At 40.5% G+C, this 56,147-nt stretch carries 43 protein-coding genes and 4 tRNA genes (1 of these 47 cut by a window edge); 40 read left to right on the top strand and 7 right to left on the bottom strand.

All coding sequences use genetic code 11. The features are described from left to right. The 24 genes from EO112_RS04905 to uvrC form a co-directional block, all read left to right on the top strand. A protein-coding gene (locus EO112_RS04905) for an ABC transporter substrate-binding protein (protein ID WP_127163226.1) crosses the window boundary here: on the top strand, positions 1–499 show its 3' portion. The gene continues 467 nt to the left of window position 1, outside the view; 499 of the gene's 966 nt are visible here — the last part of the coding sequence; the start codon falls outside the window, past its left edge; its stop codon occupies positions 497–499. A 35-nt stretch (positions 500–534) separates the two neighbouring features. Next, positions 535–1,434, top strand: coding sequence for an ABC transporter permease (locus EO112_RS04910; RefSeq protein ID WP_126940879.1), 900 nt, complete (start codon positions 535–537; stop codon positions 1,432–1,434). Between the two features lie 15 nt (positions 1,435–1,449). Beyond that, positions 1,450–2,241 carry an ABC transporter ATP-binding protein gene (locus EO112_RS04915; RefSeq protein WP_009353555.1) on the top strand — a complete coding sequence of 264 codons (792 nt, stop codon included), beginning with the start codon at positions 1,450–1,452 and terminating at the stop codon, positions 2,239–2,241. A gap of 123 nt (positions 2,242–2,364) precedes the next feature. After that, a complete protein-coding gene (gene rpsO / locus EO112_RS04920; RefSeq protein ID WP_009353572.1) occupies positions 2,365–2,631 on the top strand; it encodes a 30S ribosomal protein S15 in 267 nt (88 codons plus the stop codon). Between the two features lie 143 nt (positions 2,632–2,774). Further along, positions 2,775–5,036, top strand: a complete 2,262-nt coding sequence (locus EO112_RS04925; protein WP_127163229.1) for a TonB-dependent receptor — start codon at positions 2,775–2,777, stop codon at positions 5,034–5,036. 157 nt (positions 5,037–5,193) lie between these two features. Then, entirely contained in the window at positions 5,194–7,437 is a 2,244-nt protein-coding gene (locus tag EO112_RS04930; protein WP_127163231.1) for a TonB-dependent receptor, read from the top strand. A gap of 184 nt (positions 7,438–7,621) precedes the next feature. After that, positions 7,622–8,770: a hypothetical protein gene (locus tag EO112_RS04935; RefSeq protein WP_127163233.1), complete on the top strand. Its 1,149-nt coding sequence runs from the start codon at positions 7,622–7,624 to the stop codon at positions 8,768–8,770. Positions 8,771–8,873: 103 nt separating this feature from the next. Further along, positions 8,874–9,428: a transcription factor FapR gene (gene fapR / locus EO112_RS04940; protein WP_127163235.1), complete on the top strand. Its 555-nt coding sequence runs from the start codon at positions 8,874–8,876 to the stop codon at positions 9,426–9,428. A 9-nt stretch (positions 9,429–9,437) separates the two neighbouring features. Continuing rightward, positions 9,438–10,466 (top strand): phosphate acyltransferase PlsX, encoded by a 1,029-nt coding sequence (plsX, locus tag EO112_RS04945; protein WP_127163237.1) that lies wholly within the window; start codon positions 9,438–9,440, stop codon positions 10,464–10,466. After that, positions 10,450–11,445 (top strand): beta-ketoacyl-ACP synthase III, encoded by a 996-nt coding sequence (locus tag EO112_RS04950; RefSeq protein WP_127163239.1) that lies wholly within the window; start codon positions 10,450–10,452, stop codon positions 11,443–11,445. The genes plsX and EO112_RS04950 overlap by 17 nt, the downstream gene beginning before the upstream one ends. Positions 11,446–11,455: 10 nt before the next feature. Next, positions 11,456–12,400 carry an enoyl-[acyl-carrier-protein] reductase FabK gene (gene fabK, locus EO112_RS04955; RefSeq protein ID WP_009353568.1) on the top strand — a complete coding sequence of 315 codons (945 nt, stop codon included), beginning with the start codon at positions 11,456–11,458 and terminating at the stop codon, positions 12,398–12,400. 15 nt (positions 12,401–12,415) lie between these two features. After that, positions 12,416–13,354 carry an ACP S-malonyltransferase gene (fabD, locus tag EO112_RS04960; protein WP_126940872.1) on the top strand — a complete coding sequence of 313 codons (939 nt, stop codon included), beginning with the start codon at positions 12,416–12,418 and terminating at the stop codon, positions 13,352–13,354. Position 13,355: 1 nt separating this feature from the next. Further along, a complete protein-coding gene (fabG, locus tag EO112_RS04965; RefSeq protein WP_009353560.1) occupies positions 13,356–14,099 on the top strand; it encodes a 3-oxoacyl-[acyl-carrier-protein] reductase in 744 nt (247 codons plus the stop codon). Between the two features lie 44 nt (positions 14,100–14,143). Then, on the top strand, positions 14,144–14,374 hold the full coding sequence (locus tag EO112_RS04970) for an acyl carrier protein (RefSeq protein ID WP_009353552.1): 231 nt from the start codon (positions 14,144–14,146) through the stop codon (positions 14,372–14,374). Between the two features lie 70 nt (positions 14,375–14,444). Next, positions 14,445–15,401: a nitronate monooxygenase family protein gene (locus EO112_RS04975; RefSeq protein ID WP_127163241.1), complete on the top strand. Its 957-nt coding sequence runs from the start codon at positions 14,445–14,447 to the stop codon at positions 15,399–15,401. Between the two features lie 24 nt (positions 15,402–15,425). Next, entirely contained in the window at positions 15,426–16,670 is a 1,245-nt protein-coding gene (gene fabF, locus EO112_RS04980) for a beta-ketoacyl-ACP synthase II (RefSeq protein ID WP_127163243.1), read from the top strand. A 2-nt stretch (positions 16,671–16,672) separates the two neighbouring features. Further along, a complete protein-coding gene (gene rnc / locus EO112_RS04985) occupies positions 16,673–17,404 on the top strand; it encodes a ribonuclease III (RefSeq protein WP_009353573.1) in 732 nt (243 codons plus the stop codon). A 57-nt stretch (positions 17,405–17,461) separates the two neighbouring features. Next, a complete protein-coding gene (locus tag EO112_RS04990; protein ID WP_126940869.1) occupies positions 17,462–18,529 on the top strand; it encodes an elongator complex protein 3 in 1,068 nt (355 codons plus the stop codon). A 162-nt stretch (positions 18,530–18,691) separates the two neighbouring features. Then, positions 18,692–22,255 (top strand): chromosome segregation protein SMC, encoded by a 3,564-nt coding sequence (gene smc, locus EO112_RS04995; protein WP_127163246.1) that lies wholly within the window; start codon positions 18,692–18,694, stop codon positions 22,253–22,255. Beyond that, on the top strand, positions 22,245–23,165 hold the full coding sequence (ftsY, locus tag EO112_RS05000; RefSeq protein ID WP_009353136.1) for a signal recognition particle-docking protein FtsY: 921 nt from the start codon (positions 22,245–22,247) through the stop codon (positions 23,163–23,165). Before smc ends, ftsY begins: the two co-directional genes overlap by 11 nt. Before the next feature lie 6 nt (positions 23,166–23,171). Beyond that, a complete protein-coding gene (locus EO112_RS05005) occupies positions 23,172–23,570 on the top strand; it encodes a hypothetical protein (RefSeq protein WP_127163249.1) in 399 nt (132 codons plus the stop codon). A 208-nt stretch (positions 23,571–23,778) separates the two neighbouring features. Continuing rightward, positions 23,779–25,887, top strand: coding sequence for an excinuclease ABC subunit UvrB (uvrB, locus tag EO112_RS05010; protein ID WP_127010784.1), 2,109 nt, complete (start codon positions 23,779–23,781; stop codon positions 25,885–25,887). Positions 25,888–25,895: 8 nt separating this feature from the next. Further along, a complete protein-coding gene (uvrA, locus tag EO112_RS05015) occupies positions 25,896–28,760 on the top strand; it encodes an excinuclease ABC subunit UvrA (RefSeq protein WP_127163251.1) in 2,865 nt (954 codons plus the stop codon). 68 nt (positions 28,761–28,828) lie between these two features. Then, positions 28,829–30,643 (top strand): excinuclease ABC subunit UvrC, encoded by a 1,815-nt coding sequence (uvrC, locus tag EO112_RS05020; protein ID WP_127163282.1) that lies wholly within the window; start codon positions 28,829–28,831, stop codon positions 30,641–30,643. Between the two features lie 1,124 nt (positions 30,644–31,767). Here uvrC and EO112_RS05025 read toward each other — a convergent pair. The 6 genes from EO112_RS05025 to aroF all read right to left on the bottom strand — a co-directional run bounded on the left by EO112_RS05025 (position 31,768) and on the right by aroF (position 39,385). Then, positions 31,768–33,141 (bottom strand): amino acid permease, encoded by a 1,374-nt coding sequence (locus tag EO112_RS05025; protein WP_126940865.1) that lies wholly within the window; start codon positions 33,139–33,141, stop codon positions 31,768–31,770. 379 nt (positions 33,142–33,520) lie between these two features. Further along, positions 33,521–34,756: a shikimate kinase gene (locus EO112_RS05030; RefSeq protein ID WP_127163253.1), complete on the bottom strand. Its 1,236-nt coding sequence runs from the start codon at positions 34,754–34,756 to the stop codon at positions 33,521–33,523. Beyond that, positions 34,757–35,881 (bottom strand): chorismate synthase, encoded by a 1,125-nt coding sequence (gene aroC / locus EO112_RS05035; RefSeq protein WP_127163255.1) that lies wholly within the window; start codon positions 35,879–35,881, stop codon positions 34,757–34,759. It abuts the gene before it with no gap. A 26-nt stretch (positions 35,882–35,907) separates the two neighbouring features. Next, positions 35,908–37,173, bottom strand: coding sequence for a 3-phosphoshikimate 1-carboxyvinyltransferase (gene aroA, locus EO112_RS05040; RefSeq protein ID WP_038144488.1), 1,266 nt, complete (start codon positions 37,171–37,173; stop codon positions 35,908–35,910). 139 nt (positions 37,174–37,312) lie between these two features. Then, a complete protein-coding gene (aroB, locus tag EO112_RS05045; protein ID WP_127163257.1) occupies positions 37,313–38,368 on the bottom strand; it encodes a 3-dehydroquinate synthase in 1,056 nt (351 codons plus the stop codon). A gap of 9 nt (positions 38,369–38,377) precedes the next feature. Continuing rightward, complete coding sequence (aroF, locus tag EO112_RS05050; RefSeq protein ID WP_127163260.1) at positions 38,378–39,385, bottom strand: 3-deoxy-7-phosphoheptulonate synthase; 1,008 nt, start codon at positions 39,383–39,385, stop codon at positions 38,378–38,380. Between the two features lie 560 nt (positions 39,386–39,945). Between aroF and EO112_RS05055 the strand changes: the two genes are divergently transcribed. Beyond that, complete coding sequence (locus EO112_RS05055; RefSeq protein ID WP_127161218.1) at positions 39,946–42,201, top strand: autotransporter outer membrane beta-barrel domain-containing protein; 2,256 nt, start codon at positions 39,946–39,948, stop codon at positions 42,199–42,201. 67 nt (positions 42,202–42,268) lie between these two features. Continuing rightward, positions 42,269–42,733 (top strand): low molecular weight protein-tyrosine-phosphatase, encoded by a 465-nt coding sequence (locus EO112_RS05060; protein ID WP_127135966.1) that lies wholly within the window; start codon positions 42,269–42,271, stop codon positions 42,731–42,733. Positions 42,734–42,867: 134 nt separating this feature from the next. On the opposite strand, the gene EO112_RS05065 is transcribed toward EO112_RS05060, so the two are convergent. Beyond that, positions 42,868–42,942 (bottom strand) — tRNA-Arg (locus EO112_RS05065). Between the two features lie 178 nt (positions 42,943–43,120). On the opposite strand from EO112_RS05065, the gene EO112_RS05070 reads away from it, so the two are divergent. The 14 genes from EO112_RS05070 to EO112_RS05135 all read left to right on the top strand — a co-directional run bounded on the left by EO112_RS05070 (position 43,121) and on the right by EO112_RS05135 (position 56,040). Beyond that, complete coding sequence (locus EO112_RS05070) at positions 43,121–44,662, top strand: DEAD/DEAH box helicase (protein WP_127163263.1); 1,542 nt, start codon at positions 43,121–43,123, stop codon at positions 44,660–44,662. Between the two features lie 133 nt (positions 44,663–44,795). Then, a complete protein-coding gene (locus tag EO112_RS05075) occupies positions 44,796–45,215 on the top strand; it encodes a Fur family transcriptional regulator (RefSeq protein WP_009353504.1) in 420 nt (139 codons plus the stop codon). Positions 45,216–45,349: 134 nt separating this feature from the next. Further along, positions 45,350–46,195 (top strand): deoxyribonuclease IV, encoded by an 846-nt coding sequence (locus EO112_RS05080; protein ID WP_127163265.1) that lies wholly within the window; start codon positions 45,350–45,352, stop codon positions 46,193–46,195. Positions 46,196–46,197: 2 nt separating this feature from the next. Next, the gene (locus EO112_RS05085) at positions 46,198–47,556 is read left to right on the top strand and encodes an exonuclease SbcCD subunit D (protein ID WP_127163267.1); all 1,359 of its coding nucleotides are present in this window, start codon (positions 46,198–46,200) and stop codon (positions 47,554–47,556) included. Beyond that, positions 47,553–50,717 carry an AAA family ATPase gene (locus EO112_RS05090; protein WP_127163269.1) on the top strand — a complete coding sequence of 1,055 codons (3,165 nt, stop codon included), beginning with the start codon at positions 47,553–47,555 and terminating at the stop codon, positions 50,715–50,717. The genes EO112_RS05085 and EO112_RS05090 overlap by 4 nt, the downstream gene beginning before the upstream one ends. Positions 50,718–50,780: 63 nt before the next feature. After that, the gene (locus tag EO112_RS05095) at positions 50,781–51,155 is read left to right on the top strand and encodes a VOC family protein (RefSeq protein ID WP_127163271.1); all 375 of its coding nucleotides are present in this window, start codon (positions 50,781–50,783) and stop codon (positions 51,153–51,155) included. Between the two features lies 1 nt (position 51,156). Then, positions 51,157–51,858 carry a ThiF family adenylyltransferase gene (locus EO112_RS05100; RefSeq protein ID WP_127163273.1) on the top strand — a complete coding sequence of 234 codons (702 nt, stop codon included), beginning with the start codon at positions 51,157–51,159 and terminating at the stop codon, positions 51,856–51,858. After that, positions 51,858–52,289, top strand: a complete 432-nt coding sequence (locus EO112_RS05105; protein WP_009353500.1) for a peptidylprolyl isomerase — start codon at positions 51,858–51,860, stop codon at positions 52,287–52,289. The genes EO112_RS05100 and EO112_RS05105 overlap by 1 nt, the downstream gene beginning before the upstream one ends. Continuing rightward, complete coding sequence (locus EO112_RS05110; protein WP_127163275.1) at positions 52,289–52,933, top strand: hypothetical protein; 645 nt, start codon at positions 52,289–52,291, stop codon at positions 52,931–52,933. The genes EO112_RS05105 and EO112_RS05110 overlap by 1 nt, the downstream gene beginning before the upstream one ends. Before the next feature lie 3 nt (positions 52,934–52,936). Next, on the top strand, positions 52,937–53,785 hold the full coding sequence (speE, locus tag EO112_RS05115; protein ID WP_126941329.1) for a polyamine aminopropyltransferase: 849 nt from the start codon (positions 52,937–52,939) through the stop codon (positions 53,783–53,785). Between the two features lie 335 nt (positions 53,786–54,120). Continuing rightward, a complete protein-coding gene (locus EO112_RS05120; RefSeq protein WP_127163277.1) occupies positions 54,121–55,446 on the top strand; it encodes an FAD-containing oxidoreductase in 1,326 nt (441 codons plus the stop codon). 355 nt (positions 55,447–55,801) lie between these two features. After that, positions 55,802–55,877, top strand: a tRNA-His gene (locus EO112_RS05125). A gap of 6 nt (positions 55,878–55,883) precedes the next feature. Further along, a tRNA-Gln gene (locus EO112_RS05130) sits at positions 55,884–55,958 on the top strand. A 6-nt stretch (positions 55,959–55,964) separates the two neighbouring features. Further along, positions 55,965–56,040: transfer RNA gene (locus EO112_RS05135), tRNA-Lys, on the top strand. The last annotated feature ends 107 nt before the right edge of the window (positions 56,041–56,147 follow it).

Here is a 56,147-nt window from a genome sequence, read left to right on the forward strand (position 1 = left end):
TCAAATATTGCCGAATGCGAAAAAAATCGGTACTATTTATTCATCTAGTGAAGTGAATTCACAATTACAAGCAGAGAGTTTTCGAAAAGAAGCACAGAAATATGGTATGGAATTAGTGGAAATTACCGTATCCAACGTGAATGATGTGCCGCAGGCGGCGAATCAATTAGCTATTATGGGTATCGATGCAGTGTACTTTCCAACAGATAATATCATTGCTTCATCCTATGCAAACATCGTCACTATATTTAGTAGCGCTAACGTACCAGTGTTTCCCTCTGATGAGACATGGTTAAAAACAGGTGGACTAGCAGCCTATTCTGTAGACTTTTATAGATTAGGAGTTCAAACTGGACATATGGCGGCCCGTGTGCTTCGTGGTGAAAGCACACCGGATAGCATGCCAATCGAGATGCAAGAGCCTATTAAATTTGTATTCAATCAAGACGAAGCGGATCGCTTGCATATCCAGATTCCAGAGTCATTGCGACAACAGTAGTATAGTAGTGGGGGCAACCCCGAGTAGGAGGATCTATGACAAACTTAATTATTAGTACCATTGCACAGGGCCTATTGTGGGCATTGTTGGCATTGGGTGTGTTTATTACTTTCAGAATTTTAGATGTAGCTGATTTAACAGTAGAAGGTAGTTTCCCTATGGGAGCTGCTATTTCTGCAGTATTGATTACCATGGGTGTGAACCCTTGGATCACAGTGATAGTTGCAGGTATTGGTGGTATGATTGCCGGAGCTGTAACAGGGTGGATACACACCAAATTAAAAATTCCTGCATTACTAGCTGGTATCTTAACCATGATTGCCTTGTATTCTGTGAACTTACATATTATGGGGAAAGCAAATATCTCCTTATTGCGCATGGATACGGTGTACTCCGCCATTCATAGCATGGGTATTTCCAATGCGGTAGCATTGACTATTATTGGTGTAGTGGTAACGGTGGTAGTAGGATTATTCTTATTCTGGTTCTTCGGTACTGAACTAGGCACATCTATCCGCGCTACTGGGGTAAATCCACAAATGATTCGTGCCCAAGGGGTAAACACAGATTCCATGATTGTTCTTGGATTACTATTATCAAATGGTTTTGTAGCGGTGTCGGGTGCGTTAATTGCTCAATCTCAAGGCTTTGCGGATATCGGTATGGGCGTAGGAACCATCGTTATCGGCCTCGCATCAGTTATTATTGGAGAAGTATTATTTGCTTCTTCCTCGGTAGTGCGCAAACTGTTCGGTAACTCATCCTTTGTATTGAGCCTCGTGGCAGTCGTATTTGGTTCCATTATTTACCGTATTGTTATTGCTACTGTACTATACCTAGGTATGCCTCCAAATGATTTAAAATTATTTACTGCTATCTTAGTAGCCTTAGCTCTATCCTTACCAACGTGGCAAGGTAAATTTCGTCGTGGTTAAGAGGAGGGTGCGCACATGTTAGAATTAAAAGGAATTGTGAAAGCCTTCCATAAAGGCACTGTGAATGAAAAAATTGCTCTTCGTGGCATTGATTTACGATTAGAAGATGGAGATTTCGTGACTGTTATCGGTGGTAATGGAGCTGGTAAAAGTACATTGTTGAACTCCATTGCCGGTGTATTCTCCGTCGATGAAGGTTCATTGCATATTAATGATGTAGACGTCACTCACATGGCGGAATACAAACGGGCCAAATACATTGGTCGTGTCTTCCAAGATCCTATGTTGGGCACAGCTGGCAATATGCAAATTGAGGAGAACATGCTCCTTGCCTTACGCCGTGGTAAACAAATGGGATTGTCTTGGGCTTTTAAAGAAAATGAAAGAGAATTATTTAAACAGCAATTAGCTCGTTTGGATTTGGGTTTAGAAAATCGTTTGTCATCCAGTATGGGATTATTAAGTGGTGGTCAACGTCAATCCATTACTTTGTTGATGGCCACTATGTTGAAACCGGAAGTGCTGTTGCTAGATGAACATACGGCAGCCTTAGACCCGAAAACGGCAGAAAAAGTATTGCAGCTCACAGATGAATTGGTAAAAGAACATCATTTGACTACCTTGATGATTACCCATAACATGCGTGATGCCTTACGATTCGGCAATCGCTTGATCATGATGGATAATGGTAAAGTTATCTATGATGTACGAGGAGAAGAGAAGGCTAGCTTAACGGTACAAGATTTATTAGAGCGCTTTGAAGTAGCTAGCGAAAATACCCTCAGTGACCGCATGATGTTAGGATAAATACTTTACATTTATATGAAAGTATAGTATTATAGATACCGGTGTATTAACCTAGGCGAGGTAATTGAGTCTCCGCCCATTACTTTGGCCTATGGAATTGTAATTTTTAGGAGGACATGAAATATGTTAACTACAGAAGCTAAAGCAGCTATTATTAAAGAATTTGCTGTTCACGAAGGTGACACTGGATCCCCAGAAGTACAAATCGCGATTTTAACTAACCGCATTGTATACTTAACTGAGCATTTAAAAGAGCACAAAAAAGATCATCATTCCCGTCGTGGTCTTTTAAAATTAGTTGGTCAACGTCGTAACATGCTTGACTACCTTCGTCGTAAAGACATCGAACGTTACCGTGCGATCTTAGAAAAATTAGGCTTACGTAAATAATTTTACGTATTTACAAAAAGCGGCTTCGGCCGCTTTTTTGTTATATATGAAGATATTTTCACAAAATGATTTGCAATATTGAAAATGAATGGTATACTAATAGGAAACTTGATGTTTGTTTTATAGTAAGAAGGGAAGTACGAATGAAACAAGTGAAACGAAATGCAACGCGGTTACTATTATTATCTATGGTTACGGTAGCGTTGGGCAGTTATACAGGGTATGCTCATGATGCGCAAGCGGTAGAAGAAACGGTGACCTTGCCAGATGTAACGGTAACGGCAACGAGAACCTTACAAGATATTTCAAAAACGCCTAGTTCTGTGTCTGTGGTGACAGCGAAGGATATTGAAAATCGCAAGGTGGATACAGTTGCAGATGCGATACAATTATTACCAGGGGTGTATAAAAGTCAAGCTTCGGCAGGTGAAATACAAATCCGTGGATTCGATTCTAAAAATATATCGGTACTCGTTGATGGCGTGCCGATGAATAATTCTTTCAATAATAAGGTGGACTGGGAAGTGATTCCCGTGCATTCCATCGATCGAATTGAATTGGTGCGTGGTGCTAGTTCCTCCTTGTATGGTGGTAAAGGGGTAGCAGGTGTATTAAGTATTACAACGAAACAAGTGGCACCGAAGGCAAATCGTCAAGGGATTCATTGGCATGGTAAGGTCAATGGTGGGACTTATGGCACCTGGAACAATGAGCTAGGTTTTGATGCTCGCGTGTCGGATAAGGTAGCTATTGGTGTATCTGCAGAAGAACGTCGCACAAATGGATTCCCAGGATTTTTTGTGACGGAAAAAAGTAAGGCTATCAAAGGAGATGTAAAAGCTGTATCTCCTGACACGCCATTAAAACAGTTGACAAGTGGTAAATATGTGGTAGGGAATCGTGGGGATAAATCTTTGCATAATAAGAATTTGTCTGCTTATATTACGATGAACCTAGGCGACAAAGAAACGCTAACCTATCGCTATGTATATGCGAACCATAAGTACTCTTACCACAATCCAATCAGTGCGGTTACAGTAAATGGAAAGACCGTTTTTACAGGGGATATCAAGGTTAGTGATAAAAAATATGTATCTCTTAATGGCAATAGTTTCTTAGGTCATGATGCAGAGCGAGAATATCATTCTCATAGTTTGCAATATAAAAATGAAGCGAACAAATTACAGGTTTCCTTGGGCTATTTAGATAAAAAGAAAGATGGCTATTCTGTGCCAACAAAAGCAACTTCAGGAGATTATGAAGGGCCAGGTTCTCACTCCTTCTATCCAGGCAAAGCGTACAATCTAGATGTGCAAAAAGCATGGAAGACTCAAGGAAAACATCAAATTGTAGGGGGATTGAATTGGAAACAAGAGCGGTTTGATCAAGAAAAGATTTCTTTGCAACATTGGCGTGATAAAAACTCTAAAGATACTAAGGTATTCCCTAACGGTGTGAGTGAAACGAATACAGGGGCATCTCGCACGATGGCAGTTTTTTTACAAGATACGTATCGCCCTAACGATGATTGGGCTATTTATGCCGGGCTTCGTTTAGATCATTTTAAAAAGTACGATGGGTCCCACGGGGAGTACAATAAGAAAACAAAGTCCTACGATGTCGTACATCATAATGATGGATCTTACACGGAGTTAAGCCCTAAGTTGTCTGTAGAAAGATACCTTGATGATTCTACCAACGTCTATGCATCCTATGGTCACTCCTTTGCACCGCCAACCTTGTACCAAGTGTACCGCTTCGGTCAAACATCTAAAACTCCTATTCATGCAAATCCAGAGTTAGATCCAGAACATTCTGATACTTTTGAACTTGGTTTGAAAAAATCTTGGAATGAAAGTACAAAATTAAACGTAGCAGCCTTTTATGTGAATACAAAGGATAAAATTCAATATGTTACATTTAAAAAAGCGGATGGCACTGAGGATTACAAAAAGTATATCAATATAGGATCAGAAACACGCCGTGGTGTAGAATTAGAACTTCGTCACAAGTTGTCTAACAAATGGTCTGTCTTTGGAAACTATACATGGCAAATGGGATATATAGAAAGTAAAGCTTTGGCCAATACAGATCAAAGTGATGGAAAAGAACAAAACTTTGAAATTCCAAGGCACCTATTCCATGGTGGTTTTGAATACAATAGTGGCAAGTGGAATGCCTTATGGGATATGCAATACGTAAGCTCCCGCAACAGCAAAGATACCGCCGGTGGCGAGCCAGAGTCAGAAGATGCGTACTTCTTGACTAATGCGTCCGTGAATTACAAAGTGTCCAAAGAAGCTACCTTGCAATTCAGTGTACAAAACCTATTCGATCGTGAATATTACGCTAAAGAAGCAACAGGTGGCCGTACGTATAATGTAGGTATGAAATTCAAATTCTAACCGTATATAGGAGTCTATAAAATGAGATATTCATTATATGAATGTCTCATTTTTTATAATAACTAATATTCATTGTATGATGACTTTCAATGATGAAAATTAGTGCTATACTATAAAATAGGATATTTTGTTTTTAGTATAGAAAAGGGGAGTACGTATGAAAACAAAAATAGGTAAGGCACAATTAGCGTTATTGTCCATGATTTTGTCTGCTATGACGAGTCAAGCGGTACAGGCAGTGGATACTTCTGCAGCAGAGGAAACCGTTATGTTGCCAACAGTGACAGTAACAGCTACACGGACGATGGAAGACATTGCTAAAACACCTAGCTCAGTATCTGTAGTGACACAAAAAGATATTGAAGCCAAACGGGTGGATACTGTAGCAGATGCGTTACAACTATTACCAGGTGTATATAAAAGTCAAGTTGGGAATGGTGGTTTACAAATTCGTGGCTTTGGTTCTACTAATATATTAGTATTGCTTAATGGTGTACCAATGAATAATACTTTTAATAATGGCGTAGATTGGGAAGCGATTCCAGTACATACGATTGATCGTATTGAATTGGTGCGAGGTGCTAGTTCCTCACTTTATGGTGGTAGAGGTGTAGCCGGTGTTATTAGCATTCAAACAAAACAAGTAGCACCTAAAGAATCTGTACGAGATATTCATTGGCATGGACAAATGGGACATAGCTCCCATGGCACATGGAATAATGAATTAGGGTTTGATGCGCGCGTAACTGATCGTGTATCTGTAGGCGTTTCTGCAGAACAACGTAGGACAGGTGGATTCCCAGGGTTCTTTATCGTAGGAGGTGCATACGAGTTAGAAGCGGGTGATAAAACAATTACTCCAGATACGCCTATTCCGCAAACAAAGGATGGTGACTATTTGTTAGGTAGTCGTGGAGATAAAGCTTTCAATAATAAAAACTTGTCTGTTTATGCAACTGTGAAATTGAGAGATAAGGAATCCCTAACATATTCTTATTTATATACTAATAACACATATGTGTATAAGAATCCTATGAGTACAATTACAGAAAAGGGGAAACCTGTATTTGCTGGTATTGTAAAAGTAAATGACAATGAGGGAGTAGAACTAAAAACATATAGATATTTAGGGTATGATGGATTACGAGAATATCATTCTCATGGTTTACAATATAAAAATGACGCTAATAAAATACAGGCCTCTTTCAATATATTAGATCGTAAGAAAGATGGATTTTCTAGTCCAAATAACCCTAAGACAGCGGACTATAACGGACCTGGAGATGATTCCTTCTATCCAGGAAAAACAATTAACTTTGATACTCAAAAAATATGGGAACATATAGGAAAACATACTGTTGTAGCTGGTCTTAACTGGAAACAAGAAAGTTTTGATCAAACACGTAGAGATTTAACCAATTGGAGAGACCATAGTTCTTATGATTCTACGACGTATCCAGATGGGGTTTATGAAGTGAATAAAGGGACTACTCGTAATATAGCGTTATTCTTACAAGATACGTATCGTCCAAATGATGATTGGGCTGTGTATACGGGACTTCGTGTGGATCAATTCAAAAAATTTGATGGTCAGCATATTACATATAATGAAGATAAGAAACAATATGATACAGTACAACATGGAGAAGGTAAATATACAGAGTGGAGCCCTAAAGTTGGTGTAGAACATTATGTAACAGACTCTTTAAATATATATGCATCCTATGGACACTCCTTTAATCCACCGCCATTAAGTCAAGTTTATCGTTATAGTGGTACTGTGAAAGCGAACCCAGATTTAAATCCAGAAAAGTCAGATACTTTTGAAGTTGGATTGAAAAAATCTTGGGATACGAAGACTACATTGGGTATAACAGGATTCTATGTAAACACAAAAGATAAAGTGAAATTTGTAACATATTATAAAAATAAAAAAGTTGATTACAAAATGTACAGTAATGTAGACTCTGAAACTCGTCGTGGCGTGGAACTAGAACTTCGTCATCAATTGTCTCCAAAGTGGTCAGTGTTTGGCAATTACACATGGCAAACAGGACGGGTAAATCATAATGCTATTCCGCAAACTAATGCTAAGGCATATGAAGAAACTAATTTTGATATTCCTAAACATATCATCCATGCTGGGGTTGAATACACGAGCTCAAAATGGAATGCTCTTTTCGATACTCAATATATAAGCCGTCGACAATCAGTGGATGAGGTTACGGGACAATATGGTTCACGGGATAGCTATGTTATCTCGAATCTCTCTGTGAATTATAAATTATCAAAAGAAACGACGATCCAATTTGGAGTACAAAATGTATTTGATCGCATTTTCTTTGATGATGAAGCCACAGCAGGCCGCACATATTCTGCAAGTATGAAATTCAAATTCTAATACAACTATAATATTAATAATATGAGACGTTCCGAGGAGGGGCGTCTCATTTTGTTACCTACTAGATGTTGTATGACCAATTGGAATAGCACTACCATAGGCAATGGCTCTTACCAATGGTATACTAAAGAGGATATAAAGATATTCATAGTAGAGGTCCAAGTGATTCGTAAGGGGAGTATGTATGAATTATAAGCGAAATGTACTAGCAGGACTTGTTATGGCATGTTTGAGCACTGTACCATTTGTGTATGGAGCGTCGGCAGAGGTAGGCTTTCAACAGGTTGTGACGCAACCAGAGCTCATTGAGGTAAGCACAGCGGGGCGAGCTGTGGCGATGCGCAAATACCATGAGGTACTCAACTATCCAGAGGGACTGCATATTAAGGTAAATGGTGTAGGGTATGACACGGTGCAGCAAAAGCACCATAATGTAACTGGTATTTATGTATTGGATGGTACTAAGTTAACTGTCTACAAGGGCTTGCAAGTAGATCTAAGTAATGCTCATCCTTATGACCAAGCTGATGAAATGGCACATTATTACATGAGCGGTATCTATGCAGGCTTTGGACGAAAACAGATTAATGATCCTAAGTACGATACGAAAGTTGTGGTTCATGGTCCAACGGTGATTCGTGCTGTTGGTAATGGCGTGCAGGCTAATAAAGATAGTTATATTACGTTGGACGGTCCTGTGAAAATTGAAACTGTGCCATTTAAGCAGGCAGATGTGTATGCTGCTATTGTCGAAGAAGGTAGCATTGGCATTGGTACTAACCGATTAGCTGATACCTATACAAGCACAACGATTTCTTCTGTGGAGCAGGTTGATCAGTATCCGACAGTACAAGTGACGGGTAATCTTGGTGTGCTTAACAAAAATTATGGGTTGAACCCTAATCCAGGTCGTCATGGCTCCTATATTGCGATGAATCTTGGCACAAAGGACTCCAATTGGACTGGTGGGGCTTTAAATGAATTTGCTGAAAGTGGAAATAACCCTCATCAGTCTGGTGTTACACTAGAATTGAAAAATCAGGCAACGTGGCATAATCGATGGATAGGAGCTAAGCGACATCGCAGTGGACATGAAGAATTACTGCTAGCAACTGGCAAAGGATATACTTTTACAGGTAGTCATATTCAAACATTAATCGGCGGTGATACGCCAGAAACGGCAGGTACTATTTACCAAGAAGATACAGAACCTATTGTAGTAGATGTATTGCAGGGGTATGTAAAAATAGTAGATCGTAGGCCTAATGCAACAGATACAACTGCGCCCATTCGAGTGATAAGCAATAGAGGACAACTTACCATTCTCAAATAAGTATGCATATTTTGCATAGGAATCAAGAAAAGCTTGCATACTATTATCATTTTAGAGTATAATTGTATGGAAGTATTATTACTTGGTCATAAAAGGTGGTTATATGAGTCGTATAAAGAAGGAAGAACGACAACAGTTATTGCGCGAAAAACTGAATATAAGTCCCTTCACGACGGATGAGGAATTGGCCACATATTTTGGAGTTAGTGTTCCGACCATTCGATTGGATCGTTTGGCATTAGGCATTCCTGAGTTACGTGAACGGATTAAGGCAATGGCACAGGAGCATTCTGATGAAAGACAGCATATTGATCGGGCAGATGTAGTAGGAGATGTCATTGATTTAGCAGTAGGACAATATGGCATCAGTGTTCTTCGCACTACGAAAGAGATGCTAGATCGATCAGGCTATGTGGAGGCACAATATTTATACGCCCAGGCTAACTCGTTGGCAAGAGCTATTGTAGGGGTTCCTACAATGATTGCTGGAGTTGGAAATATTAAATATAAGAGTCTCGTTAAAAGCGATGTAAATTTAGCGGCAAAAGCTGAATTAGTGCGACAACGAGGAGAAAAATTCTTTATAAAAGTAACAATCAAAGATACCATAAAAGAAGTGTTTCGCGCTAAATTTATTATGGAATCTGTGATAGAATAAGGGTGAATTATGAAGATTGCAGTAGATGCTATGGGTGGCGATTTTGCCCCCCTCGAAATAGTCTTAGGCTCTATTGCCGCTGTGCACGAATACGATACTATGGATATCGTGCTTGTCGGTGATGAAAGTAAAATAAAAGAAATTTTGGAAGCAGAAGGTGAACTGGAGAATCCAAGAATTTCCATTCATCATGCTAGTGAAGTCATAGAAATGCATGAGCATCCCAGTATTGCCTTGCGCAAGAAAAAAGATGCGTCCATTGCAGTGGCTACACGTTTAGTTCGTGAAAAGGTATGTGATGCGGTGATTGCACCAGGTAGTACTGGAGCAGCCGTAGCAGCGGCTCTATTAGGTCTGGGAAGAATCAAAGGGATTGAGCGCCCTTGTATTGCTACACCATTACCAACAGCGAATGGCGTGACAATTATGCTAGATTCTGGTGCTAATGCGAATAGTAAGCCAAAACATCTAGTGCAAGGGGCTATCATGGGATATAACTATGCGCAGTTGTTACTTGGTAAACCTAACCCAACTGTGGGCTTGTTAAATATTGGTGAAGAATCCACTAAAGGAAATGAAGTTGTCTTAGAAACCTATCCGTTACTACAAAAACTAAAAACAATCCCTTTTAAAGGGAATGTGGAAGGCCGTGATATTCCAAAAGGAACGGTAGATGTAGTAGTATGTGATGGATTTGTAGGTAATGTGGTGCTTAAATTTGCAGAAGGTCTTGTATCTGTGGTACAAGATATTCTAAAAGAAGGCATCAAACAAAGTAGCATTATCTCTAAACTAGGAGCCTTATTGGTTGTTCCTGTGTTTAAGAAAATAAAAAAACGACTAGATCACACAGAAAATGGCGGAGCACCTCTATTAGGGGTAAATGGTGTATTTATCATTTGCCATGGTAGCTCCAAATCTAAGGAAATTATGACAGCAATTAAAATTGCTGGAGATCTAGTAGAACGGAAATTAATTGAACATATTTCCTCAAGTATTGAAGAAGAAGGGACCCTAACATATGACAATGCTGAATAAGCCAGTCGGAATTATTGGTACCGGTAGCTATGTGCCAGAAAAAGTTCTTACAAATGCAGACTTAGAAAAAATGGTAGATACTAGCGATGCTTGGATTCAAGAAAGAACCGGCATTAAAGAACGTAGAATTGCACCAGAAGGTGTAAATGCTTCAGATATGGCTACAGAAGCGGCAAAAAAAGCCTTAGAAGCTGCTAAGTTAACAGCAGAAGATATCGATTGTATCATTGTTGCCACATTAACAGGCGATATGGCAATTCCATCTACAGCATGCTTAGTCCAAGCTAATTTAGGCGCTACAAAAGCAGCAGCCTTTGATTTATCTGCAGCTTGCTCAGGATATGTATACTCTTTGATTACAGCTAGTTCTTATATCAATGCTGGATTGTTTAAAAATGTGCTTGTAGTAGGTGTTGAAGTATTATCTCGTGTAGTAAACTGGGAAGATCGCAATACATGTGTTCTTTTCGGTGACGGTGCTGGAGCCGCTGTAGTATCTTCAGTAGAAGAAGGCTATGGTATGCTCGGTATGGATATGGGGGCTGACGGAAGTGGCGGAATGCATCTATGTATTCCATCTGGAGGTACGGCATTGCCACCGACCACAGAGCGTCGTGAAGAGGGGCTTACCTTCATTCATATGAATGGACAAGAAGTATATAAATTTGCTGTAAAAACAATGGGCAAAACTGTATTGAAAGCGCTAGAAATGGCAAATATGAAAGTGGAAGAATTAGATTTCTTCATTCCACATCAAGCGAATACTCGTATTATCAAGTCTGCAGCAGATCGTTTGCATCTGACAGAAAATAAAGTATTTATTAATTTACCTAAGTATGGAAACACATCAGCAGCATCCATTGCGATTGCTTTAGATGAAGCAGTGCGTGCAGGAAAATTGCAAAAAGGTGATAATCTTGCCGTTGCTGGATTTGGTGCAGGATTAACTTGGGCAAGTCTAGTAATGAAATGGTGCTAAGGAGGAAAAGATGATTAAGACTGATATTTGTGATTTGTTAGGGATAGAGTATCCCGTTCTTCAAGGTGGTATGGCTTGGTTAGGTACAGCTGAATTAGCAGCTGCTGTATCTGAAGCAGGTGGTTTGGGAATTATTGGTGCAGGACATATGCCTCCTGATGTATTCCGTGCAGAAATTCATAAATTAAAAGAACGCACAAGCAAGCCATATGGTTGTAACATTATGTTAATGTCTCCATTTGTGAATGAAGTTATGGAAGTTGCTTTAGAAGAACGCGTACCAGTCATCACAACTGGAGCAGGTAATCCATCCGCATGGGTACCAGCTTTCAAAGAAATCGGTACAAAAGTAATTCCCGTAGTAGCTTCTGTATTATTAGCGAAACGTTTACTTCGTGGCGGTATCGATGCAGTCATTGCAGAAGGTACTGAGTCTGGCGGTCACGTAGGAGATATTACAACTATGTGCTTAATCCCTCAAATCGTAGATGCTGTGGACGTACCTGTTATTGCAGCTGGTGGTATTGCAGATGGTCGTGGTATGGCAGCAGCCTTAGCATTGGGCGCTAGTGCAGTTCAAATGGGTTCTCGTTTCGTAGTATCTGAAGAATGTATTGCCCATGAAAACTATAAAGAAGCTGTATTGAAAGCAAAAGATCGTTCCACAGTGATGACCGGCTTGACAACAGGTCATCCAGTTCGTATCATTGAGAATTTATTAGCTCGTAAATATCAATCCCTTGAGTTCAGTGGCGCACCAAAAGAAGCTCTTGAAAATCTAGGTGCTGGTACACTTAGAAAAGCTGCCATTGAAGGGGAAACTAAAAACGGTTCCGTTATGATTGGACAAATTGCAGGTATGTTGACTGACATTAAACCTTGCGCAACAATCATTCAAGATATTGTTCGTGAAGCAGAAGAAGTAATGTTGAACTTAAAATCTGTTATCCGATAAGCAGGAGGAAGCCTTATGAAAACAGCATTTGTATTCCCTGGTCAAGGGTCTCAAAAAGTGGGTATGTTGAAAGATTTGTACGAAGCGTATCCTATCGTAAGAGAGCGTTTTGCACAAGCAGATGAAGCATTGGGATATTCTATTTCACAATTATGTTTTGAAGGTCCAGATACGGAATTAGTAAAAACAGCAAACACACAACCTGCGATTTTAACAGCTAGTGTGGCATGCTATGAAATTTTAAAAGAAAAAGGCTTTACACCTGATATCGTAGGTGGTCATAGCCTTGGTGAATATAGTGCCTTAGTAGCAGCAGGTGTTCTTGATTTTAAAGATGCTGTATACGTAGTGCATAAACGTGGAGAATATATGCAAGAAGCTGTACCATTGGGTGAAGGCGCAATGGCTGCGATCTTAGCATTACCTCGTGAAGACGTAGTTCGCATCTGTGGAGAAGTGAACGATACTGTAGGCTCTGTGCAAGCGGTTAACTTCAACTGTCCAGGACAAATCGTGATTGCTGGTGCTACAAAAGCCGTAGAAGTAGCAGCTGAAAAAATGAAAGAAGCTGGTGCTAAACGTGCGGTTATGTTGCCAGTCAGTGCTCCTTTCCACAGTCGTTTAATGGAACCAGCAGCAAAACGTTTACAAGAAGAATTAGACAAAATCGAAGTGAAAGATGCTCAAATTCCAGTTGTAGCGAATATTACTGGGGAAATCTTAAAAGATGGAGTTGCTATTAAAGCGGCCTTAGTAAAACAAGCAGCAGCACCAGTACTTTGGGAAGATTGTGTAGCTACAATGGTAGACTTTGGTGCTACAAGATTTGTAGAAGTAGGTCCTGGTAAAGTGTTAACAGGATTCACTAAAAAAATTAACAAAGCAATGGAATTAGCCAATGTTGAAGATGAAGCATCCTTAGCAGCAGCGATTGCATTCTTACAAGGAGAATAAAATGAATTTAACAGGTAAAGTAGCTTTAGTTACAGGTGCTTCCCGTGGTATCGGACAAGCCACTGCTATTGAATTAGCAAAAGCTGGAGCAGATGTAGTTGTAAACTTTATTGGTAATGAAGCAGTAGCACAAGAAACTGTTGAAAAAATTGAAGCATTGGGCCGTAAGGCTATCAAAATTAAAGCTAATGTAGGCGATGCAGACGATGTACAAGCCATGGTAGATGAAGCAATTGCGACATTTGGTCATATCGATATTCTTGTAAATAATGCAGGCATCACTCGTGACGGATTATTGATTCGCATGAAAGATTCCGATTGGGATGAAGTATTAAACATTAACTTAAAAGGTGTATACCTTGTGACTAAAGCAGTTGCTAAGCTTATGGTAAAACAACGTGCTGGTCGCATTATCAATATGACATCTGTATCTGGTGTTACTGGTAATGTGGGTCAGGCCAATTATGCCGCTGCTAAAGCAGGGGTAATTGGCTTTACCAAAACTTGTGCCAAAGAATTAGCAGCTCGTGGTATTACTGTAAATGCAGTAGCACCAGGATTTATTGAAACAGCAATGACAGATGTGTTACCTGAAAAAATTAAAGAAGGTATTGCAGCTACTGTGCCGTTTGGTCGCATGGGTCAACCGGAAGAAATTGCTAGTGTAGTAACGTTTTTAGCGTCTGACTTTGCAAGTTATATTACTGGCCAAGTTCTCAATGTAGACGGCGGAATGGTGATGTAAACGCAAGATTCTATACATAGACTACATGAAAGGAGGTGTACGTAATGAGCACATTTGACAAAGTAAAAGCTATTGTTGTTGAACAATTGGGCGTTGACGAATCTGAAGTGGCTATCGATTCCACTTTCATCGATGATTTGGGCGCTGACTCTCTTGACATCGTTGAATTGATCATGGCATTTGAAGAGGAATTCAATATTGAAATCCCTGATGATGTTGCTGAAAAAATCAAAACTGTAAAAGATACAGTTGATTACATCGATTCTACAAAATAAGTCTAAGCACTTATGCACCACAAAGGGGGCCTCGGCTCCCTGAGTGGATTTGCACATAGGAGGAATAATAGTGAAACTCCCTGAACTTAAAATAGGGAAATTGGTAGCCAAAGTACCGGTAATTCAAGGTGGAATGGCAATCCGATTGTCTACAGCTCGGTTGGCTGCAGCAGTTGCAAATGAAGGTGGTATCGGCCTGATTGCAGCATCTGGCATGCCTTTTGATGAATTACGATACGAAATACAATTAGCAAGAAAATTATCGCCTACGGGCATTATCGGTATAAATGCAATGGTAGCCGCTACAGAATTTTTAGGTCTTGTAAAAACGGCCATTGATGAGGGTATTGACCTCGTAGTAGCTGGCGCTGGATTTTCCAGAGATATGTTTGCCTTAGGTCGTGAATCTGGTACACCTATTGTACCAATCGTATCCACTCCTAAATTAGCTCGTATTTCTGAAGGATTAGGAGCCTCCGCTGTGATCGTGGAAGGTTGTGAAGCAGGTGGTCACTTAGGTACAGATCGCTCCTCTCGGGAATTAGTACCTGAAGTAGTGGCAGCTGTGAAAAATATTCCAGTCATCGGTGCTGGTGGGGTTCTTGATGGAGCAGATATTGTGGAGATGATTAAGCTCGGTGCTAGTGGAGTGCAAATGGGAAGCCGTTTTGCTGCTAGTGTGGAGTGTAATGCCTCTGATGAATTGAAAAAAATGTACGTTCGTGCAGATGCTCCAGATGATATTGTCTTGATCCAAAGTCCAGTAGGACTTCCAGGACAAGCGTTGCGTAATAAGTTTGCAGAAATAGTATTAGACGGTACAGTACCGCCACCTACAGAGTGTCATCGATGCTTAAAGCATTGTTCTCACAAATTCTGTATTATTAAAGCCCTTTCACGTGCTCAACAAGGTGACGTGGAAACGGGATTAGTGTTCTCGGGTAATAATATGCGTAAAGTAGACTCCATATTACCTGTGAAAGAGATTTTTGCTCGCCTAGTTTCAGAGGCAGCAGCCATTGATTAAATGAGATTATAAAGAGGTGGAATAATGGAAAGACGTGTTGTTATTACTGGTTTAGGTGCTGTGACACCAGTGGGAATCGGTAAAGATGACTTTTACAATGCATTGCTACGTGGCGAATCTGGTATCGGTCCAATTACTCGATTTGATGCAAGTGATTATGCAACTCGTATTGCAGGTGAAATTAAAGATTTCGATCCAACACAATTTGGAATTGATAAAAAAGAAGCGCGCCGTATGGACCGCTCTGCAGCATTTGCCATTGCAGCGGCAGTGCTTGCGCAAAAAGATGCTGATTTAGATTTAGACAAAGAAGAAGCAGATCGTTGTGGTACTGTAGTTGGTACTGGTATTGGTGGTATTGATTCTATCCATGATGTATATGTGACTTTATTTGAAAAAGGTCCAGGTCGTGTAAGTCCATTTGCAGTACCTATGATGATTGCAAACATGGTATCTGGTCGTGTATCTATTCAATTAGGCTTAAAAGGACCAGTAGAAACTGTTGTTACAGCGTGTACTTCTGGTACAAATGCGATTGGTGAAGCATTCCGCATGATTGCACATGGTCAAGCAGACGTAATGTTTGCTGGTGGTACAGAGGCGGCAGTTTCTCCAGCAGCAGTAGCTGGTTTCGCATCTATGAAAGCTATGTCTACACGTAATGATGAACCTACAAAAGCATCTCGTCCATTTGCAGCTGATCGCGATGGATTCGTAATGGGCGAAGGTTCTGGTATCGTTGTATTAGAAGAATTAGAACATGCAAAAGCACGTGGTGCTCATATCTACGCAGAAGTAGTGGGATATGGTACAAATGGTGATGCATATCATATTTCTTCTCCAGCACCAGGTGGTACACAAGCTCGCAAATGCATGGAATTAGCATTGAATGATGCAGGTATCAAACCTGAAGAAGTTGATTATATTAATGCCCATGGTACATCTACATCCATCAATGATGCAAATGAAACATTGGCAATCAAACAATTATTTGGAGATCATGCTAGTAAATTAGCAGTAAACTCCACAAAATCTATGACAGGTCACTTATTAGGTGCTGCTGGTGCTATTGAAGCAATTGTTATGGCAATGGCTATTGAGACTGGCAAAGTGCATCCAACAATTAACCTTGATAATCCAGATCCAGAATTGGATTTAGATTATGTATCTGATGGAGCTCGTGACATAAAAGTTGATGTAGCTCTTTCCAACTCCTTCGGTTTCGGTGGACACAACGGAACTATCGTTGTTCGTCGTTACGAGGCGTAATTGTGAATGCTCCTAAAAGTAGCAAAGTAACTAGCAAGGCTCGTGAAGCATTACTTCACGAGCTTATTGCGAATTTACATTTGCCTTTACGCAATATAAGTACATTAAATCGTGCTTTGACACATTCTTCCTATGCGAATGAACATAAATTATCCCATGAATATCATAATGAACGATTAGAGTTTTTAGGGGATGCAGTGTTAGACCTTATTATAGGAGAATATTTATTTACTACATATCCAGAAATGACTGAGGGTGAACTGACCCGTTTAAAAGCATGTACCGTCTGTGAAGGTTCTTTAGCAGAATGTAGTCGTACTCTAGACTTAGGAAAATATTTACGCTTAGGTAGAGGCGAGCGGCATTGTGGTGGAGCCAATAGAAACTCCATTTTGGCAGATACTTTTGAGGCTGTCTTAGGGGCTATCTACCTAGAGTGTGGTTATGATGTGGGAAAACAGTTTGTTTTGAGTCATTTGCATGGATATATGAATATGGCACTTTCCGGGAAAGTAGGAAAGGATTTTAAAACATTGCTCCAAGAGTTAGTACAACAAAAAGGGGAATGTGTGATACGGTATCATGTTATCGATGAAGAGGGACCGGATCATGATAAATTCTTTACTATGGAAGTAGTCATCGATGGAGTCCCATCAGGTGTAGGTTCTGGGCGAAATAAAAAAGTGGCAGCCCAAGCAGCAGCTAAAGAGGCTTATGAAAAGCTTATACAATAGTAAGGATTGAGGGGTGGGGAACCACTCCTTTTTCTATATGATACATAGGAGGCAGTTATGAGGAACAGCAAAAAAGAGAAAACTAGATTACTTCCATTTTTTATTCCTCATATTGGCTGCCCATATATTTGTGTATTTTGTAATCAGCCACGTATATCAGGACAACAAGAGATGGTCAGTCCAGAAATCATTCGTTCTTCCATACAAAGAGCCGTATCAGAACAAGGATATAGTGGACAATGGGAAGTAGCTTACTTTGGTGGTAGCTTTACGGCGATACCACAAGAAATGCAAGATACATTATTGGAACCAGCTAAAGAAGCATTTCAACAAGGAATAGTTCAAGGAATTCGTTTGTCTACTCGTCCTGATGCTATCAGAGAAGATCGATTGAAAGAGCTCTTTACTAGTGGTGTAAGAACCATTGAATTAGGAGTACAAACATTAGAGGAATCCATGCTAGTAGAAGCTAAACGAGGGCATACGGTAGAAGATGTGGAACAGGCGTGTAAAATGATACGTGAAGAAGGAATAACTTTAGGTATACAATTACTCCCTGGGTTACCTGGCGAAACCTGGACTACTTTAGTAAAAACGGCGGTGAAAGCCGGTCAATTGCAGGCTGACTTATGTCGCATTTATCCTGTGATTGTCATTGAAGATACAGAACTAGCTGATCGTGTTCATGAAGGTAGTTATGTACCATTAACAATAGAACAAGCGGTAGCCTATAGTGCTTTTTTAAAATCCTATTTAGAAGGCAAAGGTACACAGATCATACGTGTAGGATTACAAAGTACAGAAGATTTTGATGCTGGTCGTGGTATTGTAGGAGGACCCTATGCTCCTGCCTTTGGAGAATTGGTAGTCAATTATGAATGGCTTCAAGCTATCCAGCAAACCATAGAAGAACACCTAGAAGTATTTGGTGTGATTCATAAGGTCATTGTAGAATATCCAAGACCTTTCACATCAAAGATACGTGGATTGAAGAACAGAAATATAGAGTATTTTGGACAGGAATATAAGCAGATAGAATGGACTTGGCAAGAAAAACAGGAAAATAATAATACTGGAGTATTGCATGTCATGATAGATCATATACTATATAGCTTGCCTCTTTAAATAGTGGGTTATGGTTATACAACAATGGATTAACTAATATTCTGTAGAGAGAGTATGTGATGAGAGGTTGGAAATAGGTGTCAGGTTAGGATATAGTATGAACAATATATTATATTGTGTAAATTTGAAACATACCTATGTATACATAGAAAGGAAGCAGTCATGCAATTATTGCGACTAGAAATGAAAGGATTCAAGTCCTTTGCTGATAAAACGGTAGTGTCTTTTTCTCCAGGCATGACTGGGATTGTAGGCCCTAATGGTAGTGGTAAAAGTAATATTACTGATGCGATTCGCTGGGTTTTAGGGGAATCGAATGTACGCCATTTGCGTGGACAAAAAGCAGAAGATATTATTTTTTCTGGCACAGAAGCTCGTCGCCCTCACAATACGGCAGAGGTAAACTTAATTTTTGATAACAGTGATGGCACTTTGGGCAAAGAATTAGCAGAAGTTGTTATCACACGCCGTATGTATCGCAATGGTGAAAGTGAATTCCAAATCAATAAGAGAAATTGCCGGTTAAAAGATATTCATCTATTATTGGCTGATACAGGCTTAGGTAAAGATTCTATGGCCATCATCGGGCAGAATCGTATCGATGCTATCTTGAATAGTAAACCAGAAGAACGTCGCTTAATATTTGAAGATGTGGCAGGTATTTCTCGCTTTAAAATGAATAAAGAAGATGCTATTCGGCGTATCAATAGTACAGATCGTAATATGGAACGATTAGATGATGTGATGAGTACCCTAGGAGATCAATTAGTAGAATTAGAGGCGAAAGCTAATGTAACACGTGAGTACAATACATTATCACAGGATAAGCGTAGCTATGATGGAGCTATTGCTTTTCATGAATATAAAACGGCAGATCGTTTATTTACACGCCAAGAAAATGAAAACTTATCCTACCTTCGTGAGCAAGAAGAATTAGAAACTAGCTTAGATACAATTCAAGAGACTTATAAGACCACACAAAATGAGCTTCAATCATTTCGTGAAACCCACCGAAGTATGGAAGATGAATATGCCACTTTACAAGGTAAATTAGGGGAACTGACTGGACAAATTGAAGTAGCTCGCTTAAAAGAATCCAATATGGTAGAAGAGTTAAAAGATGGAGAAGAAAAGTTAACAGCTTGGAAGGAAGAACTGAAAGAAAAAGAGGAACAGTATGACCGTGATTTAGCATCCTTGAAAAAGGAAGAAAATACTTTAGAAGTCATTGGCAAAGATGTAAAACAAGCGGAATCTAATTTGCAAAGTACTAGAGACTCTCTTAGTCAAGTGAAGGCTAATTTAGATGGTATGCGCATAGCGGAGCAGCATGCTCATGAGCGTCATATTCGTGTTGTTCGTGAATTGGAAGAAGCTCGCCATCAATTAGCAAGAGCGGAAGAGTTAGAAACACAAAAGAACGATGATGTACAACGTTTAAAGGCTACTTTACAAGATATAAAACAATCTGTAGAAGAAACACAAGGGCAATTAGAGGTGCAACAACAGGTTGTTAGTAAAGTAGAGGAAGCGTTGGAGATAGCACGTCAATCATTACAACAGCTAGAGGATACACGCCGACAAAAAAATCAGGAATTAGTAGAAGTACAAAGAACACTGCAAGCTAAAGAAGGTCGTTTAGAACTGTTACATAGTTGGGAAGAGCTGCATGAAGGTTATTTGGAAGGCACAAAACATGTATTACAAGCGAAAGAAACTTGGTCTTCTCATATTCGTGGAGCTATTGGTGATGTATTCACTGTAGAAGAAAAATTCTTAGTGGCCATTGAAACTGCTTTAGGTGGTGCTATTCATCAAGTTATCACAGAGACTGCAAAGATTGCTTCTGAAGCAGTACAATACTTAAAACGCACACAAGGTGGTCGAGTTACGTTTTTACCGATGGATATGGTACGAGGAAAACGACTCGATCATAAAGCCTTAACATCGCCTTATGTATTGGGATTAGGTGTAGACTGCATTCAATTTGATACACAATATACAGGCGTATTTAATCAGCTATTAGGGCGTACTCTTATTGTAGATACCTTGGACCATGGATTAGCATTGCAAAAAGAATATCATCAACAATTGCGGATTGTTACCTTAACAGGAGAGCAATTGCAACCAGGTGGTGCTCTAACAGGTGGTGCTACAAAACGAAAAAAAGTGTCTATCTTGTCCCGTAAAGAAGAGCAAGACACATTACAGCAAGATATTCATGTATTACGAGATACAGCACAGGTGTTACAACAGACTTTACAAGGACTAGACAAAGAAATAGAAGCTTTAACACAGTCTGGTAAGGGATTACGTCAAACCTATGAACAAGAAGAATTGCAGTTACGTAGCTTGCAGCAAGAGCAGCAACGCTCCCAAGGAGAGCAAATTAACTTAAGTGGAATGGTGCAGACCTATCATGAGGAAGTACAAAAGGTTCAAGATAAGCAAATAACTTTAGGGGAGAACATTAAAAGGCTAGCAGATGAACTTTTACAGTTAGAGAATCGAGAAGGACATCAAGAGCAAGTCACTAGCTTAGTTGCTCAAGAGCAAACTTTACAAGATCGAGAACGTGAGCAAAATGAAGAATTGCAAGGAGTACGCTTACGATGGGAACAATCTAGATTGTTGTTAGAACAAAGCAAAAAAGAATTAGCTCAATTAGAACAATATATCAAAGATAAGGAAATAAATATTGCAAGCTTAGATAGACGGTTAAGCCAATTAGGTGAGGACGTCATACGCTTAGGTTGTGAACCAGCTTTAGCATTAGAATCAGAAAAACAAGCAATAGAAAAACGGGTAGCAGCTATTGGAGAAGCTCGTAAAGGTGGACAAGAAAAAGTACGTACTTGGGAATTGCAATTAAGTCAATTGCAAGAAGAACGAAATCAACAAGAACAGCGTCAACGAATTGTGCAGAAAAAACTAGTGGACCTACAAGAAGGGTTAACAAAATATCAATTACAAGGCGAACAAGCATTGGAACAATTGGGCGCTTTAGGGTATACTAAACAAGAGGCACAGAATATACACTTAGGTGGCTCCGTGAATGAGTGGAAGCAACAACAGGTGAACTTAGCAAAACAGATTGAAAGCTTAGGAGCTATCAATCCTAATGCCATTACGGAATATGAAGAAGCGGAAGAAAAGCTAGCATTTTATCATGCACAAAAAGAGGATTTGGTGATAGCTAAAGAACAACTTGAAGGCGTTATTGCTGAAATTGATGGGGCGATGTCTGAGCAACTACAAGGAGTTCTTACAGAGATTCGTGAGAAATTTCAACATGTATTCTCTCAATTGTTTGGAGGCGGTACAGCGCAGATTGTAGTGTCGAATCCAGAATTAATTTTAGAAAGTGGCATTGACTTTTATATTCAACCGCCAGGAAAGAAGCGCCAACAATTGAGCTTATTATCTGGTGGGGAACGAGCATTGACGGTCATTGCATTATTGTTTGCATTGCTGGATTATCGACCTGCTCCATTCTGTGTACTTGACGAAGTAGACGCCGCTTTAGATGATGCCAATGTGGAACGATTTAGCCAATATTTGCATAACTTGGGGGATGCCACACAGTTTATCGTGGTGACCCATCGTAAACGGACTATGGAATCAGCTCATGTCTTACAAGGGGTGACTATGGTGGAACGAGGGGTGTCACGTTTATTAACAGTAGCCTTTGATGAAGTAAAGGAGAATGATGACTATGGCATTTAGTTTTTTTGACCGTGTGAAAGCAGGCTTAGAAAAAACAAAAAATAATTTTGTAAAAAAAGTAGAAACTATTGTTATTGGTTATGCTGAAATCGATGATGATTTTTTAGATGATTTAGAAGCTACTATGCTAGTAGGTGATTTAGGACCTAAAACAACGGCCTATTTAATGAAAGAAATCCGCCGTGGTGTTACGGAAGGGATTATCAATAATACTGGTGAAGTCATGCCTTTCATGGAAGAGCGCATTACAGAAATGCTAGGAGCTCAAGAGGAAGTGTTGGAGCTTCACAAACCAGAAGTCATCTTGGTAGTGGGTGTGAATGGTGTTGGTAAAACGACAACCATCGCTAAATTGGCTCATTACTATGCAGAGCAAGGTAAAAAAGTAATCATTGCAGCAGGAGATACATTCCGGGCAGCTGCCTCTGAACAATTATCTATTTGGGCAGACCGTGTAGGCGTATCCATTGTAAAACATAAGGAAGGTGCGGATCCAGCAGCAGTGGTATTCGATGCCTGTGCCTCAGCAGTTGCTAAAGAAGCAGACTTAGTCATTGTAGATACAGCAGGGCGCTTGCACACCAAAGTGAACCTTATGGAAGAATTGAAAAAAATCGGCCGTGTAGCAGACAAACAAATTCCAGGTGCACCGCATCAAACCTTATTAGTATTAGATGGCACTACAGGTCAAAATGCGGTGAGTCAAGCAAAACTATTCGGTGAAGCAGTACCTGTCACAGGGATTGTGGTGACCAAATTAGATGGTACCGCAAAAGGTGGTGTAGTTATCTCTATCAAAGAAGAGTTGGGCGTTCCTGTGCGTTGGATTGGCGTGGGTGAGCAAATGGATGACTTGCGTCCTTTCAATGCAAAAGAATTTGCTAATGCTCTTTTTGACAAAGGAGAATAGTAGACCATGACTAGAAATAAATTATATGAATATGTTGTGGACCAAAATGAGATGAATGGTTATGGTATCGATAGAGACAGTATTGAATGTGCTGTAGATATTATGGAATTTGTAGGCGGTGATTTGTACAGACCTCTCACACGCTTACTCTTAAGTAATTGGAAAGAAATTGCTAGCCGTATTGAAAGTTATACGGATGAGCAATGGAATTTTGTCCATCGTATTGCTGAGAACATGAAGGACTCTCTAGAACATGATCATGGTGATGAAACTCATCATTTATCTGATTGTGGTATTGCCATCTTCATTGAAATGTTAGAGGGGGATGACACCGCGATACAAACCTTACAAGGGGATACACCTATCACAGAAGAAGAACTGCGTCGGATTCGTGGCAAAGGATAAACTATATAAGCAATGGAGAAAAGTTGGATCTTAGATTCAGCTTTTCTTTTTGTATATAGGGGATGCGTACAGTCTACTCGTTGTGTCTGATTTGTATCGAACATACAGTACAATAAAATAACCATTCGTGATATAATATAGAAGTTACTAGATATAGAATTAACAATGAACTTTCAGGATTATAGAGATAGATATATAAGGAGGGACTATGAGCGGATTGCATCATTTTCCTGAGGAAGGCATACCTTTTCAAGTAGAGGCCCCCTATTCACCGATGGGTGACCAACCAAAGGCCATTCAGTCCTTGGCAGAGGGAATTGAACGAGGGGAATGGGCACAGGTATTACTAGGTGCTACAGGTACGGGAAAAACATATACCATGGCTAAACTCATCGAAGCCGTACAAAAGCCGACCTTGATCATTGCCCACAATAAAACATTAGCAGCCCAATTGGCCAGTGAGTTCAAAAGCTTTTTTCCTAAGAATGCAGTGGAATATTTCGTGTCTTATTACGATTATTACCAACCAGAGGCGTACATTGCCTCTACCGATACATATATTGAAAAAGATGCGTCCATCAATGAAGAAATCGATAAGTTGCGCCACTCGGCGACAATGAATTTGTTTGAACGGAAAGATGTAATCATCGTCGCATCTGTTAGCTGTATATACGGCTTAGGAGACCCAGAGGACTATAGTACGCTCTGTGTATCCTTACGACAAGGTCAGGAATATAGCCGTGATGACATACTTCGTAAATTAGTATCCATCCAATATACCCGAAATGATATGAACTTTGTGCGAGGTACTTTCCGAGTACAAGGGGATACGTTGGAAATTTTCCCAGCTGGTACCAGTGAAAGAGCCATTCGAGTAGAGATGTTTGGCGATGAAATCGATCGTTTAGTAGAAATCGATGTGCTTACAGGTGATGTGATTGTAGAGCGTAAACATGTGGCTATCTATCCAGCTTCTCACTATGTAACAACGAAGGAAAAGTTAGACCTTGCCATTGGGCGCATCGAGACAGAATTGGCTGAACGTTTGGCATACTTTAATGAAAATGGCCGTCTCTTAGAAGCGCAAAGATTGGAGCAACGAACAAGATATGACATTGAAATGATGCAGGAAATGGGTTATTGCTCGGGGATTGAAAACTACTCCCGTCTGTTGTCTAACCGTCAACCGGGAGAAGCGCCAATGACCCTTATCGACTATTTTACAGATGATTTCCTTATCATCATTGATGAATCTCATGTAACCTTGCCACAAATTCGTGCCATGTATAATGGTGACCAAGCTCGGAAACATAACTTGATCGACTACGGATTCCGCTTGCCATCGGCGGCGGATAATCGGCCTTTAAAATTTGAAGAGTTTGTGGAGAGAATCAACCAAATTGTCTATGTTTCTGCTACACCAGGGCCCTATGAAATGGAAGTACAGACGAATGTGGCAGAACAAATCATTCGTCCAACAGGTTTGCTAGATCCTATTATTGAAATCCGACCTATTAAGGGGCAGATGGATGATCTGTTAGGGGAAATTAAAGACCGTGCGAAGTCGGATGAACGGGTGTTAGTAACGACGTTAACGAAGAAAATGGCAGAGGATTTAACAAATTATCTAAAAGAAATGGGTATTCGAGTGCGTTATTTACACTCCGACATTGCCACCATTGAGCGGGCTGATATTATTCGTGATTTGCGAGCTGGTGTCTTTGATGTCCTCGTAGGAATTAACTTACTTCGGGAAGGCTTAGATATGCCAGAAGTATCCTTAGTGGCTATTTTAGATGCAGATAAGGAAGGATTCTTGCGCAGTGATACGTCCTTGATTCAGACCATAGGCCGTGCGGCTCGTAATGAAAAAGGGAAAGTTATTATGTATGCTGACCGTATTACAGGCTCTATGCAACGCGCCATGGATGAAACAGAACGTCGTCGTGCCTTGCAAGAGTCCTACAATACAGAACATGGTATTACACCACGCACAGTGCGCAAGGAAGTGAAAGATTTAATTGAGTTGACCAAAGTAGAAGGTGAAGTTGCTGCACCTAAAAAAGGTCGCAAGCCTAAAGTAGAAACGCCTGTGGTGTATGACAGCACAGCGCCGACAGAAGTGGTGGCAGAAACGGTTGAGCCACTTTCACAGAAAATACAGTACGAAACGAAAGAAGATGTATTCAATGCCATTGAAGAGACTACACGCCTCATGAAAGCAGCGGCGAAACAATTAGAGTTTGAACGAGCTGCAGAGTTGCGTGATGAATTGGGCAGATTGCGCCAAATTTGGTCAGACATGAATGAAGAATAGGAGTTATTTTGAAAGATCAATTAATTATTAAAGGAGCCCGTCAACATAATTTGAAGAACATTGACGTGGCTCTACCAAGAAATCAATTCATCGTATTAACAGGATTAAGTGGATCTGGTAAATCATCCCTAGCCTTTGATACGATTTATGCAGAAGGCCAACGGAGATATGTAGAGTCTTTATCTGCCTATGCTCGCCAGTTCTTAGGGCAAATGGATAAACCTGATGTAGATTACATTGAGGGGCTTTCACCGGCTATATCCATCGACCAAAAAACGACGAGCCGTAATCCTCGATCTACGGTGGGAACGGTGACAGAAATTTATGACTATTTGCGATTATTATTTGCTCGTATTGGTCGAGCTTACTGCCCTACTTGTGGAGAAGAGATTGCCCAACAGACTATTGAGCAAATAACAGACTTAGTCATGAAATTGCCGGAACGTACTAAGATTATGGTGATGGCTCCCGTGGTACGGGGTAAAAAAGGTCGCCATGAAAAAGTGTTGGAACAAATTCGTAAAAATGGATTTGCTCGTGTTCGCATCAATGGAGAGATTCATACCTTTGAGGACGAAATCAACTTAGATAAAAATAAAAAACACAATATTGAAATTGTTGTGGACCGTCTTGTTATTAAGGAAGGTTTAGAAAGCCGCTTGACGGACTCCTTAGAAACGGCCATTCATCATGGAGAAGGTTTTGTTATCATCCAAGAGGTCGACGGCCCAGCCCATCAATTTAGTGTTCATTTTACCTGTCCTAATGGTCACATTTCATTGCCGGAATTTGAACCTCGTATGTTTTCCTTCAACAGTCCTTTTGGTGCCTGTCCATCCTGTTTGGGATTAGGCAGTACCATGGAGGTAGATGAAGATCGTGTCATTCCAGATCCAATGGTGCCTTTTATAGATGGGGGAGTAGCCCCATTGAGTTCGAACCCTAATGCGTGGTTCATGCGTCAATTAGAGGGCTTGTTGAAAGCGCATGGATATACACTAGAAGCAAGTTTTTCAGAACTGCCTACAGCCTTACAAAAAGAAGTCATGTATGGTAGTACTGAGAAAGTGACTTTCGACTACGAAAATATGCGTGGAGAGGTGAAAACATTCCATACCGAATATGAAGGTATTTTGCCAATGGTGAAACGCCGTCATGCAGAGGCGACTACGGATAGCATGCGGGAAGAGTTCGAATCCTATATGTCTATTAAACCATGTACAGCTTGTAAGGGTGCTCGTTTGAAACCAGAATCCCTTGCCATCCGTGTAGGGGATAAAAATATAGATGAAGTGACACAGCTAACTATTAGTGAAGCGGTGGACTATTTTGGCAATCTACAGTTAACGGAACGAGAGGCTTTCATAGGGGCACAAATTTTGAAAGAAATCAATGCTCGCTTGGGATTCCTAAATAATGTGGGCTTAGATTATTTGACGATGAACCGCAGTGCCGGCACATTATCTGGTGGGGAAGCACAGCGAATTCGTTTAGCCACACAAATTGGTTCGGGACTCGTTGGGGTCTTATATATTTTAGATGAACCATCCATTGGCTTGCATCAACGAGATAATGACCGCTTAATCGAAACACTGAAAGGCTTGCGTGACTTAGGAAATACCTTACTCGTAGTAGAACACGATGAAGATACGATGCTAGCAGCGGACTATTTGGTAGATATTGGCCCTGCGGCAGGTGAGCATGGTGGTCAAATCGTGGCGCAAGGTACAGTACCAGAGGTAATGGCTGTGAAAGAATCCATTACTGGTCAATATTTAAGTGGTCAAAAGTATATTCCATTACCAAAAGAACGGAGAGAACCAACAAAAGCTTGTTTAGAGATTCGTGGAGCTAAAGAGAACAACCTACAACAAGTGAATGTGAAATTCCCTATCGGTTTATTTACTGTTGTGACCGGTGTGAGTGGATCCGGTAAATCGACATTGATCAACGAAATTTTATATAAAGGTGTAGCCAATGCACTCTACAGAAGTCATCATAAGGTAGGAGCCCATAAGGAGATTCGTGGTTTAGAGTATGTGGATAAAATCATCAACATTGACCAAAGTCCAATCGGTCGAACACCACGTTCTAATCCTGCTACCTATACAGGGGTCTTCGATGCCATCCGTGAGTTATATAGTCAAACCAATGAAGCGAAGATTCGTGGCTATAAAGCAGGGCGATTTAGCTTTAACGTCAAAGGCGGTCGCTGTGAAGCGTGTCGTGGAGATGGTATCATCAAAATCGAAATGCATTTCTTGCCAGATGTGTATGTACCGTGTGAGGTATGTAAAGGAGCTCGATATAATCGAGAGACTATGGAAGTGAAGTACAAAGGTAAAAGTATTGCCGATGTATTGGACATGGTCGTGGATGAAGCGGTAGATTTCTTTAGCGCTATCCCAAAAATTCACCGTAAATTGGTAACTTTACAAGAGGTGGGCTTAGGCTATATTCGCTTAGGTCAAGCGGCGACTACCTTGTCTGGTGGGGAAGCACAGCGTGTGAAACTAGCCACTGAACTGGCTCGGCGCAGTACAGGGAAAACCTTATATATCCTGGATGAGCCGACTACTGGATTACATGTAGAAGATATCCGCAAGCTTTTAGAGGTATTGCAAAAGCTTACAGATGGTGGTGATACTGTGGTGGTTATCGAGCATAATTTAGATGTGATCAAAACGGCGGACCATATTATCGACTTAGGTCCAGAAGGTGGCTTCCGTGGTGGTACTATTGTGGGCACCGGTACACCTGAGGAGATTGCTGCTTTACCTGAAAGTTACACGGGTAAATTCTTAGGTCCTGTGTTAGATAAAACTAGGAACTATATGGAACAACATCCTTTGGTTGATGAGGAAATACTATGAATCCCATAGATCCACAGTTGCAAGCAGAAGAAGTGAATTTTAATCCCTCTAGTCAGAAAGATATGATGATGGGAGATTTAGAACAGCAAGCGTATATACTGGAAAAGGTCAGTCATCTACCTATCACGCCAGGGGTTTACTTATGGCGTGATAAGTACCAGCGCATCATCTATGTAGGAAAGGCCATCAACTTGCGCAATCGAGTGCGGTCTTATGTGCAGCAAGATGTGAATCGCTCTGTAAAAGTAACCGCTATGATGCGTCGTGCGTGGGATGTGGAAACGATTCAAACGAAAACAGAAATGGAAGCCCTAATCCTAGAGGCAACCTTAATTAAGGAGCATCATCCGAAATATAATATTATGCTTCGTGATGACAAGACATATCCTTATGTAAAGATCACCGTGCAAGAGGACTTTCCACGCCTCTTTATGACTCGTCGCTTAGAACGCGACGGAGCCAAGTATTTTGGACCTTTCACGGACGTTACAGCGGTACATCATGTACTGCGTATCTTGCGTTCCTATTATCCATTGCGCACTTGTAAAAGTATGAAAGTAGAACGACCTTGTTTGCAATATCATATGCACTATTGTGAAGGTCCTTGCATGAACTATGTGACGGTAGAATCCTATCGCAAATACATAGATGACATTGTAGCCCTTTTTGAAGGAAAACAAGTCCAAGTGATCCAAGAGATTACGTCCAAGATGGAGCAAGCCTCAGAGGATCTGGAGTTTGAGTTAGCGGCAAAATACCGTGATGACTTGTTGAGTATCCAAAAGGTACAAGAAAAGCAACGCATGGTCACACAGCGAGGCGATATGGATGTACTAGGTATGGCCATCGATGGTCCAATGGCTTGTATTCAACTGTTTTTCATTCGCAGTGGTCGTTTATTGGGACGAGAAAATTACTTTGTCCAACATGAAGGGGATAGCCCAGAGCTAGTGATGACGGAGTTCATTAAACAATATTATGGAGGATCTACATTCATTCCTAAAGAATTGCTATTACCTATGGACAGTGTGGACCGTGAATTATTTAGTGAATGGTTCACCTCTATGAAAGGGCAACAAGTGGACGTATCTGTACCTCAACGGGGCTATAAAAAAGACCTTATCAAGATGGCGGAGGAAAATGCTCAGAACTTCTTGGCAGAACGCCGTCGTCAGTGGCAATACACCATCGATAAGGCCGGTGGGGCTGTGAAAAAATTAGCAGAAGTACTCGACTTGCCAAGATTGCCAGAGCGTATGGAATGTTACGATATTTCTCATATGCAAGGGGCAGAAACGGTGGCATCCATGGTGGTCTTTGAAGGTGGAAAGCCAGCGAAACGAGAGTATCGTCGATTCAAGCTGAAAACAGTACAAGGGAAGCCTGATGATTTTGCGTCCATGGCGGAGATTATGGAACGGCGCTACGGTAATGAAAAAGATTGGCCTATGCCAGATTTGATTATTATTGATGGTGGTAAAGGTCAGTTAAATGCAGCATTACCAGTCATCCGTGCTATGGGAGTTACTGATGTACCTGTCATATCTTTGGCAAAACGAATCGAAGAAGTATTCGTCGAAGGGGAGTCAGAAAGTATTATTCTAGAACACCATACGCCAGAATTACAATTGCTCCAACAAATACGTGACGAAGCCCATCGATTTGCTATTACCTACCATCGTAGATTGCGTGGAAAGCGGAACTTAGAATCCGTTCTCGACCATATTGAGGGGATCGGTCCGAAACGTAGAAAAGCGCTGTATAAGCACTTTGGTAATTTAGATGCTATGCGAGTAGCAGAGTTGGAAGAATTGGAAAGCGTTGAGGGGATGAACAAAAAAGCGGCGCTTGCTGTGTATGAGTTCTTTCGGCGTTTGAAATAATGGAAACGAGCAACACATTCCTCCACAAACTGATCCTACGGTAGGTTTGCTCCGGAATATGTTGCTCGTTTCTTGCATAGATTGATTTTGATGCCCTATGGAAAGAACTCATCCACAGGTGGGGCGCCGAGGAGAGAATGGATACTTGTTTCTCTATGAAGTCTGTGGCGTACGGGATTTAAGCTAGCAAAGGGAAGAGCACGGTATACCCCTCACAAACGGTATTTCATAATGTTTGTTCGGGGCACACCGTGCTCTTCTTGTGTTTGTTGTATTTAGGTAATAAAGAAACGCCACAGAGACGCTATCATTGGTAGTGTATCTTAAGGAATTGTTGCTCGTTTCTTACGTGGATTAATTTTGATACCACACGGAATGAACTCATCCACAGGTGGGCGTCACTTGTTTTGTTATGAAATCTTGTGGTGCTTGTTTATATAGCAAAGGAAACGAGCAACATATTCCTCCACAAACTGATACAGTGGTTAGGTTTGCTCCGGAACATGTTGCTCGTTTTTGGTGTTGTTTGATTTAGTCAATAAGGGCGCCGCAGGATCTTCTACGCTAGTGCTGCGTTCCTTATGGATAGATTATCTATTTTCTAAAAAAATATCTTTCAAAAGATAACGTTTTGCATAGTTTATGCTATAATGAAAATACAGAAGGGTCACCGACGTGAGTTGGGCTCATCTCTTCCTAACTATAGGAGGAGGTGGTACTATGACAAAGTTTGAAAAAATCTATTTAATGATTTTAATTTTAGACTTACTAGTACAAATCATTGATTTGTTCAAATAATTAATGATAACGCCTAACGACATAAGGTTTCCTAGACCTTAATACGTTAGGCGTATCTACTTTAGCACTTTAGAGATGAGCCTAACGCCTTCGACACGTTGGTGGCCCTTCTTTTTATTACATATAGTATACCATATTTTTATAGAAATTACAAAAATTGTTATGTATAACTCTCTGTTGCTATGAACGACATATGATATTGTTATGGTATACACATAAATGAATTTGTCAAAGCATAGTACAATCAAAAAGATCACGGTATTCTCCTCACAAATGATAAGTCATAGTATTTGGAGTACATCGTGATCTTCTTTTATGTTTTTGTATTAGTTATTATTGCTTTCATCGTCATCGCTAGGTGCCAACATGGAGTAGAAGGCCCATAGTAGGATGAACCAGAATGGTGTAAACATGAGGGCGATGCGTGTGTCACTTTGTAATGCTAGTACCACCAAGATAAATAGGAAGAACGCTAGGATCAGGTAATTCATGAATGGGTACAGTGGCATTTTGAAAGAAGATTGCTTCGCCAGTTCTGGTCTTTGCTTGCGATATTTGAGATGGCATACGACGATGATGGCCCAAATATAGATAAAGCAGAATGTAGAGATAGATGTAATCATGATGAATACGCTTTCAGGCATGACATAGTTCAAGACTACGGTAAATAGTAAAGCTGCAGCGGAGAATAGTGTTGCCTGATAGGGTACAGCATGGTTCGTCAATCGTTTCATTCGACTCGGTGCATGTCCGCGTTTTGATAATGCGTAGATCATACGGCTAGTGGAAAAGATACCGGAGTTGGTAGCAGATGCTGCCGATGTTAGAACAACGAAGTTTACGATGCTCGCAGCAGCCAGGATACCCACTGCATTAAACACAGCCACGAAGGGACTAGAATTTGGATCTACTGCAATCCATGGGTAAATACTCATGATAATCGCCAGAGATCCAATATAGAATAGAATAATTCGCAATGGAATATTGTTAATGGCCATAGGGATAACTTTTTTTGGATTTTCCGTTTCCCCAGCTGTGAGGCCTACTAGTTCAATGCCTGTGAAAGCAAATACTACCATTTGGAAAGATAAGATAAAGCCCATGGTTCCATTTGGAAACCAACCGCCGTAATTCCATAGGTTATCAAAGGCAGCCGCTCCAGCATTGGTAGTGAATCCTGTAAGAATCATGATAAGCCCGATAATGATGAGTGATACGATGGCGATTACTTTTATTAAAGCGAACCAAAACTCCATTTCACCAAAGTGTTTGACCGCTGTCAAATTCATAACTAGTAATATGCCTAGTACGATGAGGGCCGGTATCCATTGTGGCATCCACGGTATCCAGTACTGCATGTACAAGCCGACCGCAGTTAAGTCCGCCATGGCCAGTGAAAGCCAACAGAACCAATAGGTCCAACCTGTAATGAAGGCCGCTCGGTCACCTAAATATTCTTCTACAAAGTCAATGAAGGAATGGTGATCTAAATTGGAAAGCAATAACTCTCCTAAAGCACGCATCATGAAGAAACAGATAATACCTGTAATCAGATACGTGAGGAGGATAGAGGGGCCCGCTAAACTAATAGATCGCCCAGAGCCGAGGAATAAACCTGTACCGATAGCACCACCGATGGCTAATAATTGAACGTGGCGATTTTTAAGACCACGCTTTAACTCTTGTTGCGAGTCCGTCATAGTAAAACCTCCTTAATACAATATAAACTTTTATATTTGATAATACTAAACTATTTTCTATAGAATGTCAATTAATGCTAGTAAATTACTATGGTTAGACAGTAAAAAGGCTTTCATGTATTTCTAAGAAATACCTTTGAAAGCCGATTACGTGTATTTAATATCTTAGCGTATGCTTAAAAATAGATTACATTCTTTTATATAATCTCATGATTTTATATATTTTTTCTAGAGGATGTAGACAATAGCTTGTATATATATTGTAGTAGCATATATTCATCTATAAGAAACCTATCTGATACATTCAACTTTTAATCCCAATAGTGATGAGTAGATATAAGAAAAGAAAGACTGATACAGTATATATCTTAATAGCAAGTTATACTAGATTGCTATGGAAGTCCTCTAGGATGCGTTGAGCCACGCTTTCAGGAGTACCAGTGTTCAGAACTTGTGCTTGACGGAATCGTGTATATAGGGGAGCCCGTACTGTGTACAATTGTTGTAATCGTTCTATGCCACCAGAGGAGAGGATACGTCCTGTTGTATCTAATTCTTCTAAAGGACGATAAATTTCATAGATTCGTCCATTTTGTCTTAAGGGAGCAAAGTTCTCTGGTGTGGTGACAGCACCGCCACCAGTGGAGATGATAAGACCTGTCTGCTTTCCTATGTCACTGATGATATTAGATTCTACTGTGCGAAAGGCAGCTTCACCGTGCGTTAAAATATAATCACTAATGGAACCGACTTCCTCTATTATGCGGCTATCGATATCTACTAGTGGTCTTCCTGTTAGGTTGGCTAAGGCTTTGCCAATGGTACTTTTACCAGACCCAGGCATACCAATTAAAATAATATTTTCTTGATCTTGTCGAAATTGTTTGTATAGGTCTGAAAGGATACTTTCATCATAGGTGCGATGTAAAAATAAAGCACTCGCCGCAATGGCTTGGGACAATAAGAAGATGAGCCCATTCACATGAGGAATGCCGAGAGATTTCGCTTCTAACAAAATACCTGTACGATGGGGATTGTACACCAAGTCGATAACACCTTCTAAGTGAGTAAAAGGGGCTAATTGAATGCTTTGGTCAGGACAATAAGGATACATACCAACTGGAGTACAGTTGATAATTATCTGTGCTCGTTCATAAAATTGTGCAATGTGCCCATATGTAGGAAAGCGATGGCGGCTGATATGGGTAATAGAGGCGGCGCCTAATCTTTCTAATGCCACATGCACTGTATTGGACGAGGCTCCATCACCTAAAATTAAACAATGCTTATTTGTCACTTCTATGCTAGACCAATCCAAGGTGGCTAGGAAGCCATCATAGTCCGTATTGGTCCCATACCAAGAACCATCTGCTTGGCGCACCATAGTGTTGACACAACCAATTGCTTTTGCAATATCACTGATGTGATGACAAGCCTGTAAGGCATTGATTTTATAGGGAATGGTAATATTTAAGCCTTGTAATTCAGAACGATTAAAAAAATCTTGTAGTTGGTCTGGTTCCATTTCAAATATGTCATAGGATGTATTTCCTAAGGCTTGATGAATCATGGGGGAGTAGGTGTGGCCCAAGGTGCGGCCTAATAATCCAAACATTTACACCTCCAACGCAGGATGACTGAAATGACGGAATACATGTGGATCATGTTCTAGTACAAAATCTAAGAGGACAAGAGCCGTTAGAGCTTCTACTACAGGAACGGCACGTAGCGCTACGCAAGGGTCATGGCGACCTTTAATTTGTAATACTTCAGCACTATGGTTACTGAGGGATACTGAGTTTTGCTCATGATAAATGGACGGTGTGGGCTTAATCCCTACTTGCATCACAAGGGGCATACCGTTGGTAATACCACCTTGGATGCCACCGCTGTTATTGTTTTTGGTACGAACACCTTCATCAGTGATGATGAAAGGATCGTTTTGCTTGCTTCCACGGGACGCACAGCCAGGGAAACCAGACCCAAAGGAAATGCCTTTCACTGCAGGCATGCCGAACAGCGTAGCGCCTAAGCGATTTTCAATACCATCATAATTGGGATTCCCCATGCCAACAGGTAAACCTGTGGCAAATACCTCTACGATGCCACCAGTGGAATCGCCCGATGTTTTTAATTCTAATACAAGTTGCTCTGCTGTATGACGTTGCACAGGGTCTAACATAGGAATCGCTTCAGTGCTGATACTAGCGAGCTTGTCCATAGGTGGGTTAGTATAATCGATAGATGTATCTGGGACAGTGCCAACTTGTGCTAAGTGTGCACGCACATGAATGCCGATGGATTCTAATAGTTGTATAGCAATGCCACCAGCTACGCAAACAGGGGCTGTTATGCGAGCAGAGAAATGACCGCCCCCACGCATATCCACATACTCACCATAGCGCATGCGAGCGGTGTAATCTGCATGAGATGGGCGTGGCACATCTCGTAGTTTATCGTAATCCCCACTTCGTTGTGATGTATTTTTAATTGTGAAAGCCAAAGGAGAACCGCTCAGTCTTCCTTGTACGATGCCTGATTGAAACTCAGGGATATCTGCTTCTTTTCTTTGTGTTTGTAATTGATGTTGCCCTGGAGCTCGTCGTTTTAGAAAGGCTTGCAAGGTTTCTAGATTGACAGGAAATCCACAAGGAAGTCCGTCTATAACTCCGCCAATAGCTTGACCGTGAGAGGCACCGAAGGTGGAGACTTTCACAGTACGACCGAAATAGGATGCCATAATTACTCCTTACTTGTTAAATACATTTATATAGTATGTGTCTGCCCACCTAATCGTTTCCAGTCTTCAAAAAAGTGAGGATACGACTTACTGATGGCTTCACTGTCTTGCAAGATTATAGGGGAGGTAGCGATGAGTGCGTTTAAGGCACCAGCCATGACGAGGCGATGGTCATTCACACAGTCTACAGTGCCACCATCAAGCGTACCTGTTCCTGTAATATACAGGTTATCCCTTTCCATGCGCACGATACCACCAGAATCACGAACAAGTTGTGCCACCGCTGCTAAACGATCTGACTCTTTCAATCGAAGGCGAGCTCCATTGATGAAAGTAGATTCTCCTTCTATGGAGCAAGCTAAGCTAGATAAAATAGGTAACAAATCTGGCATTTGTTCTAAATTTACATGGATTGGCTTATGTGCTTTGCCAGTGATCGTGATAGTAGATCCATTCCACGTACAAATGACACCAGCGCTTTCTAAAATGGAAAGAATCCGTTTATCTGCTTGTACAGAATCAGGACGTAAACCTGTGACAGAAATAGATTGTCCTGTCATAGCGGCTGCTACTAGCCAAATGGCACCATTAGACCAATCTCCCTCAATCAGATATTTCTCATTACCGTGGAAGTGTTGGTTCTCTTCGATAATAAAACTTGGATATCTTTCTTCGGTAGTGCCTTCTATTACTTGCACACCAAAGTCTTTCATCGTTTCTATGGTTAATGTCACATAGTCTTTCGATTGTAAGGAACTTGTGCAATTAACGGTGGTGTGCCCCAGTTGTGGAGCTGCCAGAAGAAGACCTGAGAAAAATTGAGAACTTACGGTCCCCGTCATGGTGAAGGTACCACCTTGCAGACGACCTGTCATAGTGAAAGGCGGTGCGTCTTGTGAAAACGATACGCCGTGGTCTTTCATTTCGCTCAACAATGGTTCTAGTGGTCGTTCTGGTAGACGTCCTTTGGCATCTACTTTCACAGTGTCACAAATCGAGGCGGACACAGGTAAGAGTAAGCGTAAGGTTGTACCTGATTCGTGGGGTAATACCTGTCCTATAGAAGGGGAAGGGCCAGGAGTAATATGAGCCACACCATTTTCATGGGTAATCGTTGCACCAAGGGCTCGCAAGGAATCCATGGTAGCATCAATGTCCTTGGAAGAGTGGGAAATTAAAATCGAGCTAGGACTCGTGGCAAGGGCCGCTGAGATAAGTGCCCGATGAGCATGGGCCTTAGCCGGTATGGCTGGGATTGTGCCACGTAAGAGCACATTGGAAACATGTTGCATAGAAATCCTTTCTGGTATCATTACCATAACCACTGGGAAGTAGTATAAGGATACTGATAAAAGGTAAATATAGAATCTGTTTAGTTTACATGTAAATAATATTGTTATACGTAATAGATATACAGAATAGAAATGGTAGTTATATTCTACAGTAGTTAGCCAATTCAGAGAAGGTAACTTTTTTTAGCACCGACGTGCCATACCCTGTAGGAACTACGATGGTAATGGAAGAGCCAGAGGCTTTTTTATCGTGACTAGCTTCTTCTAAGATTACATCTTTTGATATCGTCGTTGTGGTGGGTAATTCATGGGCTATTAGCAACTGTTCAATACTAGAAACAATGGTAGGATCTAGCTCTTCGTTGGCTACTGCACCTTTTGCCATGATGAGGAGGCCCAAAGCAACGGCATTGCCGTGAGGGATGGTAAAAGCACTACCGTGCTCGATACCATGTCCAAAGGTATGACCTAAGTTCAACGTCGCACGAAGGCCGCTTTCCTTTTCATCTACTTCCACCACATGGGCTTTGATGCGCACACATTGAGCGATGACAGTATCTACATCTTCTGGATGTTGTAAGATTGGTCGTTCTCGAAGTTGATCTAGTAACTCTGGATGGTCTAAGAAACCATATTTGATGATTTCCCCACATCCATTAATCCATTCCTCTTTAGGTAAGGTAGAAAGTGTTTCTGGATCACAGAGAACGAGGATAGGTTGTTTAAAAGCACCCCATAAATTCTTACCACACTCTAGGTTAACAGCTGTTTTACCACCTACAGAGGAATCGACAGCAGCCAACAGTGACGTAGGTACTTGTACATAATCGATACCCCGTAAGTAGGTGGCAGCAGCAAATCCAGCTAGGTCGCCGACGACGCCACCACCTAAAGCAATAATGAGGTCTTTCCGAGTCAATTTTGCAGTTCCTAATGTTTCTACTAGGTCCATGAGACGATGGCCGTTCTTTTCACTTTCACCATGAGGAAACGTGTAGGTATGAACGGTGTAACCTGCCTGTTGTAGGGAATCTGAAACAGTAGAAGCATAGAGGGGGCCCACATTGTCATCAGTAACAATCATGACGGAACAAGCAGCTTTGATGTAGTGTAAGTACTTACCAATGTGAGGCAAGCTATTCCGCTCGATAATCACATCGTAAGAAGTGGAGGCTTGAATATGAATTGTATCCATAGGAGTGACCTATTTATGACCTAATGCGTCACGAAGTGTGAACACTTGGTTTGCCAAAGTAGCGAATTGCTCTGGGCGTAAGGATTGAGGACCATCACACAGTGCTTTTTCTGGATTGTTGTGAACTTCAATCATTAAACCATCAGCACCGCCACCAACGGAGGCTAAGGACAAGGAGGGAACCACACGGCTCATACCTGCTGCATGGCTTGGGTCCATAATGATTGGCAAGTGGGATAACTCGTGCATCATTGGAATAGCAGTGACATCCAATGTGTTACGAGTGCGTGTTTCGAATGTACGAATACCACGTTCGCAAAGAACGATTTGTTCGTTACCTTCGCTCATGATGTATTCTGCAGCCATTAACCATTCTTCGTAGGTTGCGCATAAACCACGTTTTAATAAGATTGGCTTACGCAATTTACCTACTTCTTTTAAAAGGTTGAAGTTTTGCATATTGCGAGCGCCGATTTGTAACATATCTACATTGTCGAAGTATTCTAATTGAGAAATATCCATGATTTCTGACACAATAGGTAGACCAGTTTCTTTTTTAGCTTCTTCTAATAAGGCTAAACCACTTGGTCCCATGCCTTGGAAAGAGTATGGAGAAGTACGAGGTTTGAAAGCGCCACCACGAAGAATGCCAGCACCAGCCGCTTTTACAGCCTTCGCTACTTCGATAACTTGTTCTGGTGTTTCTACAGAGCAAGGGCCTGCGATGATAGCAAAGTGACCGCCACCGATTTTTGCATTTCCTACAGTAACCACCGTATCTTGAGGATGGAATTTACGATTTGCCTTTTTGAAAGGCTCTTGGATACGCATAACCTTTTCAACGTATGGAAGGGATTCAATGGTGCGTAAATCGACACGGGATGTATCGCCTATCAAACCGATGATATCTTGTTGTTCTCCATGTACTGGATGTAATGAAACGCCAGTGGCTTCTAACTGTTGACGTAGTTCTGCAATTTGTGCTTCTGTTGCTGTAGTGTGTAATCGAATAATCATAAGATCCTCCTAAAAATCTTAATATGTATAGGCATTTGTGAGTGGTGGTATAGGAAGATATATAAAAAGGGCTACCCGCCTATACCTAGTACGGGTAGCCCTTACCACTATTTAAAGCCACTCAGTGATGATACCTAAATTAGCGTAGCTCAAATAGTTCTTTACCCGTAGTTTGGATAAAGAACCAAAAAAATGTATTTGCATTTGTTGTAGCTAAATTGGCTTGCTTCATCATTGTAGTGACTCCTTTCTTTCAATAATTGCGTTTAGTATACTCCATTCATTTAAGTTTGGCAAGAAAAAAATTCAAATTGGGATCAAAATTAGGATCAAATGCAAAAAAGGATTATCAACAGCAGTGAGAATTAAATATTCTTATAATATCTGCATAAAAGATATATGATAATTTTATCAATTATAACTAATTGGTATAATAATACTTTACTATATAAAGTATGCATAATAGCATATTTATAGGTATATAAGGATGTACGAAGTATAAATAACAATGTATAATGACAGTAGTTTATTGATATCTATTATTGATTGTGGAGGCTTTTATGAAAATTACACGTCATGTATCAGCAGTGATGGCTGCATTAGTAGTAACAGGAATGTCTTATTCCGTAATGGCTACAGATATTACTATGTATAGTGATAAAGCAGAAAACTTAATTGGTTTATCGATGGGCTCTCAAAAGCAAACGGAACCTGACGTTAAGCATATAGAAGACACGTTGACCGTCAATGTACATGGTAAAAGCTTGATGGAAATGGAGAACGGTAAAAGTAAAAGTAAAAATGTAGCAGGGATTTTTATTGGATACGGATCTCAATTGACCATAGATAAAGATCTCATTGTACGATTAAAAAATGATGCGCCAGCATCTAAGCGTGAATTGGGACATTATTATATGAGTGCTGTCTATTCTGGTCTTGGTGGTAAGGTGCCACATCATAATGATAATCCTAACAGAGACTATGGTGATAGCAATATTCATGTGAAAGGCAATGTAGATATTGACGCTGTGGGAGTAGGATTACAAGCTAATCACCGAGGCCATATTATCGTTGATGGCGGTGGTCGTATTATAACGCATCCTGTTACAACGTCAGATATCTATTCTGTTGTGGCAGAAGAGGGCGATGTATATGTGAATGCAGGTACCGATGGTAAACACCCAGGTACGAAAGATTTAGTGGCTATTGGTAATGTAGGGTTAATTAATAAAGATTATGGTGATAATCCAAATCCTAATGAAGCGCCAGCAAATATAGGACTAGCTTTTACAACCTCTAACTCTAAGCTTACTGGTGCTGTGTTAAATGAATATGCTGAAAGTAATAAAAATCCGCATAATTCTGGTGCCGATATCTATTTACAAAATGGTGCTACTTGGAATAATGAATGGATTGGTATGGAACGACCTACACCAAAAAAACCACGTCCATCAGGAGATGATGCAGCCTACTTATATAAAGGCAGTAAAGTTCGTAATCTTGTAGGTGGTGTAAATCTAACCTCAGCAGGTATTATCCATCCTATCGATGCTCGTCCTATTACGATTCAAAACTATAGTGGTTTTGTAAATGCTGATTATAAAACAGGTGCGCTAGCGAGCGAAGCTGGCAATGGACAAATCATAATTCAACATGCCGCTGATCATAGCCACATCACTGTACAAGGTGATAGTGCTAAGAATTTGACTGATGATGCAAGTTATCGTGCAGAAATGAAATCGTTAGCCACTAAATTACAATATACTGGGAATGATAAGAAACTAGCTGCTGCTGTTCAAGTTAATGAAGGTATTACAAGACCGGCTGCTATGACGGAACTTGGTACAAATGCATTTGATGCACAAGGTAATCTTGTCGTTACTGATACCGCGACGGTAACACATGCTAGTGAATCTTCCTTGGTAAGTGGTGCGAAATCTGCTCTCACATCTACAGCGATAGCTTGGCATAATACTACGAACGATTTACAACGTCGTTTAGGGGACCTTCGTTTGACTAATACAAACCAAGGTGTATGGGCTAAATACATTGGTGGCAAATCTAACATGACAAATGGTGCTGATGCTCATATGACATATAATGGTGTACAAGTTGGTTATGATCATAAGGTATCCAATGGTTGGATTTTTGGTGGCGCTCTAGATTACAGTACGTCTAGTAATTCCTATGCCGTTGGCAACGGAGACAGCAAAACCGTTGGTATTGGGTTATATGGTACAAAACAACATGATGATGGACGTTACTTAGATATCATCGCTCGTGGAAACCGCTTATCCAATACTTACAAACTTCATTCACTAGGGGGACATCAATTGAATGGGGAGTATCATACATTTGGTACCTCTTTAAGTGCTGAATACGGTAAACGTATTAAACAACAAAATGGTTTCTACATGGATCCTAGTGTAGAATTTATTATAGGTCGTTTGAATGGCGTATCCTATGATGCTAATCTTGTTGGTGGTGGCTCTATGCATGTGAAAGCTGACGCTGTTAACTCTGCTGTAGGTCGATTGGGTCTTGGCATTGGTAGAGAAACAGAAACATCCAACATCTTTGCAAAACTCGCATTGGCTCATGAATTCTCTAGTAAGGTCAATACGACATATTCCGCGCCAGGTAATCCAACAGTACATACAGAACTTGATTTGAAAGATACATGGCTTGATGCTGAAATTGGAGGCTCCTGGAGCGTTCGTCCAAGTACATATGTATATGGTACATTCACTAAAAACTTTGGTGCTACTATAGACACTACATGGCGTATTGATGCGGGAGTACGGTATAACTTCTAATTAAATCTTGTACTAATAGTCCTTATAGCGTATGCTGTAAGGACTATTAGTATTTAAGGAGGATAGTATGGTAAAAGTCTTATTCATCTGTCACGGTAACATTTGTCGCTCTACGATGGCAGAGTTTTATATGAAGCATATCGTTAACAAGGCGGGTTTAACTGATTCTATTTATATTGAGTCCGCAGCTACATCTCGTGAGGAGATAGGAAATGATACCCATTATGGAACTAAACAAAAATTAGATGAAATGGATATTCCTTATACTCGTCGCAAGGCCCGCCAAGTAACGATGTATGATTACCGTAACTTTGATTACCTCATCATCATGGATGAAAATAATGCAAGAAACTTGCGCCTCATTATTGATGATGACGTTGACCATAAGGTGTATAAGGCTATGATGTTTGTTGGGGAAAGTCGAGATGTAAAAGACCCTTGGTATACGGGAAATTTTGACGAAACCTATGACGATATAAGTCGTAGCTGTGATGCCCTATTAGAGTTGATCAAAGAACAATTATTTAAGTAAAAGTATAATGTAATAAGCCCCCAGTGTTATCTGAAGTAGATATAACATGGGGGCGGTACTTTTTATGGAAACTTAAATTGGGCTCAAATGCAAAAACTGGATTCTCAACAACGGTGAGAATCCAGTTATATCAATGGTGCGCCTAGCAGGAATCGAACCTGCGCACCCGGTTCCGGAGACCGGCGCTCTATCCCCTGAGCTATAGGCGCGTGTATACCGTTAAAGTATACCATGAAATAATGGTCAGTACAATAGTGAACCTCATGGTGAAGGATTGAAACATATAGTGCTCTATCATACTTTGATATACAAACCGATGCCCAGTGTGATATAATATACTAATTCGCATAATACATAACAAGATTTTAAAGGAGGACCCTTTCATATATGCAAATTAAATTTGAAGATTTACAAATTAGCGAACCCATTTTACGAGCTTTAAACGACATGGGATTTGAAGAACCAACACCGATTCAACGTGAAGCCATTCCAGCGGCGAAGTCCGGTCAAGACATGATTGGTCAAGCACAAACTGGTACTGGTAAAACAGCTGCCTTCGGTATCCCAGCGTTAGAGCAAGTGGATCCAACAATCCAAGATCCACAAGTATTGATTCTTTCACCCACACGCGAATTAGCAATTCAAGTGGCGGAAGAGTTAAATAAAATGGCGCAACATACTAACATTCAAGCCTTACCAATCTATGGTGGACAAGATATTGGACGTCAATTCCGTATGTTGAAAAAACATCCACAAGTGATTGTAGCGACACCTGGTCGTTTAATGGATCACATGGAGCGAAAATCTATTTCTTTTGACCATGTAAAAGTTGTCATTTTGGATGAAGCGGATGAAATGTTAAACATGGGCTTCGTAGATGATATCAATAAAATTTTGACAGCTGTTCCAGAAGAGCGTCAAACATTATTGTTCTCTGCTACAATGCCAAAAGCAATCCAAGAGTTGGCAGAAACATACTTAACAGAGCCAACATTAATCCGTATGAAACCAACACAAGTAACAATGGATTTAATCGAACAATATTATATCGAAGTACAAGATCGTCAAAAATTTGATGTATTGTGCCGTTTACTAGATATCCAAGCGCCAGAATTGGCTATCGTGTTCGGTCGTACAAAACGTCGTGTAGACGAAGTAACAGAAGCATTGAAAAAACGTGGTTACATGGCAGAAGGTATTCATGGTGACTTGTCTCAACAAAAACGTGACTCTGTGATTCGTCAATTCCGTGAAGGTACTATCGATATCTTAGTAGCTACAGACGTAGCGGCTCGTGGTTTAGATATTAGTGGCGTTACGCATGTGTATAACTACGATTTGCCACAAGATCCTGAAAGCTATGTACACCGTGTCGGTCGTACAGGTCGTGCTGGTAAAGCGGGCGTGGCAATGACATTCGTTATTCCACGTGAAATTGAGCATTTACATGCCATTGAACGTTTGACAAAACGCAAGATTGCTCGCCGTAAGGCTCCATCCTTGGGAGAAGTATTAGAAGGACAACAAAAAATTGCCGTAGAGAAATTGATTGCTTTAGCAGATAATCGTGAAGAATTAGCAAGCTATCGTTCTAGTGCAGAAGAATTGTTGAACGATATCGATTCTGTTACATTATTAGCAGCTGCTTTGAAATTGTTGACAAAAGAGCCAGATACAACTCCTGTTAGCATTACAGAAGAAGCGCCACTTCGCATACGTCGTCGCCGTGACAGTGGACGTCGAGATGGCCGTCGCCGTGATGATCGTCGTAGAGATGGTCGCCGTCGTGATGATCGTCGTGACGGAGATAGAAGACGTTCCTCTCGCGATCGTAGTCAACGTTCCAATAGTGGAGAGCGCCGTTCTCGTGATGGACAAAAACAACAAAAGCATCAAGGTAGCGGTTTCAAGCCGTATTTTAAAGATTAATTTCGTTAAGTAACGATATTTAAAATTAAACAATTCTGATTATTGTTTGGGAATGAACTTTCTGATATAATATAGATAGAGTAATAGTATTTTAATCTCACAGTTAAGCTTCCAAGTGGAAAGGATGTGCTTTATGGATATTGCACAAAAATTGCGAGAAGAAGGTTATAAAGTGACACCACAGCGTATTGCCATTTATAATGTTCTTTACGCAGAAAACAACCATCCCACTGCGGAAATGATCTACCAAAGTTTGCGGGAAGACCATCCAAGTATGAGCTTGGCGACTGTATATAAAACGATGGAGATTTTTGAACGCATTGGTTTAGTTCGCGTCTTAGACTTGGGCGATGATTGTAGCCGTTATGACTGGGATACAAGAAATCATCCGCATGTACGCTGTACTATGTGTAATCGTATTAATGATTTACATGATGTACAAGTAAACTGTCTAAGAGAAGAAGTGGCGCGCCACAGTGAATATGAAATTACAGGACTTCATGTGTCTTTTGAAGGCATTTGTCCAGAATGTTTGCGTAAAAGCTCACATTAATTAGTCATGTAAAAGAAATAGAGGATAATTGCTTATATAAACAATTGTCCTCTATTTTTATGTCTGTAACGAGATAGTCATAACATGATATACTTACAAGTAAGATAGTCAATCAATAAGAGAAGGAGTTATATATGAGTCAATTAACAATCGGATGTCATTTATCCATCAGCAAAGGCTATTTACACATGGGGAAGGAGGCTCTCTCTATTGGAGCCAACACATTCCAATACTTCACGAGGAACCCCCGGGGTGGAAAGGCTCGTGCTTTTGACGAAGCAGATATGAAAGCTTTAGATGCATTTTTACAAGAATACCAATTTGGCAAATTACTAGGCCATGCGCCATATACCTTGAATGCTTGTGCGGCCGACCCAGGACTGCGTGAGTTTGCGAAAAATTCTATGAGAGAAGATTTGGAGCGACTAGAATATTTACCAGGACATTTATATAACTTTCACCCTGGTAGCCATGTGAAACAAGGCGTAGACCAAGGCATTGAATACATCGTAGATATGTTGAATGAAGTGATTTTTCCAGGTATGAAGACGACAGTTTTATTAGAAGCCATGGCGGGAAAAGGAACAGAAGTAGGTCGTAATTTTGAAGAACTAGCGCGCATCATTGACGGCGTAAAATATAAAGAATATATCGGAGTTTGTGTAGATACGTGCCATATCCACGAAGGTGGTTACGACATCATTGAAAATTTAGATGGCGTTTTGGAGGAGTTTGACCATTTCGTAGGCTTAGACAGAATCCATGCGGTGCATTTGAACGATTCCAAAAATCCGAGGGGAGCCCATAAAGATCGACATGAGAAAATTGGGGAAGGCCATATTGGCATTGAGGCCATTGCTAATTTCATTACCCATCCAAAATTACGTCATTTACCATTTTATCTAGAAACGCCAAATGAACTAGATGGATATGCGAAAGAAATTTCTATCTTACGGGAGATTTACGCAAACGAGGTGTAAGTATGCGCATACTACATACAGCAGACTGGCATTTAGGACGACTATTTTATAACGAACATTTAACAAGGGACCAAGCCCATGTATTGGATCATCAATTTTTCCCTTTACTGAAAGAAGAACAGATTGATCTAGTGGTTCTCAGTGGGGACGTTTTTGATCGCTCAGTGCCACCTATTGAGGCCATTGAATTATGGGATTCTGTGCTCCATCGATTGGCTTTCACCGAGAATATTCCTATGGTGGCCATTTCAGGTAATCACGATAGTGGACCACGCTTAGCTATGGGTCACAGTGCTTGGGAAACGCATGGTATCCATTTGTTAGGCCATGCTCACCAAGGGATAAATCCCATCTCTTTTCAAGATGCATACGGCCAACTAGACGTGTGGGCACTACCCTATGGAGAGGTGCGTGATATGCAAAGTGCTTTGAATCGACAAGGTGTTGGAAATGAAAAGATAGAAATAACAGAGCATATCGAATCTGTTAAGGCATCTAAAAAACATAGAACGCAATGCGAATCGGCAGATTTATTTGCCTCTTTAAGTAATGAAGATATTGTAAATTCAGACAACTCTTCGTATAAAGGTAATGATGAGATTTCTGTTGTCGGTACTGCGGAATGTGCGTTAGGTGTTGATACAAATACATATAATTGGACTATCGCAGATGCCTATGAACATTGGTCATATTATGCGAAGCGTTGCTCTGAAGGACACCGCAGTCTTTGTATGGCTCATGCCTTTGTGGCAGGTGGTGCTGAAAGTGAGTCGGAACGGCCTCTGTTAGTAGGAGGTTCTGGGCAAGTTCCAACAACAGTATTCAAAGATTTTACATATACTGCCTTGGGTCACTTGCATAGACCACAACGGATTGGGGTGGACCATATTCGCTACAGTGGATCTTTGTTGACCTATTCCTTTGACGAGGTAGGGTATAGTAAAAGTTTCACTATCGTTGATATAGACAGCAAAGGAGCTACAACAATCAGTGAGATTCCTATTGTAGGTCGCCGCCAATTTGTGAGGCTGACGGGATATTTTGACGATTTGCTTGCAGATGAAAGTCTTCATACACGGCATCATAATGATTATGTGGAAGTACGATTGTTAGATACGGCACCTGTAGTGGACGGAATGCGCCGCTTGCGAAAGGTATTTCCATATTGTATGCGATTAGAATTAGTAGGTCGTATGGAAGTGGTGCGAGATACAACAGGTGCTAAACGATTCAAGGAATTAAATGAGAAAGATTTATTTGCCCAATTTGCTAAGGAAGCTCGTAATGAAGAACTTTCACAAGAAGAATTAGAGTATATGGAAGGTTTGTGGCATCGTGTATTAAGGGAGGAAGAAGCATGAGACCCTTACGATTAGAAATGACTGCCTTTGGCCCGTATCCTAAGAAAGTAATCCTTGATTTTGCCGTATTGGCAAATCAATCCATGTTTTTGATTACAGGTCCTACAGGGGCAGGAAAAACAAGTATATTAGATGCCATTGTATATGCCCTATATGGTCAAACCAGTGGTGGCCTTCGTGATGGATCTGATATGCGTAGCGATTATGCAGATGCTACTACACCTACATCAGTGGTGTTTGAGTTTCAAGTAGGTGATCATCGATATAGGATGGAGCGAACTCCAAAACAAGAATTACAGAAAAAACGAGGCACTGGTACAAGAACGGTATTAGCAACTGCTTCTATCAGTGAATGGATTGATGAAGAATGGAAATTACTCGCTACAAAAGCCCAAGAAATTCGTGACTATGTACAACAGATCATTGGATTTCGTGTAGATCAATTTTTGCAAGTTGTCCTATTACCGCAAGGTGATTTTAGAAAATTGTTAGTAGCCCCCACATCAGAACGGGAAGTATTGCTACATACGATTTTTAAAACCTCTGTGTATAAACGCATGCAAGATGTATTGAAGGAAGAATTGACTAAATCTACCGTAGGGATTCAAGATACATTGCAAAAGGTTGAGTTTTTATTGAGTACCTACACAGTAGATACGTTACAGGACTTAGTGGCATTGACGGAAGAAGAACGTGCTGTATTAGGGATTCGTGAAAAAGAACGTAAGGAGAAACAGGAGCAGTGCGATGTTTTGCAAACAGCCTATGCTAAGTACGAAACCTATGCCAACCTAGTATCGCGCAAAGATCAATACAGTCAAGCCTTGGCTACTCATCAAGAAGGAGAGTCGGCGCATCTTGCATTAGGGGAGGCTATTAGCCGTTGGGAACGGTTGCAAGAAGTTCGGAGGTCTATGAAAGACTATGAGAAATTGCAAGATATTTTCAGAACGGACAAAGAAAAATTAGAAGCCTTGAAAACATCGTTGCAGTCCGTGGAAGGAAGTTTACAAACCTTAGAGTCTAAGTGGAAACAGCTAATAGCTCAAGAGGAAACGTATGCAAAGCAACAAGAGCAATACCACCAATTACAGGCCTTGCAACAAGAGGTGGAGCGGTATGGCGAACTTGTGATAAAAAGGACTGATATAGAGGCTTCGAAAGCACAGCAAGTGGAGCAACAACAGGCTCTACAACAGGAGATAACTACAAGTCAGGCAGAGCTGGAGTTGCATCGTAAAACATTAGAAGGTATAAAGACAGAGTTACAAAATTATGCTTCCTTAGGTGAGGAAAAATTATGTACCAGTGAACTGCGGAGTTGGTGGGATTCCTTAAAGGGGGTTGTTAACAAACTCCAAACTGCTTGGGATGCTAGAAATCTTCATAGTCAACAGTTGGAGGAAGAACGACAGGTCTGCAAGACGCGTGAAGGTCTATATCATCATAATGAGCAATTATTACGACAACACCAAGCCTATGAAGTGAGTTTGCAAGTGGAAGATGATTCGCCGTGTCCTGTTTGTGGTTCCTTAGAACATCCACAACTAGCACAAGCCCCGTCGGAAGACATTGTTAGAGAAACGGTAGATAGATTCCGCAGAGAGTTCCAAGCTAGTCAAACACAGGTGGCAACGATAGAAACCAAGCTAAGCCACAGTGAAGAAGAAGTAGAACGATATAGTAAAGAATGGAATCGTTTATGTGAAAGCTATCCAAATGTAACAGAAGGTGTGCAAAGAAAAGCTATTATTCACTTGGGGAATATGTTGGAATCGGCTATACAAGTCAAGGACATAGATAGGGTAGCTGAACGCCTCCAATGGTGGAAGGTATCTGCAGATATAGAAACTATAGACCAAGCGTTTAAAACGATACAAAATGAGTTAGTTGTTGCTGAAACCACTAAAGTAGAATTGGAAGAAAGATTAGAAACATTACATAAGGCAATACAAGTAGAAGAAGCTAACTTTCATACAAAACAACTGGAATTGACTACTTTAGCTGGTCAGATAGAGACGATTAAACAAGATGTTCACCACATGACAACAGAAATGCATCGTATTGAAAAGAGTATAGCTCCTTTTACGGTGGAAACGTATACGGCTGAGGTGAAAGATCTCGCAGATTCTCTGAAACGGTATGAAGCGGACCGTAAAGAGGTAGAAGCCGCGCGTCAAGCTAGCCAAGAACAAAAGGTGGCGCTCATCACAGAAATAGGGACTATTAAAGAACAACAGGATCGCATGGCGCAGGATATAGAATTCTTGGATAAGGAAATCGAGCAAGTGTTAGCAGCGGAATCTCTTACCATTGATGCATTTAAACAGGAATCTCATGCATTTGATAAATTGCCAGCATGGAAAGAAACCTTTAGTGTCTATAACAACGAAACATTGCGACTAAGCTCTCTGTTAGAAGAAGTGCGAAGTGATTTAGCCAACTATACTACAGTGCCAGAGAAAATAGCCAAGGGTGCTGTGGAAACAATAGAACAGGAATTAAAAGAATTGGGGGAAACTATTGGTACCCTGAAATCTCAAGTTCTAGCTAAAGAAAAGACAATACAAGAAATTACTGGGTTGGAAGAGTCCACTAAAGTATTGTCGGACCGTCGGGCATTTATCTTCGGCTTAGCCGATTTAGCCAATGGCGGTGATTCAGGTATGAAAGGGGTCAGCTTTGAACGCTATGTACTAGGTGCTATCCTGGAAGAAGTGTTGTGTGCGGCGAACTTACGACTTCATGATATGAGTCGTGGTCGCTATCGATTGGAACGATCGGTAGAAGAAGGAGGTCGTGGCGCACGGGGGTTGGATATTGCTGTCTTTGATGCCTATACAGGGGCAAGCCGCCCTGCCAATACGTTGTCTGGAGGAGAAACCTTTTTAGCGTCCTTAGGTTTAGCTATGGGATTGGCGGATGTCATTCAATCTTATGCGGGAGGTATTCATTTGGATACCATGTTTATTGATGAAGGGTTTGGAACTTTGGATCCAGATACCTTAGATGTGGCAATGGAAACACTAGTAGCATTGCAATCCCAAGGACGATTGGTAGGCATCATATCTCATGTGCCAGAATTACAACAACAAATTGGTGCACACTTGGTGGTGACAAAAACGGATGAGGGAAGCAGGGCCTACTTTCAAGTGCAGTGATTGTATTCCCGTAGTACCTATGTTAGAATAATACTGTCATTTACTAGGAATTAAGGAGGAAGTATGAAATTTAGCTTTGCTCATAATAATATTAACGTGAAAGATTTGGATACAAGTTTATCCTTTTATAAAGACGCATTAGGGTTAGAAGAAGTCGGTCATATCGATGGAGAAGATGGATCTTTTAAAATCGTCTATTTAGGAGATGGTACCAATCCGCATCGATTAGAATTGACATGGCTACGTGATTGGGATCGTCCTTATAATTTAGGGGATAATGAATTCCATGTGGCATTTTATGTAGATGATTATGCAGGAGCGTTAGCAAAACATAAGGCTATGAACTGCGTTGTCTATGAGAATGAAGCGATGGGCATTTATTTTATTGCTGATCCAGATGGATATTGGACTGAAATTATCCCAGCAGGAGCCTATTAATATGGAACATATGTTAACGCGCTTACAATGGTTGGTAGGAGAAGAAAAAATTAAAACCTTGCAAGGTAAAAAAGTCCTTCTTTTTGGATGCGGTGGTGTAGGCTCCTTTGCCCTAGAAGCATTGGTTCGTTCTGGCGTAGGGCATATAATTATTGTCGATGGTGACAAAGTGACGGTGAGCAATATTAATCGTCAGCTTATTGCTTTGCCTAGCACGGTAGGTCAACGTAAAGTAGAGGCCGCAAAAGAGAGAGCCTTAGCAATCAATCCTAATCTACATATTGAGGCTTATGATATGGTATATACCGGTGAAAGTCATCCTACTTTCATTGCCGATATTAATCCGGATTTTGTCATTGATGCCATTGATATGGTAAGTGCTAAACTATCTATCATCGAAACGTGTTATAATAGAAATATACCTTGTATATCTTCTATGGGAACAGGCAATAAAATGTGGCCTGATCAATTGAAGATTACAGATATTAGTAAGACCCATACATGCCCATTGGCGAAAGTTATGCGTAAAGAATTGCGTCGTCGTGGCATTAAAAAGCAAACTGTATTATTCTCTACAGAACAACCGATGACACCGAACCGTGATGATGACTCTAGAAGTCCAGGTTCCTGCGGTTTTGTTCCGTCTGTAGCAGGATTGCATTTAGCGGGTCACGTGATTAGAACTTTTTTGGAGGTACAGTAATGAAAAAAGCAATTATTCATATGGAATACGGTGACATTGTTATCGAATTATTTGAAAATGAAGCTCCTGGTACAGTAGCTAACTTTGAAAAATTAATCAAAGAAGGTTTTTATGATACTTTGAAATTTCATCGTGTTATCCCTGGTTTTGTGGCTCAAGGTGGTTGCCCAATGGGTACTGGCGTAGGTGGCCCTGGTTACACAATTCCATGCGAAACTAAAGGTAACCCACATAAACATGTTCGTGGTGCTTTATCCATGGCACATCGTGGACCTAACACAGGGGGTAGCCAATTCTTTATCGTGTATGAACCACAACCTCATTTAGATGGCGTTCATACTGTATTCGGTCAAGTCATCGAAGGCATGGATGTAGTAGATAAAATTCAACAAGGTGACCGCATGCAAACTGTTGAGGTAGTAGAAGACTAATGGCAGGAATCAAACGCTATCGTATTGAACATCCTGAATGGTTACAAGTGAAAAAGGATGGAAACTTTTCCTATGGGTATGACCAAGAATGGTACGAAGATGCTTGGAAACGGTTAGCAGGTTGTGGCCCTACAACGGCGACACAAGTGATTTCCTATGTCCTTTTTCGCGATGGTCATTTACCACTAGAAACTGTAGCAGACGGAGACCAAGCTTTGGTACGTATGAATCAAGTATGGGAATACGTGCGCCCTCGCTATGGTGGGGGGCTCTATAAAAGTACTTGGTGGGAACAAGGTGTCAACCAATATATGGCAGATAACAACTTGTCTTATAATGTGAAACGATTGCCGATTTTCCCTCTGAAAGGAAGCGTTTATACGGTGGAAGAAGTAACGGCTTTCATACAACGTGGACTGGAACAAAATTGTCCTGTTGCTTTTTTAAATCGTCATCGTGGACAGGAAGAAGGCCTATCTACATGGCATTGGGTTCCTATCGTATCTATGCAAGTTAATCATGATGACACACGATGTGTTGTCTATGATGAAGGTATGGAACGAACTTTTTCACTACGCCGTTGGTTACGAGATAATTTACTGGGTGGAGCTTTTTTATACATCCAGTCACAATGTGAGGAGTAAGAAATGACACAATGGATTAAAGAATTACAGTCCCCTCATCTTGCATTATGCGCAGAAGTGGATGAAATTTTATATTCTGGAAAATCCGACTTTCAAACCATAGAAGTCGCTCATAGTTTAGAATATGGTAATATGCTTGTGTTGGATGGTGTGTTTCAAACGTCAGAACGAGAAGAATTTGTGTATCATGAAATGATGAGCCACATTCCGTTATTCTTGCACCCAAACCCTAAGCATGTATTGATCATCGGTGGCGGTGATGGCGGTGTAGCTAGAGAATGTGTACGTCATAGCTGTGTAGAAACAGTGACAATGGTAGAAATTGATGGTAAAGTAGTGGAATTGGCAAAACAATATTTGCCATCTATTGCTGACGCTATGATTCGCCAAGATCCAAAATTGACGGTAACCATTGGTGACGGTATTGGTCATGTAGCAGAAAAAGAAAACTTCTATGATGTGATTATCGTAGACTGCTCTGACCCAATCGGACCTGGTGAAGGTTTATTTACAGAAGAATTCTACAAAAATACATATCGTGCCTTGAAGGAAGATGGTTTATTTGTACAACAAACAGAATCTCCAGTGATGCATCAACAACTAGTATCTGATGTATTCTACTATGTAAATAAACATTTCCCTGTGACTCGCCTATATACAGCATTTATTCCGTTATATCCAACAGGTATGCATTGCTTTACTATGGGATCTAAGAAACATGACCCATTAGAATGGGATCCAAATCGTGCTCAAGATTTTACAACTAAATACTATAACTATGGCATCCAAAAATCTGCATTCGTATTGCCAACATTTGTAAAACAATATTTACAAGCTCGAATTGCAGAATAAACTCTTTACCTAGGTGTGCTATAGTGAGTGACGTACTAGCACTTTCTTTGTGAAGGTGCTAGTTTTGTGTATGGGTTATACAATCGAATCAAATCTAGTGTTTAAAAATAATAGGTAAGCCCATGGTATTTTTGAGGAGTAGATATACCAAATATAGTAGTTAAGTGCAGCTACTTTACAGTAACTTTTATAATTATAGAGATATGAAAAAAATATTAGTGATATATAGTATTGAAATTCCTAGTAAATAGGTATACAATAAAAACAATATTGTATTTACAATGAAACATATAATATATTTTTATTCATGTGAATTAACAAAAGGGGAGACTATAATGAAACAATATGACTTACTCGTTATCGGCTTTGGTAAAGCAGGTAAAACATTAGCTGCCACATTTGGCAAAGAAGGAAAACAAGTCGCTTTAATTGAACAAGATCCAGCTATGTATGGTGGTACATGTATCAATATCGGATGTATCCCTACAAAAACGATGATTGTTGGTGCGGATAAAGGCAAAAGCTACGAAGCTGCAAAGGCAACTCGTGATACAGTAGTAGGAAAGTTAAATGCAAAGAACTTAAACATGTTAACATCCAATCCGAATGTAACCGTGTATACTGGTCATGGTAAATTTACTTCCAATAAAGAAGTAGAAGTAACAACAGCAGATGGCGTGGAAACATTGACAGCTGAAATTATCATCATCAACACAGGGGCTACTAATGTAGTACTTCCAATTTCAGGTCTATCTACATCTAAATTTGTATATAACAGTACTGAGTTGCAAGCGTTGCCTACATTGCCAAAACGATTAGGTATCATTGGTTGCGGTAACATTGGCATTGAGTTCGCTAATTTATACGCACGTTTAGGTGCTGAGGTGACTGCTTTTGAAAGCGGTGATAGAATCTTAAAACGTGAAGATGCAGATGTAGCTGCGTTGGCGCAACAATATTTAGAAGAAGATGGCGTTCGATTCCACTTTAACGCTGTCACCAAAGAAATTAAAAACGTAGGTGATACTGTAGTAGTAGTGACTGAAAGTGGAGAAGAATTCGTTTTCGATGCAGTATTACATGCTACAGGTCGTAAAGCGAATACAGAAGGTCTTGGCTTAGAGAATACGGATATTCAAGTTCGCCCTAATGGCTCCATCGTAACAGACGATACATTAATGACGGCTGTTCCAAAGGTATTTGCTGTAGGTGATGTAAACGGTGGACAACAATTTACTTATGTATCTTTAGATGACTTCCGTATTGTAAATCGTGTATTACACGGGGATGAAAGTTATAAGTTAGGGAATCGTGCACACGTGCCATATTCTACTTTCATTACACCTGCTTTATCCCATGTAGGTTTACATGAAGAAGAAGCGAAAGCACAATATCCAAGTGCTGTGACAGTGGCATTACCAGTAAATAATATGCCGCGTCATGCAGTAAACCAAGATCCACGCGGTGTATTTAAATTAACAGTTAACAAAGACACTGGTTTAATTCTAGGAGCTACCTTATTTGGTAAAAACTCTGAAGAGTTAATTAACATTATTAAAATGGCCATGGATAACGATATTAAGTATACATACTTACGTGACCAAATCTTTACACATCCTACAATGGCTGAAAACTTAAATGATTTAGCTAAATTAATTTAAGAAGACAGATAGTATATACACAATAAGGTCAACTGATATGTGATGTAAACTATTAATAGAGATAATGATACCTTAAAAGAATATAGAGAATAGAGAAAGTTAGGAAACCCTTAACTTTCTCTATTTAGTTATAAAATGAAAGAAAAATGAAAAAAGGGGTTTACATGTAAAAAGTTTTTTGATATACTTTAAAAACATCAGCGATAGAGCAATAATTTTATTACTTTGTATCGAAGATGAGATATGATAGCAGTTAAAAAAGTTTTTTAAAAAGTGGTTGACACAAAAAAAATTAACTGATATACTAAATATCGTTCTAAGGCACGACAGTGCTAAACAGAATAAATATCCTGTGGTGGGTATGGTGAAGCGGTTAACACGGCGGATTGTGGCTCCGTTATGCATGGGTTCGATCCCCATTACTCACCCCACAACACAGGGGTGTAGCCAAGCGGTAAGGCATCGGACTTTGACTCCGACATGCGATGGTTCGATCCCATCCACCCCTGCCATTTTATGACCCACTAGCTCAGTTGGCAGAGCACCTGACTTTTAATCAGGGTGTCCCGCGTTCGAGTCGCGGGTGGGTCACCATTTACTATTTATATAGTATAAGGATATTGATGATCTTTGAAAACTGAACAATAAAAGGTAATTACTTCGAAAGAAGTAAACATAAGCCAGAGTGCGGGTTTCACATA

The organism is Veillonella sp. VA141, assembly GCF_003992175.1.
GTDB lineage: Bacteria > Bacillota > Negativicutes > Veillonellales > Veillonellaceae > F0422.

Coding starts and splice junctions, on each gene's coding strand:
- speE (WP_126941329.1), top strand. CDS start 52,937: ATGACACAATGGATTAAAGAATTACAGTCCCCTCATCTTGCATTATGC.
- fabD (WP_126940872.1), top strand. CDS start 12,416: ATGAAAACAGCATTTGTATTCCCTGGTCAAGGGTCTCAAAAAGTGGGT.
- uvrB (WP_127010784.1), top strand. CDS start 23,779: ATGAGCGGATTGCATCATTTTCCTGAGGAAGGCATACCTTTTCAAGTA.
- aroF (WP_127163260.1), bottom strand. CDS start 39,385: ATGATTATTCGATTACACACTACAGCAACAGAAGCACAAATTGCAGAA.
- ftsY (WP_009353136.1), top strand. CDS start 22,245: ATGGCATTTAGTTTTTTTGACCGTGTGAAAGCAGGCTTAGAAAAAACA.
- smc (WP_127163246.1), top strand. CDS start 18,692: ATGCAATTATTGCGACTAGAAATGAAAGGATTCAAGTCCTTTGCTGAT.
- EO112_RS04970 (WP_009353552.1), top strand. CDS start 14,144: ATGAGCACATTTGACAAAGTAAAAGCTATTGTTGTTGAACAATTGGGC.
- EO112_RS05110 (WP_127163275.1), top strand. CDS start 52,289: ATGGCAGGAATCAAACGCTATCGTATTGAACATCCTGAATGGTTACAA.
- EO112_RS05085 (WP_127163267.1), top strand. CDS start 46,198: ATGCGCATACTACATACAGCAGACTGGCATTTAGGACGACTATTTTAT.
- EO112_RS05030 (WP_127163253.1), bottom strand. CDS start 34,756: ATGTTTGGATTATTAGGCCGCACCTTGGGCCACACCTACTCCCCCATG.
- uvrC (WP_127163282.1), top strand. CDS start 28,829: ATGGGAGATTTAGAACAGCAAGCGTATATACTGGAAAAGGTCAGTCAT.
- EO112_RS05055 (WP_127161218.1), top strand. CDS start 39,946: ATGAAAATTACACGTCATGTATCAGCAGTGATGGCTGCATTAGTAGTA.
- EO112_RS04915 (WP_009353555.1), top strand. CDS start 1,450: ATGTTAGAATTAAAAGGAATTGTGAAAGCCTTCCATAAAGGCACTGTG.
- aroB (WP_127163257.1), bottom strand. CDS start 38,368: ATGGATACAATTCATATTCAAGCCTCCACTTCTTACGATGTGATTATC.
- EO112_RS04910 (WP_126940879.1), top strand. CDS start 535: ATGACAAACTTAATTATTAGTACCATTGCACAGGGCCTATTGTGGGCA.
- fabF (WP_127163243.1), top strand. CDS start 15,426: ATGGAAAGACGTGTTGTTATTACTGGTTTAGGTGCTGTGACACCAGTG.
- EO112_RS05095 (WP_127163271.1), top strand. CDS start 50,781: ATGAAATTTAGCTTTGCTCATAATAATATTAACGTGAAAGATTTGGAT.
- fapR (WP_127163235.1), top strand. CDS start 8,874: ATGAGTCGTATAAAGAAGGAAGAACGACAACAGTTATTGCGCGAAAAA.
- rpsO (WP_009353572.1), top strand. CDS start 2,365: ATGTTAACTACAGAAGCTAAAGCAGCTATTATTAAAGAATTTGCTGTT.
- EO112_RS05120 (WP_127163277.1), top strand. CDS start 54,121: ATGAAACAATATGACTTACTCGTTATCGGCTTTGGTAAAGCAGGTAAA.
- EO112_RS04990 (WP_126940869.1), top strand. CDS start 17,462: ATGAGGAACAGCAAAAAAGAGAAAACTAGATTACTTCCATTTTTTATT.
- EO112_RS05100 (WP_127163273.1), top strand. CDS start 51,157: ATGGAACATATGTTAACGCGCTTACAATGGTTGGTAGGAGAAGAAAAA.
- EO112_RS05075 (WP_009353504.1), top strand. CDS start 44,796: ATGGATATTGCACAAAAATTGCGAGAAGAAGGTTATAAAGTGACACCA.
- EO112_RS04935 (WP_127163233.1), top strand. CDS start 7,622: ATGAATTATAAGCGAAATGTACTAGCAGGACTTGTTATGGCATGTTTG.
- EO112_RS05005 (WP_127163249.1), top strand. CDS start 23,172: ATGACTAGAAATAAATTATATGAATATGTTGTGGACCAAAATGAGATG.
- EO112_RS05105 (WP_009353500.1), top strand. CDS start 51,858: ATGAAAAAAGCAATTATTCATATGGAATACGGTGACATTGTTATCGAA.
- aroA (WP_038144488.1), bottom strand. CDS start 37,173: ATGCAACATGTTTCCAATGTGCTCTTACGTGGCACAATCCCAGCCATA.
- aroC (WP_127163255.1), bottom strand. CDS start 35,881: ATGGCATCCTATTTCGGTCGTACTGTGAAAGTCTCCACCTTCGGTGCC.
- EO112_RS05080 (WP_127163265.1), top strand. CDS start 45,350: ATGAGTCAATTAACAATCGGATGTCATTTATCCATCAGCAAAGGCTAT.
- EO112_RS04930 (WP_127163231.1), top strand. CDS start 5,194: ATGAAAACAAAAATAGGTAAGGCACAATTAGCGTTATTGTCCATGATT.
- EO112_RS05090 (WP_127163269.1), top strand. CDS start 47,553: ATGAGACCCTTACGATTAGAAATGACTGCCTTTGGCCCGTATCCTAAG.
- EO112_RS05060 (WP_127135966.1), top strand. CDS start 42,269: ATGGTAAAAGTCTTATTCATCTGTCACGGTAACATTTGTCGCTCTACG.
- EO112_RS05025 (WP_126940865.1), bottom strand. CDS start 33,141: ATGACGGACTCGCAACAAGAGTTAAAGCGTGGTCTTAAAAATCGCCAC.
- EO112_RS04925 (WP_127163229.1), top strand. CDS start 2,775: ATGAAACAAGTGAAACGAAATGCAACGCGGTTACTATTATTATCTATG.
- fabG (WP_009353560.1), top strand. CDS start 13,356: ATGAATTTAACAGGTAAAGTAGCTTTAGTTACAGGTGCTTCCCGTGGT.
- plsX (WP_127163237.1), top strand. CDS start 9,438: ATGAAGATTGCAGTAGATGCTATGGGTGGCGATTTTGCCCCCCTCGAA.
- EO112_RS05070 (WP_127163263.1), top strand. CDS start 43,121: ATGCAAATTAAATTTGAAGATTTACAAATTAGCGAACCCATTTTACGA.
- fabK (WP_009353568.1), top strand. CDS start 11,456: ATGATTAAGACTGATATTTGTGATTTGTTAGGGATAGAGTATCCCGTT.
- EO112_RS04950 (WP_127163239.1), top strand. CDS start 10,450: ATGACAATGCTGAATAAGCCAGTCGGAATTATTGGTACCGGTAGCTAT.